At 36.0% G+C, this 57671-nt stretch carries 61 protein-coding genes and 1 other annotated feature (2 of these 62 cut by a window edge); of the genes, 8 read left to right on the top strand and 53 right to left on the bottom strand.

What is annotated here, in order from left to right:
• The 26 genes from ileS2 to panE all read right to left on the bottom strand — a co-directional run.
• Positions 1-52 carry the 5' end (the start) of an isoleucine--tRNA ligase gene (gene ileS2, locus JFT89_RS28780; protein WP_002066877.1) on the bottom strand. It extends 2714 nt beyond the left edge of the window, so 52 of the gene's 2766 nt are visible here — the first part of the coding sequence; its start codon is at positions 50-52; its stop codon lies off the left edge, out of view.
• A gap of 72 nt (positions 53-124) precedes the next feature.
• Positions 125-349: a binding site (T-box leader), on the bottom strand.
• A 51-nt stretch (positions 350-400) separates the two neighbouring features.
• Positions 401-907: a septum site-determining protein DivIVA gene (divIVA, locus tag JFT89_RS28775; protein ID WP_002146043.1), complete on the bottom strand. Its 507-nt coding sequence runs from the start codon at positions 905-907 to the stop codon at positions 401-403.
• An 89-nt stretch (positions 908-996) separates the two neighbouring features.
• Positions 997-1764, bottom strand: a complete 768-nt coding sequence (locus JFT89_RS28770) for a YlmH family RNA-binding protein (protein ID WP_042889751.1) — start codon at positions 1762-1764, stop codon at positions 997-999.
• 15 nt (positions 1765-1779) lie between these two features.
• On the bottom strand, positions 1780-2043 hold the full coding sequence (locus JFT89_RS28765; protein WP_002014720.1) for a YggT family protein: 264 nt from the start codon (positions 2041-2043) through the stop codon (positions 1780-1782).
• Positions 2044-2049: 6 nt separating this feature from the next.
• Positions 2050-2520 carry a cell division protein SepF gene (locus JFT89_RS28760; protein WP_002137984.1) on the bottom strand — a complete coding sequence of 157 codons (471 nt, stop codon included), beginning with the start codon at positions 2518-2520 and terminating at the stop codon, positions 2050-2052.
• Between the two features lie 19 nt (positions 2521-2539).
• The gene (locus JFT89_RS28755) at positions 2540-3214 is read right to left on the bottom strand and encodes a YggS family pyridoxal phosphate-dependent enzyme (protein ID WP_201040942.1); all 675 of its coding nucleotides are present in this window, start codon (positions 3212-3214) and stop codon (positions 2540-2542) included.
• 5 nt (positions 3215-3219) lie between these two features.
• Positions 3220-4029 carry a peptidoglycan editing factor PgeF gene (gene pgeF, locus JFT89_RS28750; RefSeq protein WP_002137988.1) on the bottom strand — a complete coding sequence of 270 codons (810 nt, stop codon included), beginning with the start codon at positions 4027-4029 and terminating at the stop codon, positions 3220-3222.
• A gap of 117 nt (positions 4030-4146) precedes the next feature.
• Positions 4147-4425, bottom strand: a complete 279-nt coding sequence (locus JFT89_RS28745) for a YlmC/YmxH family sporulation protein (RefSeq protein ID WP_016096209.1) — start codon at positions 4423-4425, stop codon at positions 4147-4149.
• A 286-nt stretch (positions 4426-4711) separates the two neighbouring features.
• Complete coding sequence (gene sigG, locus JFT89_RS28740; RefSeq protein WP_002014725.1) at positions 4712-5491, bottom strand: RNA polymerase sporulation sigma factor SigG; 780 nt, start codon at positions 5489-5491, stop codon at positions 4712-4714.
• A 157-nt stretch (positions 5492-5648) separates the two neighbouring features.
• Positions 5649-6368: an RNA polymerase sporulation sigma factor SigE gene (sigE, locus tag JFT89_RS28735; RefSeq protein ID WP_002128857.1), complete on the bottom strand. Its 720-nt coding sequence runs from the start codon at positions 6366-6368 to the stop codon at positions 5649-5651.
• A 19-nt stretch (positions 6369-6387) separates the two neighbouring features.
• Complete coding sequence (gene spoIIGA, locus JFT89_RS28730; RefSeq protein ID WP_016096208.1) at positions 6388-7302, bottom strand: sigma-E processing peptidase SpoIIGA; 915 nt, start codon at positions 7300-7302, stop codon at positions 6388-6390.
• A gap of 459 nt (positions 7303-7761) precedes the next feature.
• The gene (gene ftsZ / locus JFT89_RS28725) at positions 7762-8916 is read right to left on the bottom strand and encodes a cell division protein FtsZ (protein WP_002066873.1); all 1155 of its coding nucleotides are present in this window, start codon (positions 8914-8916) and stop codon (positions 7762-7764) included.
• Positions 8917-8955: 39 nt separating this feature from the next.
• Positions 8956-10257, bottom strand: coding sequence for a cell division protein FtsA (gene ftsA, locus JFT89_RS28720; RefSeq protein ID WP_002014731.1), 1302 nt, complete (start codon positions 10255-10257; stop codon positions 8956-8958).
• A gap of 401 nt (positions 10258-10658) precedes the next feature.
• Positions 10659-11429, bottom strand: a complete 771-nt coding sequence (gene divIB / locus JFT89_RS28715; RefSeq protein WP_002137995.1) for a cell division protein DivIB — start codon at positions 11427-11429, stop codon at positions 10659-10661.
• 98 nt (positions 11430-11527) lie between these two features.
• On the bottom strand, positions 11528-12433 hold the full coding sequence (murB, locus tag JFT89_RS28710) for a UDP-N-acetylmuramate dehydrogenase (protein ID WP_201040940.1): 906 nt from the start codon (positions 12431-12433) through the stop codon (positions 11528-11530).
• Positions 12434-12494: 61 nt separating this feature from the next.
• Positions 12495-13589, bottom strand: coding sequence for an undecaprenyldiphospho-muramoylpentapeptide beta-N-acetylglucosaminyltransferase (gene murG / locus JFT89_RS28705; protein WP_002088269.1), 1095 nt, complete (start codon positions 13587-13589; stop codon positions 12495-12497).
• Positions 13590-13691: 102 nt separating this feature from the next.
• Entirely contained in the window at positions 13692-14783 is a 1092-nt protein-coding gene (spoVE, locus tag JFT89_RS28700) for a stage V sporulation protein E (protein ID WP_002066872.1), read from the bottom strand.
• Positions 14784-14872: 89 nt separating this feature from the next.
• A complete protein-coding gene (murD, locus tag JFT89_RS28695) occupies positions 14873-16225 on the bottom strand; it encodes a UDP-N-acetylmuramoyl-L-alanine--D-glutamate ligase (protein WP_016096207.1) in 1353 nt (450 codons plus the stop codon).
• Positions 16226-17200, bottom strand: coding sequence for a phospho-N-acetylmuramoyl-pentapeptide-transferase (mraY, locus tag JFT89_RS28690; protein WP_002146030.1), 975 nt, complete (start codon positions 17198-17200; stop codon positions 16226-16228).
• A 22-nt stretch (positions 17201-17222) separates the two neighbouring features.
• Positions 17223-18698 (bottom strand): UDP-N-acetylmuramoyl-L-alanyl-D-glutamate--2,6-diaminopimelate ligase, encoded by a 1476-nt coding sequence (locus tag JFT89_RS28685; RefSeq protein ID WP_002066869.1) that lies wholly within the window; start codon positions 18696-18698, stop codon positions 17223-17225.
• 210 nt (positions 18699-18908) lie between these two features.
• Positions 18909-20825 (bottom strand): stage V sporulation protein D, encoded by a 1917-nt coding sequence (locus JFT89_RS28680; RefSeq protein ID WP_002014741.1) that lies wholly within the window; start codon positions 20823-20825, stop codon positions 18909-18911.
• An 81-nt stretch (positions 20826-20906) separates the two neighbouring features.
• On the bottom strand, positions 20907-23054 hold the full coding sequence (locus tag JFT89_RS28675) for a penicillin-binding protein (RefSeq protein WP_457550884.1): 2148 nt from the start codon (positions 23052-23054) through the stop codon (positions 20907-20909).
• A gap of 22 nt (positions 23055-23076) precedes the next feature.
• Positions 23077-23439: a cell division protein FtsL gene (gene ftsL, locus JFT89_RS28670; RefSeq protein WP_002014745.1), complete on the bottom strand. Its 363-nt coding sequence runs from the start codon at positions 23437-23439 to the stop codon at positions 23077-23079.
• A gap of 15 nt (positions 23440-23454) precedes the next feature.
• Positions 23455-24387, bottom strand: coding sequence for a 16S rRNA (cytosine(1402)-N(4))-methyltransferase RsmH (gene rsmH / locus JFT89_RS28665; RefSeq protein WP_002190528.1), 933 nt, complete (start codon positions 24385-24387; stop codon positions 23455-23457).
• Between the two features lie 366 nt (positions 24388-24753).
• Entirely contained in the window at positions 24754-26370 is a 1617-nt protein-coding gene (gene bshC / locus JFT89_RS28660; RefSeq protein WP_002128861.1) for a bacillithiol biosynthesis cysteine-adding enzyme BshC, read from the bottom strand.
• A gap of 79 nt (positions 26371-26449) precedes the next feature.
• Entirely contained in the window at positions 26450-27337 is an 888-nt protein-coding gene (gene panE, locus JFT89_RS28655; protein ID WP_201040938.1) for a 2-dehydropantoate 2-reductase, read from the bottom strand.
• A 295-nt stretch (positions 27338-27632) separates the two neighbouring features.
• On the opposite strand from panE, the gene JFT89_RS28650 reads away from it, so the two are divergent.
• Positions 27633-28106: an N-acetyltransferase gene (locus tag JFT89_RS28650; RefSeq protein WP_002014751.1), complete on the top strand. Its 474-nt coding sequence runs from the start codon at positions 27633-27635 to the stop codon at positions 28104-28106.
• A gap of 34 nt (positions 28107-28140) precedes the next feature.
• Here JFT89_RS28650 and JFT89_RS28645 read toward each other — a convergent pair whose 3' ends face one another.
• The 3 genes from JFT89_RS28645 to JFT89_RS28635 form a co-directional block, all read right to left on the bottom strand.
• Entirely contained in the window at positions 28141-28647 is a 507-nt protein-coding gene (locus tag JFT89_RS28645; protein ID WP_016096204.1) for an RsfA family transcriptional regulator, read from the bottom strand.
• Positions 28648-28776: 129 nt separating this feature from the next.
• On the bottom strand, positions 28777-28950 hold the full coding sequence (gene rpmF / locus JFT89_RS28640) for a 50S ribosomal protein L32 (RefSeq protein WP_001984764.1): 174 nt from the start codon (positions 28948-28950) through the stop codon (positions 28777-28779).
• Positions 28951-29011: 61 nt separating this feature from the next.
• Positions 29012-29512, bottom strand: a complete 501-nt coding sequence (locus JFT89_RS28635) for a YceD family protein (RefSeq protein ID WP_016096203.1) — start codon at positions 29510-29512, stop codon at positions 29012-29014.
• A gap of 153 nt (positions 29513-29665) precedes the next feature.
• On the opposite strand from JFT89_RS28635, the gene JFT89_RS28630 reads away from it, so the two are divergent.
• A complete protein-coding gene (locus tag JFT89_RS28630; protein ID WP_195743301.1) occupies positions 29666-30907 on the top strand; it encodes a nucleotidyltransferase in 1242 nt (413 codons plus the stop codon).
• A gap of 26 nt (positions 30908-30933) precedes the next feature.
• On the opposite strand, the gene JFT89_RS28625 is transcribed toward JFT89_RS28630, so the two are convergent.
• Both JFT89_RS28625 and JFT89_RS28620 read right to left on the bottom strand, forming a co-directional pair.
• Complete coding sequence (locus JFT89_RS28625) at positions 30934-31959, bottom strand: SepM family pheromone-processing serine protease (protein ID WP_002088283.1); 1026 nt, start codon at positions 31957-31959, stop codon at positions 30934-30936.
• The gene (locus tag JFT89_RS28620) at positions 31952-32743 is read right to left on the bottom strand and encodes a patatin-like phospholipase family protein (RefSeq protein WP_016096200.1); all 792 of its coding nucleotides are present in this window, start codon (positions 32741-32743) and stop codon (positions 31952-31954) included. Before JFT89_RS28620 ends, JFT89_RS28625 begins: the two co-directional genes overlap by 8 nt.
• Before the next feature lie 112 nt (positions 32744-32855).
• On the opposite strand from JFT89_RS28620, the gene ylbJ reads away from it, so the two are divergent.
• On the top strand, positions 32856-34085 hold the full coding sequence (gene ylbJ, locus JFT89_RS28615; RefSeq protein WP_016096199.1) for a sporulation integral membrane protein YlbJ: 1230 nt from the start codon (positions 32856-32858) through the stop codon (positions 34083-34085).
• Here ylbJ and coaD read toward each other — a convergent pair.
• Complete coding sequence (gene coaD / locus JFT89_RS28610; protein ID WP_002142952.1) at positions 34077-34568, bottom strand: pantetheine-phosphate adenylyltransferase; 492 nt, start codon at positions 34566-34568, stop codon at positions 34077-34079. The genes ylbJ and coaD overlap by 9 nt on opposite strands.
• Positions 34565-35131 (bottom strand): 16S rRNA (guanine(966)-N(2))-methyltransferase RsmD, encoded by a 567-nt coding sequence (rsmD, locus tag JFT89_RS28605; RefSeq protein ID WP_016096198.1) that lies wholly within the window; start codon positions 35129-35131, stop codon positions 34565-34567. Before rsmD ends, coaD begins: the two co-directional genes overlap by 4 nt.
• Before the next feature lie 528 nt (positions 35132-35659).
• Between rsmD and JFT89_RS28600 the strand changes: the two genes are divergently transcribed.
• A complete protein-coding gene (locus tag JFT89_RS28600) occupies positions 35660-36049 on the top strand; it encodes a DUF7147 family protein (RefSeq protein WP_002014762.1) in 390 nt (129 codons plus the stop codon).
• 56 nt (positions 36050-36105) lie between these two features.
• Here the strand turns inward: JFT89_RS28600 and JFT89_RS28595 are convergent, their stop codons facing one another.
• The 6 genes from JFT89_RS28595 to JFT89_RS28570 form a co-directional block, all read right to left on the bottom strand.
• Positions 36106-36372, bottom strand: coding sequence for a YlbG family protein (locus JFT89_RS28595; protein ID WP_002088292.1), 267 nt, complete (start codon positions 36370-36372; stop codon positions 36106-36108).
• Positions 36373-36499: 127 nt separating this feature from the next.
• Positions 36500-36952 carry a YlbF/YmcA family competence regulator gene (locus JFT89_RS28590; protein WP_016096197.1) on the bottom strand — a complete coding sequence of 151 codons (453 nt, stop codon included), beginning with the start codon at positions 36950-36952 and terminating at the stop codon, positions 36500-36502.
• A gap of 116 nt (positions 36953-37068) precedes the next feature.
• Entirely contained in the window at positions 37069-37641 is a 573-nt protein-coding gene (locus tag JFT89_RS28585; protein ID WP_002014767.1) for a histidine phosphatase family protein, read from the bottom strand.
• A 77-nt stretch (positions 37642-37718) separates the two neighbouring features.
• Positions 37719-37964, bottom strand: coding sequence for a YlbE-like family protein (locus tag JFT89_RS28580; RefSeq protein WP_002014770.1), 246 nt, complete (start codon positions 37962-37964; stop codon positions 37719-37721).
• Positions 37965-37975: 11 nt separating this feature from the next.
• Complete coding sequence (ylbD, locus tag JFT89_RS28575; RefSeq protein WP_002088296.1) at positions 37976-38413, bottom strand: YlbD family protein; 438 nt, start codon at positions 38411-38413, stop codon at positions 37976-37978.
• A gap of 173 nt (positions 38414-38586) precedes the next feature.
• Positions 38587-39621 carry a CAP domain-containing protein gene (locus JFT89_RS28570; RefSeq protein WP_016096196.1) on the bottom strand — a complete coding sequence of 345 codons (1035 nt, stop codon included), beginning with the start codon at positions 39619-39621 and terminating at the stop codon, positions 38587-38589.
• Positions 39622-39829: 208 nt separating this feature from the next.
• On the opposite strand from JFT89_RS28570, the gene JFT89_RS28565 reads away from it, so the two are divergent.
• A complete protein-coding gene (locus tag JFT89_RS28565; protein WP_002066906.1) occupies positions 39830-40195 on the top strand; it encodes a YugN family protein in 366 nt (121 codons plus the stop codon).
• A 36-nt stretch (positions 40196-40231) separates the two neighbouring features.
• Here the strand turns inward: JFT89_RS28565 and ctaG are convergent, their stop codons facing one another.
• From ctaG to cyoE, 6 genes are all read right to left on the bottom strand, one after another.
• A complete protein-coding gene (gene ctaG, locus JFT89_RS28560) occupies positions 40232-41137 on the bottom strand; it encodes a cytochrome c oxidase assembly factor CtaG (protein ID WP_002121958.1) in 906 nt (301 codons plus the stop codon).
• Between the two features lie 81 nt (positions 41138-41218).
• On the bottom strand, positions 41219-41551 hold the full coding sequence (ctaF, locus tag JFT89_RS28555; protein ID WP_002014776.1) for a cytochrome c oxidase subunit IVB: 333 nt from the start codon (positions 41549-41551) through the stop codon (positions 41219-41221).
• Between the two features lie 3 nt (positions 41552-41554).
• Complete coding sequence (gene ctaE / locus JFT89_RS28550; RefSeq protein ID WP_000557861.1) at positions 41555-42178, bottom strand: cytochrome c oxidase subunit III; 624 nt, start codon at positions 42176-42178, stop codon at positions 41555-41557.
• Positions 42178-44013, bottom strand: coding sequence for a cytochrome c oxidase subunit I (gene ctaD / locus JFT89_RS28545; protein WP_002014777.1), 1836 nt, complete (start codon positions 44011-44013; stop codon positions 42178-42180). Before ctaD ends, ctaE begins: the two co-directional genes overlap by 1 nt.
• A 60-nt stretch (positions 44014-44073) precedes the next feature.
• Complete coding sequence (coxB, locus tag JFT89_RS28540) at positions 44074-45123, bottom strand: cytochrome c oxidase subunit II (RefSeq protein ID WP_002088304.1); 1050 nt, start codon at positions 45121-45123, stop codon at positions 44074-44076.
• Positions 45124-45216: 93 nt separating this feature from the next.
• The gene (gene cyoE, locus JFT89_RS28535) at positions 45217-46140 is read right to left on the bottom strand and encodes a heme o synthase (protein WP_002066903.1); all 924 of its coding nucleotides are present in this window, start codon (positions 46138-46140) and stop codon (positions 45217-45219) included.
• Positions 46141-46637: 497 nt separating this feature from the next.
• Between cyoE and ctaA the strand changes: the two genes are divergently transcribed.
• Positions 46638-47573, top strand: a complete 936-nt coding sequence (gene ctaA, locus JFT89_RS28530) for a heme A synthase (RefSeq protein WP_002014781.1) — start codon at positions 46638-46640, stop codon at positions 47571-47573.
• A gap of 86 nt (positions 47574-47659) precedes the next feature.
• Here ctaA and pyc read toward each other — a convergent pair whose 3' ends face one another.
• From pyc to JFT89_RS28515, 3 genes are all read right to left on the bottom strand, one after another.
• The gene (gene pyc / locus JFT89_RS28525; RefSeq protein ID WP_016096194.1) at positions 47660-51106 is read right to left on the bottom strand and encodes a pyruvate carboxylase; all 3447 of its coding nucleotides are present in this window, start codon (positions 51104-51106) and stop codon (positions 47660-47662) included.
• Between the two features lie 333 nt (positions 51107-51439).
• On the bottom strand, positions 51440-52618 hold the full coding sequence (locus JFT89_RS28520; protein ID WP_016096193.1) for an FtsW/RodA/SpoVE family cell cycle protein: 1179 nt from the start codon (positions 52616-52618) through the stop codon (positions 51440-51442).
• A gap of 125 nt (positions 52619-52743) precedes the next feature.
• Entirely contained in the window at positions 52744-53031 is a 288-nt protein-coding gene (locus JFT89_RS28515; RefSeq protein ID WP_000135698.1) for an Fpa/YlaN family protein, read from the bottom strand.
• A gap of 150 nt (positions 53032-53181) precedes the next feature.
• Here JFT89_RS28515 and JFT89_RS28510 point away from each other — a divergent pair, with 150 nt between their 5' ends.
• Complete coding sequence (locus JFT89_RS28510) at positions 53182-53679, top strand: molybdopterin-binding protein (protein WP_002066913.1); 498 nt, start codon at positions 53182-53184, stop codon at positions 53677-53679.
• A gap of 49 nt (positions 53680-53728) precedes the next feature.
• On the opposite strand, the gene JFT89_RS28505 is transcribed toward JFT89_RS28510, so the two are convergent.
• Together JFT89_RS28505 and JFT89_RS28500 are read right to left on the bottom strand one after the other, a co-directional pair.
• Positions 53729-55057 (bottom strand): PhoH family protein, encoded by a 1329-nt coding sequence (locus JFT89_RS28505; protein WP_002066912.1) that lies wholly within the window; start codon positions 55055-55057, stop codon positions 53729-53731.
• 246 nt (positions 55058-55303) lie between these two features.
• Entirely contained in the window at positions 55304-55759 is a 456-nt protein-coding gene (locus tag JFT89_RS28500; protein ID WP_002014791.1) for a PNPOx family protein, read from the bottom strand.
• 145 nt (positions 55760-55904) lie between these two features.
• On the opposite strand from JFT89_RS28500, the gene JFT89_RS28495 reads away from it, so the two are divergent.
• The gene (locus JFT89_RS28495; protein WP_002088318.1) at positions 55905-56105 is read left to right on the top strand and encodes a YlaI family protein; all 201 of its coding nucleotides are present in this window, start codon (positions 55905-55907) and stop codon (positions 56103-56105) included.
• Positions 56106-56140: 35 nt separating this feature from the next.
• Here JFT89_RS28495 and JFT89_RS28490 read toward each other — a convergent pair whose 3' ends face one another.
• The 3 genes from JFT89_RS28490 to typA form a co-directional block, all read right to left on the bottom strand.
• Positions 56141-56416 (bottom strand): hypothetical protein, encoded by a 276-nt coding sequence (locus JFT89_RS28490; RefSeq protein ID WP_002014793.1) that lies wholly within the window; start codon positions 56414-56416, stop codon positions 56141-56143.
• A gap of 17 nt (positions 56417-56433) precedes the next feature.
• Entirely contained in the window at positions 56434-56736 is a 303-nt protein-coding gene (locus JFT89_RS28485; RefSeq protein ID WP_002066917.1) for a YlaH-like family protein, read from the bottom strand.
• A gap of 159 nt (positions 56737-56895) precedes the next feature.
• Positions 56896-57671 carry the 3' portion of a translational GTPase TypA gene (typA, locus tag JFT89_RS28480; RefSeq protein WP_002066916.1) on the bottom strand. 1069 nt of this gene lie beyond the right edge of the window, so the window shows 776 of its 1845 coding nt (coding positions 1070-1845); the start codon falls outside the window, past its right edge; it ends in the stop codon at positions 56896-56898.

The following is a 57671-nucleotide window of genomic DNA, read 5'->3' as shown; positions in this document are numbered from 1 at the left end:
CACGCATCGGGAATTCTGTTTTTGGCATTAGTAATGTATTTTTGTACTCCATGCTCAATTCCTCCTTAAATATATAAACGACAGACCTTAAAAAAGGGAATAAAAAAGAGACCTCTCATCCCCAAAAAGGGACGAGAAAGTCTCCCGCGGTACCACCCTAGTAGATCCTATACGTATGTATAAAATCCTCTTTATATTCTTAACGCGAATATACGCCTACGCTTACTCCATTTGTTCAGCGCGGAACTCCAGGGTGATATTCCCATTATCTCCTTATCCTGAGCTTACACCATCCTCAGTTCGCTATATAAGGTATGAAAAAGGTACTTATCCCTATCTTCGTTTTTCTTAATAAATATGCTGTTTAAAATTATATGTAATAATGAGAAAAACGTCAAGCTTACACTGTTTCTTCTTTTTTCAACAGTTCGTCCACTTCGTCTTCTAACTCAATTAATTTGTCCCAATCATCGTTGCTTAACATTTCAAGCTGTGTTTCTAACAACATACGGAAACGAGTGCGGAATACTTTCGCTTGTTTCTTTAACTCATCAATATCAAATGCAACTTTTCTTGATTTCACTAACGCTTCATTAATGATACGATCTGCATTTTTTTCTGCTTCACGTACAATTAATTTTGCTTCTTTTTGTGCATTACGCTTCACTTCTTCAGCAGCTTCTTGTGCGACAATGATAGATTTGTTCAGCGTATCTTCAATATTAGAAAAATGATCTAACTTTCCTTCTAATTGTGCAACCTTTTCTTCTAAAGCTTTTTTCTCACGAATGACTAATTCATAATCTTTGATGATTTGATCAAGAAACTCATTTACTTGATCTTCATCGTAGCCACGAAACCCGCGACCAAATTCTTTGTTATGAATATCTAATGGTGTTAACGGCACAACGCCACCTCCAAGTAGTTATCTAAATTTCCTCTTTCAATTATATCTTTTCTTCGACAAAATAAGAGAATTTCCTTCTAAAAAACCAATCATTTTAGTATACCATACAAAACTCTCCATTTGTCGCGCTTCGTTTTACCTTCTACAGAAAATAATTTACTTCGTCCATACCCTCTAACCGAGAAAACATCCCCCGGAAAACATTCATACGAAGTTTGCTCTACTGTTTTCCAATTGACTTTTACTAAGCCACCTTTTATAAGAGGCTGTACCTTCTGCCTAGATATATGTAGCATTTCAGCTAATAAAACATCTAGACGAAGTGACGAAACAGTCCCAGATTTTTCTCCCCATTTTTCACCTACATGCAAAATTTTCTCTACTTGTATAGGAGAGAGTGTGACTTTCATTTTCCCTATTGATTGTAAGTTCATTTCAATATACGATACAACTTCTTTGGCAACTGCAATTTGGGCACGGTCTTCTTGAAGCAAAATATCACCACATTTTTCCCTTGTTAAACCAAGCGACATGAATGCACCTAATATTTGCCTATGTTCTAGCGTGAAAAACTTGGAAGGATAGTCAATTTCTAATACTTCTACTTGAAATTCCTCTTCATTTAATTCTAGATAATCTGGATAAATTAGTGCTCTTTTCCGTTCGGCTTCAGGCATCGCACCATCAAACCGTACAGCTACATCTCCTTGCCCTATTACCATAGAAACAATTTGTTGCTGTCTTGGATCAAGAAAATCTGTTAACTTGACTTGATGGTACTCAGCAGCCTGTTTCCACTCTAATACTTTATCCACAAAGACCTCTTCATCAGGTCTAAAATGCTCATAGATGCTCATGTATTTAACCCCACACTATAAAAAATAGTTGAATAAACTCACTAAACCACCTCTAGCAAGTTTCAAGGCAACAATAGCAACAAGTGGAGAAATATCAATCATACCAAATGGTGGAATAAACCTCCTAAACGGCTCTAAATATGGTTCACAAATACGCGCAAGAAAATCTCCAAAAGCTGATTCCTTTGCGCCAGGAAACCATGATAGGAGAATGTAAATAATTAGTGCCCACGAGTAAATCTCGATAGCAGTAAGTAACACTGTTAAAACTGTTGTCATGGCGTATTACCACCTCTTTATATTTGTCTCTTCTTCTTCACCGAATAACTCTGAAATCGCACCAACGATATCAACATTTTCAGGTGTACACATAAATGTTTTCGGGCCTATTTTTTGAATATCCCCGCCTATAGCGTATACAGTACCACTTAAAAAGTCAACGATACGTACAGCTTGATCTGTAGACATTCTTTGCAAATTAATTACAACAGCTCGTCTACCTTTTAAGTGATCCGAAATGCCTTGCGCTTCCGAATATGTACGTGGTTCTAGTAAAACAACTTTTGAAGATTGCTTCGCTGTTTCAATACTCACTATATTTTGCTTCGGTTGCACTTTCGCAAACGGAACATCTTGTTGTTCTGGGGGATCTTGTTGCTTTTTCATGTCTGTTTGCTCCTTTTCATAACTATATTGAGCTGCTTCTTTTTCTTCCGGTGTGTCAAAAAAGAAGTATTTTACTTTTGACCAACTCATAATAACTTTCTCCTTCCTCCTACGCTTTTCCTACTAAAACCGTTCCCAAACGAATATATGTAGCGCCTTCCTCAATTGCAATCGTGTAATCATTTGACATTCCCATTGATAATTCTTTACATGGTGCATGTAATAATTCTAGCTCCTGCACCTCTGTTTGTAGCATGCGCAATTCCTTAAAGCAGCGACGAATCTCTTCCTCTTCTCCTGTAAACGGAGCCATTGTCATTAATCCTACCACTTCAATCTTATCCAATTCTTGCAAACTTTGAATAAAAGAAATTGTTTCTTCTATCGCCAATCCTTGCTTTGATTCTTCAGATGATGTTTTCACTTGAATAAAGCATCTAACTTTCTTATCAGCACGTTTTTGAATTTCTTTTGCAAGCGAAAGACGATCTAATGAATGTAAATAATCAATCTCATTAATGATTTCTTTTACTTTTCTCGTTTGCAATGATCCAATAAAATGCCAATTCACTTTTGAACCGAAATACTCGTATTTTTGTAAGAAACCTTCATTTCTATTTTCACCTAAATCAATAATTCCTGTTTCAATTACTTCGCTTGTTTTTTCAATCCCTACAGTTTTTGTAACTGCAACGAGCTTAATATCTTTCATCGAACGTCCAGCTCGTACACAAGATTCTTTAATTACTTCGTTTACATCTGCTAAATTCCCTTGCACTGTCACTTACTTCACTCCTCCTTAAAACCTATGAAACTCAACATTCTTCCCGTCTTACCTTGATCACGACGATGAGAGAAAAATAATTGTTCTTCACAGCTTGTACAAAGAGATGACATTACAATATGTTCTTCTTTTATGCCTGCTTGTACACATAATATACGATTAACTTCTTTTAAATTAATTGCATACTGACCATCAGAAATTAATTTATAGGGAACAGATCCGTTTACTACTTGCTGTGCTGCTGTTAATACACGATCATCAACAACATAACAACATGATCCGATTGCAGGACCAATTGCGACATGAATTTCATCACTTGAAACACCTTCTGCATTCCACTTTTGAATCATTTCTTTCGCAATCTCTGTTACAGTCCCTTTCCACCCAGCATGCGCAAGTCCTATCATATCATGTGATGGTGCATAAAAATAGAGCGGAACACAATCAGCGTAACAAGATGTTAAGAGAACATCTTTGTTAGTCGTATAAATGCCATCCGTTTTTGGAATACCGTCTTCATATGAATAAACGCCTTTCCCTTTTTCTTGCAGTCCTACTTTCTCAACATGATGGTCATGAACTTGTTCAGAGCAAATCCATTTTTCTAATGGTTTTTGTAACTTATTCGCTAAAATGCGTCTGTTTTCATGAACATTCTCCACGATATCATTCACATGTAATCCTAAATTCATCGCATGAAAGGAGCCTGTACTTACTCCACCATCTTTTGTCGTAAATCCAACAGTAATGTTTCCAAGTTCTTTCCACGCTTGTAAATACAGTATACCGTCCGCATATTTAAATGGTTCTCTCATAAAGCGACTCCTTTTAATTAAAATAACAGAAAAAAGCATGGTACTTCCTGTCTATTTTACCATACTTTTATTTTTTCATAATGACAACTGAAAAAAAAGAGGAATTTGTAATATTCTTTATGAAATTGTCGGTGTTTGTATTGATTCTGTTACAGAATTAATATTATCTACTCTGACAAGTATGACATCTTCCCCAATTTTCATAATTTGCTCCCAAGGAATCACAAATTCTACTTCCTTTCCAAAGAGTCCAAGCATACGTGTCTGCTTGGAAATAATAACTGCCCTAATCTTTCCTGTGTCTATATCAAAATCAATATCTCCAATATTTCCAAGCCTTTTTCCATCTGAAACATTTACAACATCCTTCATTTGAAAATCCGAAATTCGTATCATGTTCCATCCTCTCCCTTATATCATAAATCGTAAGTACGCTCTCAAATAAAGTGAAACCTTAATCAGTGGGATTTTCTCCATCCCTACTGATTATTAGTCCATGCTAATCGGACTTTTACGGGTAGCTCCAGCTCTTCTTACTTCAGCCGAATTTTGAAGTGGATAAACAGTATATAACCGCTACTAATAGAACATCCATTTTATTTTCATTATATGAACCTCCCCACTCTACTATGAGCGCAAAGTATTATATATAAAAAAGGCCTCACCATAACTGGTGAGGACCTTATCCTTGAATCGTCTTATTCATTTGCTTAATAGCAGACTTCTCCAAACGTGATACTTGCGCTTGAGAAATCCCAATTTCTTCGGCAACTTCCATCTGTGTCTTTCCTTGAAAGAAACGTTTTCGAATAATCATTTTTTCACGATCATTTAAACGCTTCATTCCTTCTTTCAACGCCAGTTCTTCAACCCACTGCTCGTCCTTTTGTTTTTCATCCTTTAATTGATCCATAACAAAGATAGGATCTCCTCCATCGTTATAAATCGGTTCAAATAATGAAACTGGGTCTTGAATCGCATCTAGTGCAAAAACAATCTCTTCATGTGTCACTTCAAGAACTTTCGCAATATCCATTGCTGTTGGTTCTTTTGAATTTTCAGCAATCAATTTTTCTCTTACTTGCAACGCTTTATACGCAATATCTCGTAATGAGCGAGATACACGAATTGGATTGTTATCACGCAAATATCTGCGTATTTCTCCAATAATCATCGGCACAGCATACGTTGAAAACTTTACATTTTGGCCTAAATCAAAGTTATCAATGGATTTCATAAGTCCAATGCAACCAACTTGAAATAAATCATCAACATATTCTCCTCTGTTATTAAATCTTTGGATGACGCTCAGTACAAGACGTAAGTTTCCATTCACTAATTTCTCTCTGGCGCTTATCTCTCCACTTTGCATTTCACGAAATAATTTACGCATCTCTTCATTTTTTAGTACTGGAAGTTTAGCTGTATCAACACCGCAAATTTCTACTTTGTTTCTCGTCAAAGTGTTCCCTCCTATCGGGAGTTGCTGTACAGTGTAAAGTATTTCCTTTGAAGGGGATTTTATGCATACGGTTTTTTCATCATTTTTCACAAATATCATATTTCCTAATGCACAAAAAAAGAATAAGACCAGTCTAGATACCGACTGGTCTTATTCTTCACACCATTTTATTAAATTCTTTTCGTAATCTTTTTATAATTCTTTTTTCCAAACGAGAAATATAAGACTGTGAAATTCCAAGCATATCAGCCACATCTTTTTGTGTCTTCTCTTCGCCACCAGCGAGTCCAAACCGAAGCTCCATAATTTGTTTTTCACGGTCATTTAATTGATGCAATGCTTTCATTAAAAGATGACGATCTACAGTAGCTTCTAAATCTTTTGTAATAATGTCATCATCTGTACCTAAAACATCTGATAATAACAGTTCATTTCCGTCCCAATCAATGTTAAGCGGTTCATCAAAAGAAACTTCCGAACGATTTTTATTATTTCGACGCAAATGCATTAAAATTTCATTTTCTATACAACGAGATGCATATGTTGCTAATTTAATTTTCTTTTCTGGATTAAATGTATTCACTGCCTTAATAAGACCAATTGTTCCTATACTAATCAAATCCTCAATATTGATCCCTGTATTTTCAAATTTTCTTGCTATATATACAACAAGCCTTAGGTTACGTTCAATAAGCATCGACCTCGCAGCTTGATCTCCATTTGGTAATTTATTCAAAAGAACTGCCTCTTCTTCTTTCGTTAACGGCGGTGGCAACGCTTCACTTCCACCAATATAATAAATTTCATCGGTCTTAATTCCTAATTTCAGCAATACTTTATACCAAAGGTATACCAAATAAAATTTAAATTTCACCATATTATCCCGCCTCTCATAATTAAGCAATTACCATCTTTTGCGAAATCAACATTTTCGGATGTACAATACATTGATACTCTCCATTAGTAGATAATTGTTGTGTATTTAATCCAATCAGTACTTTGTTTACAACAACCAAACCTTCATGATAAACTCGCACACAATCTGGCTTAATTGCCCATAAAAATTGATTCTCTACTCCTACTGCTCGGAAAGGAATTAAACGTAGTTTCGTCGCCCATCCAGAATCATTTTCTGGTATTTGAGGAATTTCTGTTTTGGAATAAATTTGTTCTGTTAACCAAGCTGGCAAACAATGTTCTAATGATGAAATATGCATAATCATAACGGGTGTTTTTGTTAACGGGTCATAAAGTTGGTTCCCACTATCAATTAGACCTGCTAATTCTAGTTCCTCTCCAGCTAATTGAATTTTCACTTTCACGATTTGATCATAGTGTATCTTTGTGACCTCTACGCTTTCTATACGCTTTTTAGAAAAATAATAAATTACTGGAAAACCAAAAATAACAAACAACCAACTAATTGGATCACCGTAAGAAACTGATTTAGATTGAACTAACCCATTTACCATTTCGTTCGTTTGCAAAAAGTAATGCGTTCCAATTAATCCTCCACCAACCATAAAGGTTACAAAATAGAAAGTAAAAACAGTTTGTGTATAATTTCTAAATGTCGAAAACCCAAATGCTGTATACACAATAAGTAACGAGTACAATAGTTTCATAATTGGATGTGTCATCATAGAAGCAAAAGGCGTAAAGGCGAAAATAACAATAGTTGAACCTATAAATGCCCCTAACACAAGCCTCCATCTTTTGATTCTCTTTTTTAACACGGTGGCTGTTAATAAAAGTAAAAGAAAATCAATGCAGGCGTTTAACAACCAAACAATGTCGGCGTAAACAACCAAACAATTCACCTCTTTTTTTAAGTTGAGACTAGTATAATGCATATCCAATAGGAAAGTGTGTCAATTGGTGGAGGGGTTTTTTTGTTATTTTGTGATTTCTAGACATAATCTGTCGGTAAAAAATAAAAATGTATTTTTCATAGAATAATATAAATTTCTTACTTGTATACATAATAATTGAATTATATATATATACAAAGTTTATCTTGCTATTTGCGGGCAGTAAGACCCTGCTTCAAAATTCAACTATAAAAAAGTACAGAAGTTAAGTGGGAGTCGGGCTAACAATCATTTTCGGATGAACGCCCCCGATTAATTAAAGTTTCAATTTATTTATCACAGCTTATGGCTTAAAAATAGGACTGGGCTCTCCATATGCAAAATAATAAAAAAAGATCTGCTTAGCAGATCTTTTCCATTTAGACAACAAAAAAAAGGAGCATGAAAGCTCCTTTTCTTTTATCGTCTACGACGGTTACGTAAGAATGCTGGAATATCGATGTCATCTGAATCTGTATGACGATCATGCATAACCGGCTCTTCACGTTTCATTTCACGCTTAACTTCACGTTGTTTTGAAGGTTGAGCTACTGGTTGTTGTTGCTGTTGCGTGTGATTCGCAGTCGGACGGATAATTGGTTTTGGTGGTTGTGTCGAAGCACTATCATCAAAACCAGTTGCAATTACAGTGACAACGATATCATCTTTTAATCCTTCATTAATAACAGAACCGAAGATCATATTTACTTCTGGATCCGAAGCTGAAGCTACAATGTCTGCTGCTTCTTGTACTTCATATAAACTTAAGTTTGCGCCGCCCGTAATGTTCATAATAACACCTTGAGCTCCATCAATAGATGTTTCTAGTAATGGACTAGAAATCGCTTTTTTCGCAGCTTCAGCAGCACGATTTTCACCATTACCAGAACCGATACCCATTAAAGCAGAACCTCTATTAGACATAATTGTTTTTACGTCTGCAAAGTCTAAGTTAATTAGACCTGGTGTAGCAATTAAATCAGAAATACCTTGAACACCTTGACGTAATACGTTATCTGCTTCACGGAACGCTTCTAACATTGGCGTATTTTTATCAACAATCTCTAATAAGCGATCATTTGGAATTACGATAAGTGTATCTACATTTTCTTTAAATGACGCAATACCAGATGCAGCTTGAGTTGCACGTTTACGCCCTTCAAATGTAAATGGACGTGTTACAACACCAACTGTTAACGCGCCTAGTTCTTTTGCAACTTGAGCAACAACTGGAGCTGCACCAGTTCCAGTTCCGCCGCCCATACCAGCAGTTACGAAGACCATATCCGCGCCACGAAGCGCTTCTTGAATCTGTTCTTTACTTTCTTCTGCAGCTTTTTTCCCTACTTCAGGGTTTGCGCCTGCACCAAGTCCACGCGTTAATTTTCCACCAATTTGCATTTTCGTTTCAGCTTTTGATAGATTTAATGCTTGTGCATCAGTATTCACAGCGATAAAGTCTACACCTTGTACACCGTGTTCAATCATACGGTTTACAGCATTGTTTCCGCCACCGCCGACACCGATAACTTTTATATTCGCTAATTGATCTTGAGTAGTATCAAACTCTAACATGTCGAAATCCCCCTAGAACCTCATTTTTCGTGTCCAATTTTAATCCCATAAATAACGGAATGCACGTTTTACTTTTGACATCATGCGGTCATCATTTTGATTAGTATTGTTTTGATTACGAGTTTTTTGTTTCGCAGGTTGCTGTTGTACCGGCATTGGTGCTGGTACTGGTTCAAAATGTTCTTGCTTTTCCTGCACATTTTTCCCACGTAATTTAGCTTTTTGATAAGAATGTTTAATTAATCCAACTCCACTTGTATATTGAGGCTCACGAACACCAATATAATCAGGAGTTGCTATACGAACATTTTCATGTAAAATATCGTATGCAAGATCAAGAACACCTGGCATAGAAGCTATCCCACCAGTTAGTACATATCCAGAAGCAGCTTGCTTTACTCCTAACTTATGCACTTCATCTTGAACAAACATTAAAATTTCCTCTACACGAGCCTCTATTATATCCGATAATTCCAACTGAGAATATTGTTCTGTTTGATCGCTTCCCATAATAGGAACCGTAAACATCTCTTCTTCAGATGCTGTATCATAAAAAGCATGTCCATATTTCAGCTTAATTTGATCTGCATTTTCTGTTGAAGTTTTCAGCCCAATCGCTATATCCTTCGTTATATGATCTCCACCTAATGGCAATACGCTCGTTGCTTGCAACTCTCCATCTTTAAAAATAGATAAGGTTGTAGATCCTCCACCCATATCAACAAGGGCTACCCCTCTATTTCTTTCATCCGAAGATAACGCAACTGTCGCTGCCGCTAAAGGTTGCAGACAAATATCAACAATTTCAAGACCTGCTTTTTCTACACAACGAAGTAGGTTATGTAGTAAAGTTCTCGAGCCTGTAATAAGTGTACCTTCCATTTCTAATCTTACACCGATCATCCCGCGTGGATCGTTAATCTCGTCAAGACCGTCTACAATGAACTGTCGAGGTACCACATCAATAAATTCACGTTCAGGAGCAATTGACACAACTTGCGCTGCATCTAGAACGCGTAAGACATCTTCATTCCCGATTTCACGATCTTCATTTGAAACAGCGACTACTCCGTGACACGGGAGCAACTGTACCTGGTTTGCATTGACACCTACTACAACTTGCTCAATGTGGATACCCACCATGCGCTCAGCTTGTTCAATTGCTTTTTTAATTGATCGAACAGTTTCATCTATATCAACTATCGATCCCTTTTTCAAACCATTTGATTTTACGTTTCCAACACCAATAATGTTTAAGCTATCATTAACCATTTCACCAATGATGACTTTAACATTGGATGTACCGATGTCAAGACTAACATATATTTCATTGCTGTTCATTCTTTGGCACCTCCTTCTTTATTTATACCATACAACTCAATATATGGAACAACAATCGCAACTTTACTATTTATAAGAAAAATATTCAACGTCTTTATACGTTTCCCTTTTTTAACCCTATATTTTTCTTATTTTTATTTAACATTCATTTAAGAATATCGCAGTAACCTGTAAATAACTGCTCTATCTTGAAATAATTATATTTCAAGTGTAAAGATTACCGCCAAGTATAAGTCTACACTAAGATGTACTTGTAGAAAAGTGAAACTTGTACCAATCCTAGTATGAATCTAAGAAAATTTACATTTTTTTCATCAAATTAAGCATTCTTGCAAATTAGCATCCATATAAAAGAACATTCGTTTCATTTCATACGTAATAACGCAGTAAAAACTATCATTCTATTCTTTCTTTTCTTCAGCACCTAGTTCCTTCGTATATGCACCCACTTCTAAGTCAATTAAAACCTTCTTACCAGGTTCAATTGTTTTTAAAATAAGTGGATAAGCTTCCATTCGCTTTGCGAAATTTTGAATAGTGGTGCTCACTTCATATCCTTCATTCATATATAAAGTAAGATGATCTTCATTTGCGTTCGTTGGTGTATAACGAATTTCAGAAATAGACCTTAAAATAGTTGGCGTTAATTTTTCTAGTTCTGCAATTAATTCCTTCATTTTTTCCTCTTTAAATGGTTCAAAAATTGGTGCTGCAACTGGAAGCTTTCCGTTCGGAAGTATATCGAGTGTTTTCCCATTTTCTAATAACGGTTGTAATTTCCCATCTTTGTTTATATAGCCAATTGTTAAATATTCTTCGATATGAACATCAATTTTGTTTGGGAAACGTTTTTTTACATTTACCTCTTTAATTTCTTTTCGTTTCGTTAAGTTTTCTTCTGCTTTATGTGCTGTTACTCGGAAATAACTCGTATCATATGTCACACCTGATTCCTTCATAACTTGTTCATCTGTCATATAATGATTTCCAAAGACACTTATCTTTTTTATATTACTAAGCGGAGACCGAAAATAAATTAAAAAGAGTACTAATAAAAATAAAATCGATATGTATAAAATTAACCGATGATTAACAGGTTTCTTATTTTTTTTATTTTGATTCTTTAATTTTGGTACACGATCTTGTAGTTTAATCACTTTACTATTTTTCATGTACGATCCCCCTATGTAACATAAAGAACGGCATGTTCCTCATGCCGTTCTTATCTTCTTATTATAACATAAATGATAATGAGCGGAACGAACAACCGTTATCTTCCAATTATTTCTACTTCTGTATGCATATCAACACCAAATTTATCTTTAATTGTACGCTTTACCAATGCGATTAAGTCTAATACATCTTGCGCTGATGCCACACCAGTATTAATAATAAAATTTCCATGCATTTCAGAAATTTGAGCTCCACCTATCTTATAGCCACGAAGCCCTGATTTTTCTATTAAATCTCCTGCAAAATAGGGGACTGGATTTCGAAATATACTTCCTGCACAAGGGTGATTCCAAGGCTGCGTTTCACGGCGATACTCTTTATTCTTTTGCATGCTTCTTACAATTCCCTCGCGTTCGCCTACCTCCAATTGGAATTCAGCTTCCAAAACAATACCAGGGCGTTTCATTTGCAATACAGATGTGCGATAAGAAAACCCCATTTCGGTATTCGTCAACCAATTAATTGTTCCATTGTCAAACAAGATACGAGCTTTCGTTAATACACTCGATATGTCGGACTTATGAGCGCCTGCATTCATATACACTGCACCGCCAACACTTCCTGGAATACCACTTGCAAATTCCAAGCCCGCTAATCCCTGTCGACTAAGTAAAGTTGACAATTTAATAAGGGGATATCCAGCACCAACTCTTACTCTATGTTTTTCGACTTCTAAATGGTCTAATCCTTCTCCTAAACGAATAACCACACCTTCTATACCTTGATCAGATACGAGAAGATTTGAACCACGACCAATTGCAGTCCACCCTGTCTTGTACTTCTTTACTAACTCTAGAGTCTTCTCAATACCAGCAACATGCTTTGGTACAATTAAAATATCAGCTGGTCCGCCTATTTTCATAGTCGTGTAACGCGCTAACGGTTCATTAACTAACACGCGACCAACATTTGCTTCTAAAAGCTCTTTTACTAATTGTTCCATAGACAATCTCCCCCATATTAAGTCTCCTTATTACAGTAATATGCAGGGCGTTCACCTAATGTTATTTTTTAATAAGCTTGTTCATTACTTCATATAGCTTATTTGCTGCATCTGGAATACCAAGTTGCTTAGTAGCCAGTTTCATATTTTGTAATGTTTGTGTATCCAATAAAATCTCATCAATGTCACGAATAAGCGTTTCGGATGTTAAATCTTTTTCAAGTAGCATTTTAGCTGCTCCTTTATCAACAACTGATCGTGCATTTTTTTCTTGATGGTTATTTGTTACGTACGGACTTGGAATTAACACACTTGGCTTTCCTAACGCTGTTAATTCTGCAAGCGTTGTAGCCCCTGCCCTTGAAACAACAAGATCTACACCCGTCAGTACCTCTGGCATATTATGAATAAAAGGTTTAATAATAACATTATTCGGATTCCCTTTTTGTTTCACGGCTTCCATAACTTTATCATAATGTACTTCGCCTGTTACATATAATACTTCGTAACTTTTATTCCCAAATTGTTCAATCGCTTCTACAAAAGCATCGTTAATCGGTCTAGCCCCGCGGCTCCCACCAAAAATAAGCACGGATTTTTTAGAAAGGGATAGTCCTACCGAACGTTTTCCTTTCATTCCATTTTGGTCCATTACTTCTGATGCACGTGGATTACCTGTCATAACCACTTTTGACTGTGGAAAATGTTCTGCAGCTGCTTCAAAACAAACTGCAACTTTATCGACATAACGACTTAAAAATTTATTCGTTACACCAGGTACACTATTTTGTTCATGGACAATAGTCGGAATACCTAATTTAGCCGCAGCATATACAACTGGCCCACATACGTATCCACCCGTACCAATCACAATATCAGGGTTAAAACGACGAATATATCGTTTACTATCTTGAACACCTTTTAGGAAACGCATCACTGTTTTTACATTATCAAGAGATATTTTTCGTTTAAATCCACTTATAACAATAGACTGGAACGGAATACCTGCTTTCGGTACGATGGTACTCTCTAATCCATTCTCTGTACCAATGTATAAAAATCTTGCTTCAGGATTTAGTTTTTTTATTTCTCTAATTAAAGCAAGAGCTGGATAAATATGTCCTCCAGTACCCCCACCACTTACTAATACTCGCACTACTGATTCCTCCACTTCCCTGTTCTTATTCAATCGTATTTATTTCTATATACATATTGTATTTTCACACACACACGAAAAACCCTGTCTTTTAAACAGGGTTTAATAGCGAGAATGGCGACTTATATTTAATAATACACCTACTGCCATTAACATTAAGGTCAAACTTGATCCACCATAACTTAAAAATGGCAAAGTAATACCCGTAACAGGCATCAGTCCTGTTACAACACCAACATTAATCATTACTTGAATCGCAATCATCGCCACAATACCTACTGCTAAAAACGTACCATATAAATCTGGCGCTCCTAATGCTATACGAATCCCGCGCCATAATAATAGACTAAATAATAATAACACAAATGAACCACCAATAAAACCTAATTCCTCGGATAAGATCGCAAATATAAAGTCTGTTTGTGGTTCAGGTAAATAAAGAAATTTTTGTCTACTTTGTCCAAGTCCAAGCCCAAATAAACCACCAGGTCCAATTGCGAGTAACGATTGGATAATTTGAAATCCACTTCCGAGCGGATCCGACCACGGATCTAAATATGATGTAATGCGTTTCATTCGATATGGTGCTGATGCGATTAACCCTACAAATCCCGCTGCACCAAGCAAACCAAACATTGCAAAGTGAAAGACCCTTGCTCCCGAAATGAATATCATAATAATACATGTCCCAACCATTACCGTTCCCGTACCAAGATCTGGCTGTAACATAATTATCCCAAAAGCAAGAAATACAAAACTAAGAGCCGGTAGTAAACCTCGTTTAAAAGATGTAATTAATTTTTGTCGTTCCGCTAAAAATTTTGCCAAGAAAATAATCATCGCGAATTTCATAAACTCTGACGGTTGGATAGAAAATGCCCCTATTCCAATCCAACTTCGCGCCCCTCCACGAACAAGACCTACTCCAGGAATAAGAACGAGAATAAGAAGAACGAAACAAACTAGTAAAATTACTTTTGAATACGTACGCCACACCCAATAATCAATTTTCATGAGAGAAAACATAGCTACTACCCCAAGACTTGCAAATAACAATTGCCTTTTTGCAAAAAAGAATGAATCCCCCATTTTATAAGAGGCCCAAACCGCACTCGCACTATAAACCATAATCATTCCGATTGTTAACAATGCAAGTGTAACGATGATGAGAATAAAATCAGGCGTTTTCTTCATTACCCATGAACACCACCTCTTTGGGCAGAACCTTTGCCCTATGTAACAAAACATCAGTAGGTGTTAGCCTACTGATGTTTTGATTTACTTTATATAAGTTTATGCACAGCTTGTATAAAAATGTCTCCTCTTTCTTCAAATGTTTTAAATTGATCCCAGCTTGCACATGCTGGTGAAAGAAGAATAACATCACCATCGGTAGAATGAGCATACGCCTTCACTACTGCATCATCTAAAGTATCGACACTTTCAATTACATCTAATCCTGCTTTTTCTGCCGCTCTTACTAATTTTGGTGCAGTTTGTCCAAATGTCACAATCGCTTTGACATGTTTAAAGTATGGAATTAAATCATCAAATTCATTACCACGATCAAGTCCACCAGCCAATAATACAATCGGTTGTGTAAATGCAGATAATGCTTTTTCTGTCGCTAGCATATTCGTCGCTTTTGAATCATTATAAAATTTACGATTATTAATCGTTGTTACATATTCTAAGCGATGTTTTACACCTGTAAAACTTTTTAACACAGCAGTAATTGCTTCATTAGAAACACCTAGTAATTTAGCAATACTCATTGCTGCTAAAATATTTTCTAAATTGTGCTTACCAGGTAAAACAATATCACTTACTTTAACTACTTTTTCGCCTTTAAAATAAAGAGCGTTATCTTTTATATACGCACCATCTTCAATTTCTTTCGTCGTCGAAAATAATACTTTCTTTCCTTTACTATATGCCGATAACGCCATGACATCTGCATCATCTGCGTTAATTATACTATAATCTGTTTCAGTTTGGTTTTTGAAAATATTCGCTTTCGCCAAACCATACTCTTTCTTCGTCCCGTGATAATCTAAATGCGCTTCAAATAAATTTAAAAAGGCTGCAATTTTTGGTTGGAACGATTCCACTCCCATCAATTGAAACGATGAAAGTTCCGTAACGACAACTTCATTTTCCTTCGCCAATTGTGCAACTTCACAAGCTACAGTACCTATATTCCCCGCAATAACTGGGTGCTTTTGTCCTTCTTTTAACATTTCAAACGTTAACATTGTCGTTGTTGTTTTGCCGTTAGATCCCGTAATCCCAACAAACGGTGCTGCTGAAATGCAATATGCTAATTCAACCTCAGTTACAATTGGAATTTGTTTTTCTTTCGCCGCCACTAAGAGTGGATTAGAATATGGAATTCCTGGATTTTTTACGACAAGTGAAATGTTTCTCTCCAGCAATTCTAATGGATGCCCACCACATACAACATCCATTCCTTCCGCTTGTAACTCAGCTGCAAGCACATTACCCGCTAATGGTTTCCCATCATTTACAATGACGTTTGCCCCTAATTTTTTTAATAAAGTAGCTGCTGCATAACCACTTTTAGCAATACCTAATACAAGAACATTTTTATTTTGATATTCAGTTACAGTTTTCAATTACATCCACACCCCGATATAAATTCCTAGCACAGCTAATAAAAATCCTACAGACCAAAACGTTACAACAACGCGCCACTCTGACCAACCACATAATTCATAATGATGATGTAATGGACTCATTTTAAAGACACGCTTTCCTGTTGTTTTGAACGAAATAACTTGGATAATAACAGATAAAGTTTCCGCTACGAATACACCGCCAATAATAACGAGTAACAATTCTTGTTTTAACAAAATCGCTACAGCTGCGATAGCACCACCTAAAGCTAGAGAACCTGTATCCCCCATAAATACTTTCGCTGGATTCGCATTGAATACTAAAAATCCAAGTACAGCTCCTACAACTGCCATACAGAAAATCGCTACCCCAAATTGTTCTTGAGCTACAGCAATAATACTAAATGCTCCGAATGCAATAGCAGCTGTTCCTGATAATAAACCATCTAAACCATCTGTTAAATTAACCGCATTTGATCCACCAATAAGCATAAATAATACAAGAATAAAATATGCCCAGCCTAATTCAAATTTAACATCAGTTCCCGGAATCATGATATACGTGTGAAATGCTTGCCCTTTTCCAATTAAAAAGAACGCAATAGCAATTACAAGCTGACCAATCAATTTTTGTTTTGATGTTAAACCAAGATTTCTTTTCTTTACTACTTTTATGTAGTCATCTAAAAATCCGATTAATCCGTACCCAAATGTAACTAATAATAACAATGATACTTCTGCACCTAAATTGTTAAATTTAATCGCCATAATAAGCGTAGTCACCATCATAGATACATATATGACAATACCACCCATCGTTGGTGTCCCTGATTTCTTTTGGTGTGACTTCGGTCCTTCGTCACGAATACTCTGTCCGAACTTTAACTTTCTTAAAAATGGAATAAATAATGGCGAAAGGGCAACAGAAATTAAGAATGCTACCCCAGCCGTTACTAATAAACCTTGTTCAAGCACATGTAGTCCTCCTCTCATGCTGTTACACTTCGTTGTTTAAACGCTCCGTGATTGCTTCTTTAGCAACTTCACGATCGTCAAAATGATGAACTTCTTTACCAATAATTTGATACGTTTCATGCCCTTTACCAGCAATAATAATAATATCTTCTGCTTTCACTTTCGAGATAGCGGAACGTATCGCTTCTTTTCGATCGACAATTACTTCATAATTATCCCTATTTACATCATTTACCATATCATCTAAAATAGCCTTCGGATCTTCACTTCTTGGATTATCTGATGTATAAATTGCGTGAGTTGCATATTCGGTTGCGACACTTGCCATTATTGGTCTTTTCGTTCTATCTCTATCACCACCGCAACCAACGATACAATATACATCGCCTTTTGCAAATTGTTTTGCTGTTTTTAGTACGTTCTCTAAGCTATCAGGTGTATGCGCATAGTCAACAATAACTGTGTAATTTTGTCCACCATCAACAACTTCAAAACGTCCAGGAACGCCAGCAAGCTCTTTAATTACATCAATAATTGTTTGTAAGCTCACTCCTGAAACAAGACCTGCTGCTGTAGCAGCTAACACGTTGTATACATTAAACTTACCAATTAATTTCATCGTAACATTTACAGTTTCATACGGTGTTACAAGTGTAAATGTTGTACCGCCACTCGTCATTACGATATCTCGTGCCATAATGTCGCTTGCAACATCTATACCGTATGTTACAACAGTAGCTGCTGTACTTCTCATATACTCTTCTGCTACTGGATCATCACTGTTTAATATAGCGTATTTTTCACGATTATGATGATAACTATTGCCAAGCTGTGCGAAAAGCAACCCTTTCGCATGTTTATATTCTTCCATCGTTTTATGATAGTCTAAATGATCTTGTGTTAAATTCGTAAATACTGCAACATCATAATCGCACCCGTGTACACGGCCAAGATCTAAAGCATGAGACGAAACTTCCATTACTGTGCTATCCACACCTTGTTCAACCATTTTTGAAAATGTCTGTTGAAGTGTTAGTGCATCTGGTGTTGTATTTTTCACCTCAAATGTTTCATCACCGATTTTCATATTAATCGTTCCAATTAGCCCTGTTTTATGACCATGTGCGCGCATAATTTCATCCATAATATGCGATGTTGTTGTCTTTCCATTTGTACCTGTAATACCGATTAAATGTAACTTGTGTGTTGGTTGACCATAAAAATAATCAGCTAAAACCGCTAGCGAACGAAAAGTATTTTTCACAAGTACAACTGGAACGTCAACATCAATTGGTCTTTCCGCAACAATAGCAGCCGCTCCTTGTGCGGCTGCTTGCTTAGCAAAGTCATGGCTATCAACCGTATATCCTTTCATACATATAAATAAGCTTCCCTCTTTCACTTTACGTGAATCCGCTTCAATAGATGTTATTTCTGGATTTTCTGTTGGAACAACTGGAAAATCATGCAAACATGATACAAGTGTATGCAACTTCATTTCACTAAACCCTCTCTACATTGTTTATTTATCTCTTATTTTAGCAAGTAACACGTTACCTCCTAGTTATATAAAAATAGGAGGTAAGTGCTACTATAGTCTAATCAATAGATTTATTTATTAATGAGACACTTATCGTCTCAAGTAAAGCAATTTTTCTATAAAGAACTCACTTCCACCAATTGTACCATAAAACACAATCAGTTACCTTTAATTCCCGAAGTAAATTCTAACTTTTGAACCCTCTTTTACTTTAGCTCCTGCTTCTGGTGATTGTTTAATTACTTTCCCACCATCACCACTTATATCAAGCTTCAAGTCTACAAGTTGCGTTTGTAAATCTTTCTTTTTCATACCAATTAAATTCGGAACTTCCACAGTTGGTGTATCGCCCCATTTATATTCTTTCTCAACTTGCTCTTTTCTCGGTTCCACTCCCATTACAGGAAGTGCGTCACGAAGAATATTCCCAACAATAGGTGCTGCTACAACTCCACCAAATTGAGTGACTCCTTTTGGATTATCCACTGCTACATAAACAACAATTTGCGGATCGTCAGCTGGAGCAAAACCGATAAATGATACAATATAGTTATTATCTAAATATTTTCCATCTTTCACCTTTTGAGCAGTTCCAGTTTTTCCACCTACACGATATCCATCAATATAAGCCCCTTTACCCGAACCTTTCGCTACAACATTCTCTAATGCGTAACGAACTTTCTCAGAAGTTTCCTTGGAAATAACTTCCCTTTTCGCAACAGGTGTCTTTTTGCTGACAACTTGATTATTCTTCGGATCAATAAATTCCTTCGCTATATATGGCTGATACAAAGTTCCACCATTTACAGCGGCCGCTACAGCTGCTACTTGTTGAATCGGTGTAACAGAAACACCTTGCCCAAATGAAGTCGTCGCTTGCTCGACTGGACCAACTTTATCTAAATTAAATAAAATCCCGCTACCTTCACCTTGTAAGTCAATTCCGGTCTTCTGTCCAAACCCGAAATTGCGAATGTATTTAAACAATCGATCTTTACCAAGACGATCACCGAGTTCAATAAATCCTGGGTTACAAGAGTTTTGAACTACCTCTAAAAACGTTTGGCTACCATGGCCTCCAGCTTTCCAACACCGCAATCTAGCTCCACCAACTTCAGCTGCCCCATCATCATAAAATGTATCTTTCTCTAAGTCTACCAAATTTTCATTCAAGGCTGCAGCTAATGTAATAATCTTAAATGTTGACCCCGGCTCATACGTACTCCATACAGGTAAGTTTCTGTTATATACTTCCGGAGAAACACTTTGGAAATCTGCTGGATCAAAACTTGGTCGACTTGACATACCTAAAATTTCACCATTTTTCGGATTCATTGCAATTGCTATCATACCGTCAGGATTATACGTTGATTCCGCAATATTCATTTCTCTTTCCATAATCCTCGTAATGCGTGAATCAATTGTTAATCCTAAATTCAAGCCGGCTTCTGGTTTTTTGAAATCATCTCCAACGTTAGGCATTCTCTGTCCTTTCGCGTCTGCAAAAAATCGCACATGACCTTTATCACCATTTAGCTCTTTATCATAATATTTCTCTAGTCCCATAAGCCCTTGATTATCACTGCCCGCAAATCCTAATACGTGTGATAAAAAATTACCGAATGGATAGTACCGGATAGAATCCTCTGCGATGTACACACCCTTTAAACTTAATCCGCGTACTTCTTTCGCTTTGTCATGCGATATTTTCCTTCCGCCTTTATCAAGCCTTACAATCGATTCTTTTTTTGTAATCCGCTTATAAACATCATCTTTTTCCACACCTAATACTGCAGCTAACTTCTCTGCAGTCTCTGCTGGTTTTTCAATTTGCCTCGGCACAACAAAGACGGTCGGTGCACTTTTATTCGTAGCAAGCTCCACACCATTTCGATCTAAAATTTTCCCTCGCTCTGGTTCAAAAGTAATATTACGACTCCATGAATCCTTCGCACGATCCGTTAACATATTCCCAAGAAAAAATTGCACATATCCAAGACGAATATCGATAATGGTGAAAATGAGTATACCCGATATAAGTATAAAAATAAGTCGTTTTCTAACTGTTACATTTGATACACGCATATTGGAACAAGCCTCCCTTACGCCTAGCTTGTTCCAATATATGCTTGTACTTATTTAATTAGAACTTCTTCCCTATTACCATTATGGCTTTTCTGCTTCTTGCTGCGGTTCAAGTGGTGGTACGAGTGTTACACCTAATTCTGTACCAGGTTGCAACAATGTCCCTTCCGCTACACTTTGCTCAGTTACATATCCTGTACCAGAAGGTTTTAAGTTAAGCTTTAATGTTTTTGCTAAATTCATAACATCACGCAGTGCCCATCCCTGTATATTTGGCATTGTAGGTTTATCTCCTACTAAGAAGACTCGATCACCCTTTAATGTTTGTTCAGTTGCTTTTGGCACTTGCTGCTGCACTTTACCTTCACCTAATACGATTGGACGAAGTTTTGCTTTATCAATTGTTTTTTTCGCTTCTTCCATCGTTTTTCCGGTTACATCTGGAACGACAGTTTGTTGTTCTTTCACATATTTTTTCGGATCCTTTATTTCATTTGGCTTAATCTTTAAATACTCTAAGCTATTTTTCGTTACATATTTAAAGATATCAGCTAAAGGTTTAGCCCCATTTTCATCATCTTTTAATTTCGGCTGTTTAACGGCCACATACACAACAAGTTGCGGATCGTCCATCGGTGCCATACCTAAGAATGAGAATATATAATTCTCTCTTCCCGTCATATAGCCACCTTTCCCGTCAGGAATTTGTGCTGTACCTGTTTTACCCCCGACTGAGTACCCATCAATTTTATATGCAGTCCCTGTTCCTTTCGGTGATGTAACAACACGTTCTAGTAATTGCCTTACTTGCGCTGCTGTCTCTTTGGAAACAGGTTTTCCTACTTCTTCTGGTTTATGCTCTAGCTGTACTTTACCTGTTATTGGATCCACAATTTTATCAATTGTATAAGGTTTCATCATTTTCCCATCATTTGCAATCGCTGTTGCAGCTTGTACAAGTTGAATTGGTGTAACTGTAGAACCTTGTCCAAATGCTGTTGTTACTTGTTGTATTTGTTGATCAAATAAAATTGTATTTGACCCTTCACCAAGTAAATCAATGTTTGTTTTTTCATCTAATCCAAAATTATGAATATATTTCCGGAAACGATCTGGACCAAGCTTTTGATCACCTAAAATTGCAAACGCTACGTTTGAAGAGCGCTCTACCCCTTCGTCAAAAGTAATAGAACCCCATCCAGCGCCGCCGTTATGATCTTTTATTTTGCGATTACCTACTTGATATGTACCAGACTGATAAAAGTCTTGTCCCTTGTATACACCTTCATTAATGGCCGCTGCTAATGTGAAAATCTTCATTGTCGACCCTGGTTCAAATGCATTTGCAATGGCATCATTATAAAAATATTTAGTATTCTCTTGGTTCGGATCATAACTAGGTTTACTAGACATCGCTAATATTTTCCCTGTCTTCGGATCCGCAACAATCCCTATTAAATTTTCTGGTTCATAATGTTTACTTGCTTCTTTCATTGCGTCTTCTAAATAACTTTGAATACGTTGGTCAAGCGTTAAATACACATTATCTCCATTTTTAGGTGCCTTTACATTCACTTTCCCACCGTCAAGAGATACTCCTTTACGGTCACCTGTATAAGCTACCTCACCATTAGAAGCCCCTAAATACTTATCCAAACTCTTTTCTAAGCCAAATTCTCCTACTGCGATTCCATTATCATCAGGTCTGGCATAACCTATGACGTAAGATGCGAAATCACCGTTTGGATACACTCTCGCATTTTCGGTAATAAAAGTTATTCCCGGCAATTTCAACGCTTCTATTTGTTCTTTCTTTTCTTTCGTCAAGCGCCTACCCAATGTTCCAAATTCCACTTGACTTCTATCTTTATTTAAAGCAGCTAAGATCGCATCTTCGCCCGTTCCGAGTACTCCAGCGATTTTCTTTGCAGTATCCTCTTTATCCTCAACAGGCTTAGCACCTTTTAATTCCGCTACCATTTTATAGGAATTTGCGTCTTGTGCTAGCACATGACCATTTTGATCATAAATTGTTCCTCGATTCGCTTCGAGAACTCCTTTTTTGCTATGTTTTTGCTTAGCAAGTGTATTTAAATCATGATTATCCACTGTTCCTGTTGCTTGTATGTAAAAAAATCGGGCTAATAATAGAAAAAAGAGCAGGAGGAAAAATATCATAAAATAACCTGCTCCCTTATTGGTATGAAATTTGGTCATATTTTTCTTCATCTTTTCTTCACACCTATTTGCCTTACTTTAGGCCTTTCACATTATTCGCATTAATTTCTAGCCCGTGTTTTTTTGCAACTTCAGCGATACGTTCATAACGACTTAACTTCTCTACTTCAGCCTGCAATTCTTGATTTTCCTTTTGTTTTTTCACAATTTGTTCTTCTATCGTCGCTGCTTCTACATTAACTTGATATAGACCCGCTTTATTCCCAATAAAAGCTACACAAGCATATAATAAAAATCCAATAAACGTTACGTACAATAGCTTTTCAATTCTTGTAATTTTCGTTTTAACTTTTGGCTTAACCATCTGCTGTGGCGGCGCTTGAATTTGTACTTCTTCTTGCGCCTGTTGTTTATACTTTACAGCTAAATTAGTCATACCTCTCTCTCCTTTTTATCGTTTTTCAGCGATTCTCAACTTCGCAGAACGCGCTCGATTATTTTCTTCTAATTCAATGTCAGAAGGTAAAATCGGTTTCCTTGTAATAAGCTTTAATTTCGGCTTAAATTCATCCGGAATAATCGGTAGTCCCTGTGGTAATTGCGGCGTTGTGCTATTTCGCTTAAACGTCGTTTTACAAATACGATCTTCTAAAGAATGGAATGTTATAACACTAACTCTTCCACCAGGCTTGACCATATCAATTGCAGATTCCAACGCTTCTTCAAATACTTTTAATTCATCATTTACAGCAATACGAATCGCTTGAAATACTCGCTTCGCAGGATGTCCACCTGTTCTACGTGCCGGAGCTGGAATACCTTCTTTAATTAATTCCACTAATTCTCCTGTCGTTTCAATAGCCTTATTCTCGCGATAAGCTTCAATTTTCCTTGTTATTTGCTTTGAAAATTTTTCTTCTCCGTATTGGAAGAAAATTCTTACGAGTTGTTCATATGACCAGCTGTTCACAACATCATATGCTGTTAATGGGGCATCTTGATCCATCCGCATATCTAACGGTGCATCATGATGATAACTAAAGCCACGCTCTGGTGTATCTAATTGTGGGGATGAAACACCTAAATCGAATAAAATCCCGTCTACTTCTGTGATACCTAATTCATGTAGTTTTTCAGATAAATAACGGAAGTTGCTCTTCACTGTTACAAATTGTTCACCATAAGAAGAAAATTTTCCCTTCGCATTTTGAATCGCTATTTCATCTTGATCAAATGCTATTAACTTTCCACCATCTGTTAGCTGAGATAATAAATAAGAACTATGTCCTCCTCCACCCAGTGTACAATCTACATATGTACCACTCGGTTTTATATCTAAGCCATCTACTGTTTCTTTCAAAAGTACTGTTACGTGTTTGAACATTGCTGCACCTACTCTTTTTCCAATTAATTATGTTAAATACATTTCTCACTCTACAAACACAATTTACTACTAGAGGATGAAACGCTACTAAAGAACGACTCATTTAACTTCCAACAAGGTAGTACGCTATACAAATCGCTATTTTATTTTATTATATACTAAATTTTATCATTTTTTGCGGGAATTTAAACAAAAACCTGTCGAAAACGATAATAATCCGTTTACATTTTGTGCTATTTTGTCATATATATATACCTGATACATAGCGATTCATTACATTAACATAAGATGGATAATTCAGAAATATTTCACTTCACAGTTAATTCAACAGAATAAAAATAAAATCCTGCTCAAAAGAGCAAGATTCTATAGTTTTATTACATGATGTTTTCCATCCCACGAAAAAGATTGTTCCATTACCCGGTCAACAAAATCAAGGCCGAACTGATTTAAATAATAACACACATTCCACACACGTTCTTGCGGTGCTCCTAATGGACGAAGCGCAAATTGTAAACGGCGGAATTTATTCAGTTGAACCTCATGTTTCTTCTCAACATTTCTTTTCAACATTTTTTCTAACAGTTCAATTTGCTCATTAATTTTCAGTTCATTTTTCCCAGCAAACTCATTTAACCCTGGATCTATTTTTTTCACGAATTGTTGTAATGATGTATGAATATCCATTATTTCTTTTTTCGCTTCTATAAATCGCTCGTCTATCGGTTCCTCTATTTGATTAGAAAGCCAATTGTCACGCAGATTATCTATATTATTTAGAAATGGATCAATTTCTTGCAAATCTAAATCATATAAATCTGTCGCTATATCTCGCTCCATATAAGTAATTGTAAGCCGCGGAACAACAGGTGGCATTTGGAAACCTGCCGTATGAAACACTTGTTGCAATTCACTCCAATAAGCTAACTCCCCCGGACCACCAATAAACGCTAACGTAGGAAACACATATTCTTGCATAAGAGGGCGCGTTACAACATTATTACTAAAACGTTCTGGACTTCTTTCCATCTCTTCCATCAATTCTTCATACGAAAATGAATGCACTCCATCTTTTCCAATAAACTTCCCTTGATTCTCTTCAAGCAATACTCGCTCATTATCAATTTCCATAAATATATGCACTGCATTTGTCTTCGTTTCAATAATCGGTTTAAATCCTAATTCCTTAAGTACTTCCTGTTGATTACGAAGCCCTACTTGAATTTCTTTATATTTACTTATAATTTGTTGTAAAAACGGCACTTCTAATTTTCTTAATGCAGGATGATGTGAATCTACAAGAATTAAACCAGAATTTGCGAACATTTTCGTAATAAGGTGCGCAAAGAAATCTACATATGTATGCGATTTACCTAAAGCATCATCAACAAATTGTAATACATCCTTTGTAAAATTCGTTTCCGGATATGTTTTAAAAATCTCTTCGACCCATTTTCTACAGTCTTCAATAGAAAACTCAGACTCAGAAGCACTCGCCTTTTTCGGATAACGATCATGAAAAATGGTCTTTTTTATTTTTTTATTTTTCGTTACAAATGTATGATTAATTTCATCCATATCATGGTCTTCACCAGCAATCCAAAAGACAGGAACAACCCGAACCCCTAAGCTCTCTTCTTTTTCTTTTGCAAGCTGTAAAATTGAAATGATCTTATGAACTGTATAAAGCGGACCAGTTAATAACCCCGCTTGTTGTCCAGCTATAACTACATATGTATTTTCATCTTCAAGCGCTTTTATATTTTGAATTGTAAATTCTCCCGCTTGCAATTGTGTATTATATTCTAATAAATGCGTTACTAAATCTTGACGGAAAAACTCTCTCTCACGTAAATCATGTAAACGCTGTTTAAAAGCATCCTCTGTTAACAGATAATCAAAACATGACTGTATCTCTTTTTTACCGTTCATATAGTCCGCTACAACACCTTGTAGTGGAACAGAGATTTCTTTTATCTCCATATAATTCTTCCTTTCGTATCCTGTTCTCTCACCAACCCACATTGTATTCAATGTTTCACGTAAAAGCAAAGAAAAACACTTATAATTCCATTCCTTTTATTGCATTGAACAAAAATCGAAGTGTCGGAACAGATTGTTGTTGTTCCTTAGCTTCTTCTAATACATATCCAACAATCGCATTAACTTCCGTTTGTCTATTCGCTCTTACGTCCGCTAACATAGATGAAGTATTATGGGATGTTTTTTCACATACTTGGCATACCATTTTCCATAGCATTTCCTTATCTTCTTCTTTAACAAGAAATGTAACTTCCTGAAATACTTGCTCCATCATTTGATAAAAAAGCGGGTTTGAAATTAACTCCCCGTTCTCAACCCGCAATAATGCCGTCAACGGATTAATACATACATTGACTACTAATTTATTACGCATAATCCCCTTCCAATCATCTTCTATCTGAATCGGAAAATAATCAAAAGGAAAACAATTAAATACCTTTGTAAAACAACTAGATTGACCACGCACTACACCAAACTTTGTAACACCTATTCCAGTATGACGAACTGTATGTCCATCCTCTTTTTTTGCACCATGTTCCACAATCCCGACTGCTATACGTTCATTTCCTATTTTTTGCATAACGTGAAGATGTGACATTCCATTTTGCAAAAAGATTAATGACGATTCTCCCTGCACAAAAGGTAATATATCAGTTACATGATATTGCTTTACAGCAATAAATATATAATCTAACTGTTTATCCGGCATACTTTCTATCGGTAAAATAGATGGAAATACCGTTTCACGTTCTCCATTCCTAATACAAGTTACACCCGTTAAGTTTAATTCTTCTGCTTGCTTATCGTTTCTTGTAAACAACGTAACATCTTGATTACTTTTTTGTAAATAAAATGTATATAGGAGACCAATAGCTCCCGGTCCAACAATTCCAATTTTCATCTTCACACAAAGAACTCATATTAACAAGTGATATAAGTTCCCTTGCCTTTCCCCCTTTATATCTTATTAAATTACAATTACATAGTTGAGGATTCAATTATCTTTTAACAAATGCAACCTCTTCTTTCACTACGTATATACTACCTATATACATAGTTCTATTCTTAGTTTAGCAAATCCTCAAAAAAATAATGAAAGAAATATTCTATCTTCTTCATAAAAATTTAAAAATGAGTTATAATATTATTATAAATATTTTAACTTTTCTGCATTCAACAAGATAAGAAAAGGACGTGATGTAATGGGATTCCCAAAAGTTGAACGCTTGCTCATCAATTATAAAACATTAGATGAATTTAAAAAATTTAAAGGGTGCGGAGCTCAAGAACTATCCATGTTGGAAGAATTACAAGCAAACATTATTGAAAATGATAGTGAGTCTCCATTTTACGGTATTTATTATGGAGGATCGCTAATCGCACGTATGAGTCTATATATGAAAAGGAACGGCGGGGAACCATTTGAAATTACAGGTACTTACCTAGAACTTTATAAACTTGAAGTATTGCCGACTTTTCAAAAACAAGGATTCGGACAAATGCTTGTTAATTATGCGAAACAACTACAATTCCCAATTAAAACGATAGCACGTATCCAGTCATCTGGTTTTTGGGATAAATTAAGTTTCCAGCCAGTATCAGTAACTGATGGTGATTTTTATATTTGGCATCCAGAAACAAATTCGAATGCGATTACAAACGAAGAATCTGCATAAGAAACAAAAAAAAACAGCTGTTACGCAGCTGTTTTTATTTCTTTAATTTTTCTAATTCTCCATTCGAGCGAGCGCCATTTCTTTCCACTACCATTACACTTCTTTTTTGATCGATATAATCAAGTAATGTTCTATATTCTTCCTCATATACTGATAATCGCTCCAGAAGACGTTCTTTCTCTGTTTGTAACGATTCAATTTGTTGTTGCAACACCATTAAAGAGCTTTCATCTTTATAATTTCGCAAGAATTCAATAACATCATTCAATGTAATTGATGTAGGCTCTAATACCTTTGTCTCTTTCACTTCATAATTTTCTACTTTACGAAGTTGCTTTGCTTCTTCAATACGTTCTTTGTATTGCTTTCTAACATAAGAATTCCACCTAAATCCACATGCTGCTGGTGTGCGAGACAAATGTCTCCCCACTTCTTTAAAGGCAGAAAGTTGCGTTCCACCTTCTTGAATATGCCGGAGTACTACTTCTGCCAGAAGCAAATCTTCATCATCAGTCCAAGCATCTTGTCTTGTTGTCGCCATCTCTCTAGTCCTCCCTATGCATTTTTTATTAAGCATATGCAGTTACTAGAAAAGATAGAATACAACAAATAAAGAATAAGACAAAAAAAATAAACGTAGAAGATATCTTCTACGTTTATTTTCCCGCAATTACTTGCTGATTACTTCTTTACCTTTGTAAGTACCGCATGCTTTACATACACGGTGAGCTAATTTCGCTTCACCACAGCTTGGGCACTCTACCATACCAGGTACTGATAATTTGAAATGCGTACGACGCTTTCTTTTTACTGTTTTAGAAGTTCTTCTAAAAGGTACAGCCATTCTTCCCACCTCCTTAAAAGAAATAGTTATTTTCATATGAAGGCCTAAACCAGTCTTCCGATTATTTGTCAAAAAACTTTGCAAGTCCTGCTAATCGTGGATCAACAGTCTTTTCTTTGTTTTCTTCCGAAATCACTTGCCAGTCTTGACCTTGCATCGGCGCTCCACCAGAAACATCATCACTGAAAATTTGCATTGGAATCTCCAAAAGTATATTTTCCTTGATTACGGGCAGTAAGTCAAGTACTTCTCCTTCTAAACAATGAATTTCAGCTTCTGTTTCAAATTCTTCTTCCGAAGTTTGGAACACCTCAGTTGTTTTAATGTCAAATGGTAATGTCACATCTACTAAAGAGCGAGAACATGGTAAAACCATGCTTCCAGTTATATGTAGATGAAACGTAAACTTACCGGAGCCAAAATCAACTCTTCCTGTTACATGAGCAGGATTAATTTCACGAATATCTTTCTCGATCTCTTTTAGCTCACTTACATCTACCATTTCATTTAATGTCAATCCTTTATTTCTCAATTTATTCAATTGATGGATGGACCATTTCATATCATATCACCTCAAGGCAACAAACAAAATTATAGCTAGCCATTTTATATTTGTCAATGTTTTTTCTTTACACTATAATGAAGTCATCATAGGAAATAATATATAGACTATCACGTTTTCCAAAAAGATGCTACATCGAAAGGAGAGATTACCATAAAATCCAGTGGTATTGTTGTTGAATATAACCCTTTTCATAACGGTCATGCTTATCATGTGCAACAAACAAAAAAGTTAACACAGTCTGATATTATTATCGCCGTTATGAGTGGTCCTTTTTTGCAGCGTGGTGAGCCCGCACTCATCTCCAAATGGTATCGTACCAAAATGGCCTTAACAAACGGCGTAGACCTCGTTGTAGAGCTTCCATATGCATTCGCAACACAAAAGGCCGAAACTTTCGCAAATGGCGCAATTTCGATTTTAAACGCCCTTGGTGTTTCTGAAATTTGTTTCGGTAGTGAAGATGGACAAACTGAAAATTTCTACAATACCATCGCTATACAAAAAAATGAAGAAGAGACTTTTAATCATCTTGTGAAGCAATTTATGAATGCAGGTAATAGTTATGCAAAAGCTACATCTGAAGCCTTTCTACACATCTTACCACCCGAAAAAAACGTAGATATGTCACAACCAAATAACATTTTAGGCTTACAGTACATTAAAGCAATTCTCTTACAAAACAGTTCGATGCAAGCACAAACTATAAAAAGATTCGCCTCTCATTATCATGATGAAACATTTCACGATCAACATATTGCAAGTGCAACAAGTATTCGCAAACAGCTCTTTAATGAAAACAGTTCCTCTACAACTATTGAGCCTTTTATCCCGAAAATGACTGCTTCTCTTTTAGAAAACTACAAGCAAAACTACGGGACGTTACATAACTGGGAAAAATACTTTTCATTTTTTAAATACAAACTTATGACGATGTCTTCAGAGGACTTACAACATATATATGAAATGGAAGAAGGTTTAGAGCATCGTATTTTATCAAAAATACAAAACAGTTCATCTTTCTATTCATTCATGGAGGCATTAAAAACAAAACGTTATACATGGACTAGATTGCAAAGAGCTTGTACACATATTTTAACAAATACAACGAAGGAAGAAATACACAAAGCAAATATAGAGCAACATGCGCCGTATATCCGTCTTCTCGGAATGTCACAAAAAGGACAAACTTATCTTTCTAGAAATAAGAAAAAAATAGAACTCCCAATCCTTACTCATACAAAAACATTCGAACATCCAACTTTAGACATAGAACGAAAATCAAATGCTGTATATTTCTCCATAATGCAAGAACCTTTGCGGACACAACTGCTAAAACAAGACGCAACGCATCATCCAATTCGTTATGATGAAATAACGAAAAAATTCCTATAAGAAAAACCTCTCTTCTTCAGAGAGGTTCACTTTGTTTTACCCATTTTTTCCAAATACGTTAATGCATCATCCAGTGTGTCCACCGGTACAATTTTCATCTTCGTTTTAATATCTTTCGCAGCTTCAAGAGCATCTTTATAATTCGATTTCTCTACACCTTTTTCATTTGGCGCAAAAAACACTTCAGCTCCCGCATCACTAGCAGCTACTACTTTTTGCTGAATACCACCAATTGGACCAATTTCTCCTTTATCATTGATTGTACCTGTTCCAGCTATTTCATGTCCGTTTGTTAAATCTTCTTCAACGAGCTGATTATAAATTTCTAGTGTAAACATTAACCCCGCTGATGGACCGCCTATTTCATGGGAATCAATTTTCACTTTCGGATCTACTACTAACTCTCTTTCCGTAACGATAGAGACTCCTATACCGACGCGTCCATTCCCATTAGGGATCGTCTTTACATTTAAATTTTCTTTAAACTGTTTTCCGCCCCGCTTGTATTCAATATTTACTGTGTCCCCTTCTTTTTTCCCTGTCATATACTCAATAAATTGTTCCGTCTTGTCGAATATTTTTCCATCGACAGCTATAATAACATCTCCAAGCTTAAGCTTTCCCTCTGACGGCATACCCTTTGCTACACCAGCAACTAGTACACCTTTATTTTCAAAAGAAACAGAGCGATTTGCACGTTTATAAGCATTATAGATTGCTGCATTTTGCGAGTCTTTCATTGCATAATTTTGGCGAAATTGATATTCTTCATCACTCTCGCCTTTTTGCAATATTTCTTCCGCCTTCGAAACGTGTGTATATTTATTAAATTGCGCGGCTATTAAGTTCACCACATTAGCAGGTCCCATTGAGACAGTGACAAGCATGAAATCACCAGACTCTTTAGTTCCACCATCAACTTGCACGTACGGCGCTAATTTCGCGGCCATACCTGGTTTTGTCACATAATACGGCAAGCGCACATAAACAAGTAGCATCGCCAATATAACCCCTATTAAAATTGCATATATAAACCGAAAACGCTTAAACATTATGTTTCTCCTTCCACTGCTCAATTAGTAAATAAATGTTTGAAATATGTTGTTCCGCTTCCACTTCTCCGACCCTAATAATGTCTTCAATATGTGTAAAAGCACGCGAACTAAATTGTTCCACTGCTGGCCGCATCATTAAATCTGATGCTATTTGCCGATTCATCACAAGTTCATGTTGCATAATTTCAATACTTTGCATAATTACATCATAAATCGATGTAACCTCTCCATTCACCTTAATTGGAGATACATCAACAGCAATAACAATATCAGCACCTAAATCTTTTACAACCGATACGGGAATACGGTCAATTACCCCTCCATCCACTAATAAGCGGCCATCTATTTTTTCTGGAACAAACACCCCTGGTACAGATATACTAGCTCGAACCGCCTCCGCAATCGGACCACTTGTAAAAACAACTTTCTCCCCCTTCAAAATGTCAGTAGCCACAACAGCTGTCGGGATATCTAACTCTTCTAAATTTTTATTATATGTAAACATTTTAATCATATCTTTAATACGTTTTCCAGCAATAAATCCCATTTTAGGAACTGTAAAATCCAAATAATATTTCCTTTTGAAAACAGCTGCCAATTTATACAGTCTTTCAACGTTACAACTCGCTGCATAAAATGTACCAATTAATGCCCCTATACTACTACCTGCTATCATGTGAATAGGGATGCCAGCTTCCCTCAACACTTTTATTACCCCTATGTGAGCAAAACCTTTTGCACCTCCGGATCCAAGCGCTAAACCGATTTTTGGTTCCTTCATTTTTCTCACCCTTTAATTTTTTTCATTCCTTTTTCATACTTATGGTCTAAATTCACCACATATCCACGTATACTGAAATGAACGTTTTTGGGACAAAGGGGGATTTTCTTACATGTACGAAAAATGGAAAACTGCTTTTCTTACCATATCAATGTTGTTTTTAACCTTTTCTCTTGTACTTCACCCCCAAGATGCTTTGCAAGCTTCAATTCGCGGGTTAAATATATGGTGGGAAGTTGTATTCCCTTCACTACTACCGTTTTTCATCATTGCGGAACTTCTAATCAGTATTGGTATTGTAAAATTTATCGGTGTTATATTAGAACCACTAATGCGTCCACTGTTTCGTGTTCCAGGGGTAGGCGGATTTGTTTGGGCAATGGGAATGGCTTCAGGATTCCCCGCTGGCGCCAAATTAAGCGCTAGACTACGCAAGAGCAATCAACTAACACAAATTGAAGCGGAACGACTCGTATCTTTCACAAATTCTTCTAATCCACTTTTTATTTTCGGAGCGGTTTCTATTGGTTTTTTCAATAATCCGAAATTAGGACTCGTATTAGCAGCAGCACATTATATAAGTAACTTTATCGTCGGATTACTTATGCGCTTTTATGGTAATAACGATACTTACATAAAAGACAAACATACGAATCAAAAGCGTGCCTTTCAAAACCCTTTTTCCATCCTCCACCAAACACGTATGCAAGAAAAAAGACCAATCGGAAAACTACTCGGTGACGCCATCGTTTCTTCTATTCAAACATTGCTCATGATTGGTGGGTTTATTATTTTATTCTCTGTTTTAAATAAAATGATTACTGTTTTCGAAATTACAGAAGCGCTTTCTTTTATTATGCAACATATTTTATCATTCTTCCAACTTACATCCCAATTTAGTATTCCGATATTATCCGGTATTTTTGAAATGACGCTTGGAAGCCAAATGATTAGTCAAATTAATGAATCAACACTTCTTCAACAAGCGATGGTAACAAGCTTCATTTTAGCATTTAGCGGTCTTTCTATTCAGGCACAAGTAGCAAGCATATTAGCGGAGACAGATATCCGCTTTAAACCATATTTTTTAGCTCGAATTATCCAAAGTATTCTCGCTCCTATTTTCACTTTTATATTTTGGGGACCATTTTATGAAAAAGTTCATTCTTTCTCGCCTACGCAAGAAGATCTTCCCGTATTTTTATTGAATCATTCTTATACACTAACTGATATTTGGACATCATTTATACACTACGGACCAATCTTCACCTTATTTTGTTTATATTTATATGTCATCTTATTGTTTTTACGCATTTATAAAGAAAAACCCCGTTCACTTTAACGGGGTTTTAAACTTTTCTTTTAAAGCACGCTCTACAATCGGAGGAACAAGGTCTACTACACTCCCACCATATCTCGCAACTTCTTTCACAATACTTGAACTTAAAAATGAATATTGATTATTTGTCATAATGAAGAAGGTTTCGATACTTTCGTCTAGTTTTCGATTCATTGAAGTAATTTGCATCTCATATTCAAAATCAGAAACTGCTCGTAAACCACGTAATATTGCATTTGCATTACGCATTTTTGCATATTCCACCAATAATCCACTATGTGAATCAACTTTTACATTCGGAATATCCTTTGTCGCCTCTCGAATTAACTCTAGGCGTTCTTCTACCGAAAAAAATGGTTTTTTTGATGAATTGTTTAAAACAACTACATATACTTCATCAAATACTTTTGCTCCCCTTTTAATAATATCCAAATGTCCAAGGGTAATTGGATCAAAACTCCCTGAAGAAATAGCTATACTTGTCATTCTGTCCCCTCACCTTCATACTTATAAATCGAAATTGCTGTAATCCCGTAGTTTTCTGCTCGTACTTTTACAAGTGCTCCTATAGAATCAGGTAAAACCACGTCATCCCCGTGCTCTGCCATAATGATTCCATCTTTATTTAACAATCCATGTTGATCCATTACACTAACTAAAGACACAATTTTTTGAGCTTTATATGGAGGGTCTATTAGTATAAGGTCGAATGATATTTCACGCTTTATAAGCGCCTTTACCGCACGCTCTGCATCATTTCGGTACACTTCAGCTTGTTCTTGTAGTCTACAGCTTTCTAAATTTTGATGAATGACTTTTATCGCTTTACTATCTCGGTCAACAAAAATCGCTTTATCAATCCCTCTACTTATGGCCTCAATTCCAAGACCGCCGCTACCACCAAATAAATCAAGAGCGATACCACCATCATAATAAGGACCTATCATATTAAAAATAGATTCTTTCACTTTATCTGTCGTTGGACGCGTTGTATTACCAGGTACCGCTTTAAGTGGGTGCCCTTTACATTTTCCTGAAACTACTCTCATCTGTTGTCACTACCTTTATTTCAATCTATAGAGCGATTACAGCAAATTCATTTCAATTCGGTAACCGCTACCGATTCATACTATTTCATACATTTTTTCATTAATCTGTTATTTAACTAATTGAAAACCTCAGTTAAAATAATCGCTCGCTATTTCTTTCATATCCATTTCACTATTTGCAAGCAACAACCCTCTATGTACATCAGTTCCACTTTACCTTTTTTATCCTATCATAAAATAAAAAAAGAAAAATAAAAAGCCTAACATAAATTTTAATTTCATTATGTATATCTTCATTTTAGATTGGACATAAATAAATATAACAACATCATTTCCGATGTTGTTGCCAACCGCGGAGAAGACTTACGTTTCCCCATAAGTTCTTCCTCCGGTTTCTCCTCTCCCTTTGCCTTCTTACTAGTAGTACATACTAGTATTAGAAGGGCCCTGCTTTGCAGGGTTTTTTTATTTGTCTACTTTTCATTTAAAAAGTGAGGTGGTACAGTAAAAGAAAGAGGAGGAAAAAATATGATTCAACGCTTTATAGAACTCGGAGAAGGCTACTCTGACTTATATGAATTACTTGAAATTGCCAAAACAAACCAAGAACGTGTAACACATATGTTACAATTCGAAACTGTAAAAAACGAAAAAAAAGTGTGTTCACTTGTTGTAATACTAAAACCGACAACTACTGGTGATTTCCAACCATTATACATATGTCGTGAAGGCATTCCTGTACTTGAAAATAAAAAAAGTAAACGTGTCGTTTTGTTTGAAGAAATGGCGGAACAAATAGGGAAAAAAGTTACTCCCTTTACTGTAAAACCATCAACAACTTTCCCTGAAAAAGAACTATTTTTTAATCATCTAATTGGTATTTTACGAATGAACAATTTCATTCCTCCAATGAAATAACACGTTATTTCAAGTAAAAAAAATCCCCTGCTAAATTTAGCAGGGGATTTTTTTACTTAGCTATAATCGTATTCTTTTGCCCGATCAGGACGCGAATTTTCGAATTCCGTTTTTAAAAATGGGCGATACGACTGTTCTACTTTTTTTACAAAAGGAAGTTTATTCAATTTTTGCATCATATGCTCAATTTGTTCCATATCACAATATACAACGGCATATTTCAAACGTTTTGATATGTAATGAATGTTACCATATTTCCTTAAAATCTTGGCATGTTTCAATGAATGTAAATAAACAATCATACTTTGTCGTTGCCCGAACATAATCTTCTCCATCTTCTCCTTTTAAAAACTTATATTCTTATATTTTATGAAAACCAATCAAAAATTTATGACATTAAAGGACAAACTCTGTATACGTTTTCTTCTATATTCTAAAAAACAGGGTAAATTACCCTGTTTTTTTACAACCACAACCGCCTCCGGTACCACAACCACCGCCACAGCCACCCGCATCAAAAAACGGATTTCCTGTTGGAACTTTAACGGAAGAAGACACCTCAGAACCAATTGCTACACTAACTTCATCTAATAACTTCTGTAAAGCAGTTTCTGCTCTTTTAAAGGCTGCAACCTTATCATGCATATCTACAGAACGCTTTAATTCCCTCATTTTCGTCGAAACGAAAGTATAATCAGGATGATATTTACCAAAACGTTGCACTTCTTCGTATCGCTCTTTCATCGCTGTAAATTGCTGAATTAGCGTCTGGACTTCTATATCTTCTTGTAAATCCTTATAATACTTACGGTAATCTTCTGCTATATCTGAACAGATGATCGCTTTTGCAAGCTGCTCTGCCTTATCTAAAATCAATACGCTTTCCAGCGTCGCTACAATCATGAGAGACACCTCCGAGTATTCATCATAACACATTTGGAACAGAACTACTAATTGAAGTGTCTCACCTAAAAGAAAGATATGATTCTAATTACTTTTCATACAATCTCCTTGCACTCTTATACACTAATATGCTCCGCAATATTATATTTAAGAACATCCCATTTCCCGCTATTCTCTTTCACGTAGCTAATACATGCGTTTTTTAACGGCGTTTTAAATGTAATTTCATTTGGTGCAATTGCGTGTAAAATAGCTTTTATTGCATGTGAATGCGCAACAATGATAATACGTTTATCTCCATGTGCTGCTGCAACCTGTTGTAAAGCCGTAAAACAGCGCTCTACAATTTCTTCATCCTGCTCCATTCCTTCTACATTACCTTCTGTAATTAACTCTCTAACGGCCGCAACTGGTTTCCCAGAAGCTTCCCCAAAATTACGTTCCATAAATCGCTCATCTAATAAAATAGATGGTAATCCAATAGCCCCAGCAATTTCCTTAGCTGTTTCTTGCGCTCTAATTAACGGGCTACTTATAATTATATCCCACGATTCCGCTTGCAAGGCAGCTGCACTTTGACTCGCTTGCTTCTTCCCAACTTCATTGAGTGGAATATCTTCGCGCCCTTGAATAATCTCTTGAAAGTTCCAATCAGTTTGTCCATGTCGTACTAAACAAATTTCCGTCATGCTGCAACTCCTTTTTTAAATAATCCGATTCTATTGTAACAAAAGTTTTGCATAACGGACATAGTTTTCCCTTCCAATTACGTCGTATTTTGCTGCTTCATATACTGGAACATATCAATCATAATTGAAGCCACGGCCAATTGATTTTGAAATTTTTCCACTTTATCTGGTATCGTTTTTTTGAAATGCTGCATGGCAGCTAACTCAAAAGCTTCTTTTTCTTCTGGGTTACGCGTCAATTTCCGGTACCAGTATGGCTGTTCCCGAATATAGCGAGCTAAATCCTCATCAGCTTTTATAAACTCCATAAGCTCTGCTCTCATTCTCTTTCCCCCTAATCCTTTTGAAAGAAAAAAGGATTATTTTCAGAAGTACTTTGTTCTTGCTGCGCACGGTTTCCTTGAAATTGTTGAATAACTTGTTGCACGCTACCAATCGCACTCGTTACATTTGCTAAATGATGTTGCATTTGTTCTACGTCTAGCTTTTTAAAGAAAGAAAGCATTTGCCCCATCACATCAGCAGTTTTTTCCTCTTCTGTTCGATTTTCTTTTTCTTCTTTATTTTCTTTTACCGAAGAAAAAGCAGGTGCTCCATCAGGTCTATATGCTGTCCATATTTGATCTTCTTCACCAAGTAAGTACCATTCTTCATAAAATTGCTGCCAAGTTTTTTGACCACTTCTAACCTCATGAACCATTTTAGGGTGATGGTTTACAAACTCTTTAAACTGTTGAACCGATGGATGTAACGGCCCTTTTGTTGTTGGCATAATCCTCACCTCTTCATGTATATCTACTATATTGTAAGAAAAAAAAGGCACATGGTTCGCCTATTTTTAGACGATTCATGCACCTTTTTATCTTCCTATTTGTGGACAGTTAAAGCCCGATTGGTGAAGACTAATAATCAATGAAGGATGCCCCGACTGATTAAAGTTTCATTTTATTTTCGGATAAAGTTTTGAGTATAAAATTTATCATATACCCCAACACCTAATCCAGTAAATTGTTCATTTAATAAATTCTTTCTATGACCCTCACTATTTAACCAACCCTGTACCGCCGCAATTCCATCACTATGTTGCGCCGCTATATTCTCACCAGCAAGTTGAAAAGCCACTTGCCCACGTTGCAAGCGATCTCCTAACGTACCAAAAGTAGGTGAATCGTGTGAAAAATAATTATTATCCTTCATATCTTTACTATGGCCAAATGCAACATCTGCAGTTTGTTGATCCAATGTTAACAACGGTAATTGATGACGACTCCGAATAATATTTGTTAAATCGAGAATTTGTTGCATATTTCCATTTTCTACTTGCTTCATTTTTTCTGGCGTCAGCGGCTGTTCCGCTATTAATTCACCTGAATAAACAAGTTGATATGGTCTTTGTCGTAATAACGTTTCATCATCCATATAACGAAGACCAACAAGCTCATGTGTAAAGTGATCAAAGTATAATTGTGCCCATCCATCTTCTACAGGTACTAGCGGTTGTTCCATTACTTCCGTATCAGATAACTCAAATTGATAACTATTCTTTCCTCTTTTTAATGAAATCTCATGTGAAAGTGGATCCTTTTTATATACCTCTTCATACTTTTCATTTATATAATAGGGAGCCACCTTAACTTGCTCACCAGCAACATACGCCGTTACAACTTTACGTTCAGCAACTCCAAATTGAACATACTGAGCTAAATCTTGATTATACACCCACCATTCATATCCATAAGCAGACGGCTCTATTCGAGATGGTTCGCCCCACTTCGCTAATAAATTCTCAGAGTCCCCGCCAATCATATTTAAAACAGTGTCTGTGGATTCTTCATTTACTTGCTTCTTCTTTTTCACAATTTTATTTTCTTGCTTAGAGTGAGATGGGGTTAATATATATTGTGACACGAGTAACTTCCCGTATAAATCAACAGCTAAAATTAAAAATGTAATCATTACGATACGCAATAATTTCTTCAAACGATATACCTCCTGAACAAAGCATAAAATCGAGATATACACAAATCCTTTTATTTCCTTTTTTTGTGTGTACCGTACTCTTTTCACTATATCATATTTTCACGAAAAAAGTCTGGATTATCCCTTTTCTCGCAATACGAATTGCACTTTCTTATTATTCGTACTATTATAAAAATAATGAACTAACATTAAAATAAGGAGGTATTCTATGCAATTTACAAATACAAACTTTAATGATGCAGTCGTTGATCTAACTCTTTTAACTGAGATTATGGAAAACAATCATTTTGTACTTGCCGGACAATGGGATTACGAACGCGTTACATATGATTATAAATTTGAAATATTAAAGGATATTTATTATTTACGTGTACAAGGATTTGCTGTTGAAGGTGACATCGGCGGCAGACACGCTCAAGTAAAACTATTGCCACCCTTATTAGGAAAACATTATTATCCTCATGGCGTTGAATATGGCGATGATGAGATTTTTCCAACGAATGTACTTCAAAAAAGCGAACAACTCCTACAAAATATCGAAAAAGAGTTAAAAGAATTTCAAATTATTGAATAACAAAAAAACTAGCGCATTAACACGATGCGCTAGTTTTTATTTCGTCTGCAAATAAGGAGGTAACTCTTGCAGCTGCTCTTTATCCTTTTCACGCTCTCTACGTGCCCATTTAAAGAACACATAACCGATAATCGTACCGTACACTATTTCCTGGACAATTTTCATAATAATACCACCTGTTTGCTGGTCTTGTACTACCGGCATCCAATGTAAAAATTCTGGTCCAGTTATATTTAAATCTGATAAAGTACCCGCCGGTACACAGAGTTCCATTGCCTTCATCCAAGCGGCCGGATCTGTATATGTTGCAAATAATGGTGCAGTCGCAAAAATTATTAACGCACAAGCCGGCGTTAATAAAATACCATTAGCAAACATGTAACCAAGCTTCTTAATATCACTTAAAGTTTGATATTCTGGCAGTGGATTTAACATCGGCCACCACATCATCATTGCTGCAAAAAACAATATAGCAAGGCAAATAGGATGCGCTATTTGACTTTGTTTTACTGCATCAAAAACAATTGGCAAATGATAAAAGGAAAACAGGCCATTAAATACAAACAACGCAATAAGCGGCTTAGCAAAAAACTTTATCACAATTTGAACGAACTTAAAAGAAGTAATATAACGATATAACCAAACAGGTATACCAAGCAGTAATAACGGAGGCACCGCAATATACATTACTGCCATCTCAAACATATGTGCACTAAATATGATATGACCAATTAAATCAATAGGTCCTCCCTTTACAAAATACAAAAGAACAATCCCGGTCGTAAAATAAAAAATTTGCTTCTTACTTACCTTCGTCGCATTTTCAAATCGCGTTCTATACGGTCCAATAATTAAAAAATAACTAATAAGAATCGAGATCATAAATAATAAAAAAATTGGACTCCATAAAGCTTGAAAACCAAATACCCATAAGTTTTCCATTTCCACACCTACCTTTTCAAAATTCTTATATTTCATATAAAAAGAGGGCTTTGATATATCAGAGCCCCCTACTATCACTGTTTAAATCCACACAATTGTCATAAAGGCTAATATTGTTAATAAACCAATTAACAATCCAGAGTACAAGAAGAAACTCGCCGCTTCATGCCCTTTATGACTCATATGCATGAAATAATATAACTGAAATATAACTTGAATGACTGCTAACAATAATATAAATGGAACCGAAAAAATCGGGCTAAATGTTTTCGGATATGCCACCGCTGCAAATGCAACTAATGTTAAAAAAATCATTAGTGAAAATGTAACAACTTGGTGCTTCATTTCCTCTGCACTTTTTCTCTTCCGATAAACAAGATCCACCTTAGGATTATTCGTTTGCTTAACCGCCATTGTTTATCCCACCATTCCCATCAAATATACTACAGTGAAAATAAACACCCAAACTACGTCAATAAAGTGCCAATAAATTGATGCAACATAAAACTTTGGTGCGTTGTATAAATTTAAGCCTCTCTTCGCGTTTCTAAAGATTAATGTTAAAATCCAACATAATCCAAACAACACGTGGAGCCCGTGTGTACCAACAAGAGCATAAAATGCAGAACCAAACGCACTACTTCTCATAGTATGCTTAAATTCATGCGTATAATGATAAAACTCATATATTTCAAACCCCAAAAATCCTAAGCCAAGCAACACTGTTACAAGTAACCAAAGTTGCATTTTCTTAAAGTTAAAATTTTTCATATGATACATTGCGTATACACTCGTTAAACTACTTGTTAACAAAAGCATCGTCATAATGAAAACGAGTGGCATTTGAAACATTTCTTGAGATGTTGGTCCACCATTTGTAGAGTTCTTTAACGCTAAATATGTGCCAAATAAGGAAGCGAACAACACTGTTTCGCCTCCAAGAAATAACCAAAAACCAACAAACTTATTTTTCCCCTCAAGGGTTGCTTTTTCAGGCTCTGCTGGAAATGTTTCATTCGTTAATTTCTCATCTACATGCATTACGCCTTGCCCCCCTTATCATCTAAATCTTCCTTATGAATATGATATCCATGATCATCAATTACTGAACGAAGGAACATTGTACCAAACGTAATGATTAAACCGATAATCGCTACTAATAACCAAAATTTATCTTTGCCACCCTGCATATACATCGCACCGAATGCTGCTATGAATAAGCCTAGAGAAATGATAAATGGTGAAAATGAAGCATTTGGCATATGAATATCACCAACTGGTTCCGCTGCTGTCATCTCTTTATTACCTTCACGTTTTTCAATCCAAAACGGATCTAACCCGCGAACAAATGGCAATTGTTTAAAATTGTATTCCGGTGTAGGTGCTGGCATTGTCCATTCTAATGTACGTCCATCCCATGGATCACGGCCAGCCTTCTCTTTTGATACCGTTGTTTTTATTACATTGAATAAAAGAACAATCGTTCCAAGAGCCATAAACACAGCTCCGATAGAACTAATCATATTCCCCATTTCCAACCCTTGGCCCTCAAGATATGTGTAGTAACGACGCGGCATACCGATTAGACCTAGGAAATGCTGAATAAAGAACGTTAAATGGAAACCGATAAAGAATAACCAAAATGTTATCTTACCTAATGTTTCATTTAATACTTTATTAAACATAAGTGGCCAATAATAATGCGCACCTGCAAGTAAACCAAATACAACACCACCAACAATTACATAATGAAAGTGTGCTACTACGAAATAATTATCATGAAACTGATAATCAGCTGGTGCAGAAGCAAGCATAACACCTGTAACTCCACCCATAACGAAGGATGGAATAAAAGCTACCGCCCACATCATTGGTGTTGTAAACCTAATACTTCCACCCCACATTGTAAAGAGCCAGTTAAATATTTTAATACCCGTTGGAACTGCAATCGCCATTGTTGCAACCGAGAAGATAGCATTTGCAACAGGCCCAAGACCAACAGTAAACATATGATGCGCCCATACCATAAATCCTAAAAACCCTATTAATACTGTCGCGAACACCATAGAGGAATAACCGAATAATCGTTTTTTCGAAAATGTGGCGAAGATTTCTGAGAATATTCCGAAAGCTGGGAGTATAAGAATGTATACTTCCGGATGACCGAAGATCCAGAATAAATGCTCCCATATAATCGTGTTCCCACCTAGTGCCGGATTAAAGAAACTTGTGCCAAATAAACGATCTAACATTAAAAGTCCTAATCCTACAGTTAATGGTGGAAATGCAAATAAAATAAGTGAAGATGTTACAAATGTTGTCCATGTAAACATCGGCATGCGCATGTACGTCATCCCTGGCGCGCGCATATTAATAATTGTAACAAGGAAGTTAATACCTCCAATTAATGTACCAATACCTGATATTTGCAAGCCGAGTACATAAAAATCAACACCATGTCCTTTAGAGGCTAAAGCTAAAGATGCATACGATGTCCACCCTGCATCAGGCGCTCCTCCTAAAAACCAACTTAAATTTAAAAATAATCCACCAAAGAAAAATAACCAAAATCCGAGCGAATTCAAAAACGGGAACGCCACATCACGTGCTCCAATTTGAAGTGGTACAGCGGCGTTCATAAATGCAAACACGAGTGGCATAGCTGCGAGGAAAATCATTGTTGTACCGTGCATCGTTAATACTTGATTATAAGCATCCCCAACAAGAAAAGCATTGTTAGGAATCGCTAACTGCAGGCGAATAAATAGTGCTTCTATTCCACCTATTACAAAAAACAATCCACCTGCAATTAAATAGAGAATGGCAATCTTTTTATGGTCTACTGTCGTTAAATAATCCCATATGACAGCACCCATCCCCTGTTTTTTTGCTACAGAACTCACGTTTTCAACCTCCCCTTCGCAAATGATCCCTCTTTATTTTTCAATCTTTAACGTTTGTAAATATGCATTTAATGCATTAATTTGATCATCCGTTAAGTTGCCATATTTACCAGTCATTTTATTACCTGGTTTCATATTTTCAGGATCTTTGAGCCATTTTTTTAAGTTCTCTTCATTATTTTCGGCAATACCAGCAACCATATCGCGATCTGCGAAGTTTGCTAAGTTCGGTGCGATACGAGCAGAAGGTGGTCTACTATCATTTGATCCAACTGCATGACAACCAATACAGCTTTTATTAAATATTTCTTGACCCTCTTGCGCCTTTGTAGAAGCTACTTCTTTTTTTCCATCAATCTTCTTCATGTCAGCAAGCCACTTTTTGTACTCGCTTTCATCCAGAGCTTTCACTTTGAACTGCATTAAAGAATGTGATGGGCCACAAAATTCTGTACAAAAACCATTATAAGTGCCCGATTTATCTGCCTTTAACCACATTTTGTTTACATTATCTGTATTTGTATCCATTTTCCCAGCTAAAGATGGAACCCAAAACGAATGTTTAATATCGGCACCCTTCAAATTCAAATACACTTTCTTACCTGTGGGGATAACTAAATCTTGAGAAGTTACTATTTTTTCTGATTTATAAGAAAATTCCCACCAATAAAGATTCGCTGTTACATCAACAACGATAGTATCTTTATCAATATTCTTTTTCTCCATCGCACTTACATCAGCAAGCTTGAATGTATATGTAACAGTCGGAACAGCCAAGATTAACAAAAGAATAATCGGAATGACTGTCCATATAATTTCTAGTTTGTGATTTCCTTCAACTTGCTCTGGAATATAATCTTCCTCACCCTTTTTTTGTCGGAAACGCACAATTACATATAAGAAAATAATAGTAACTACAAGTACTACTCCTACCATGATTGCACTCGCTAGCAAGAGCAAATCATATTGCATTTTTGCTACTTCCCCTTGCGGAATTAAAGTAGACTGAAAAGCTTTACCGCATCCCCCTAACAGTAAAGCCAGCAGTGAAACGAACGAAAGCAGTCGCCACTGTTTCTTCATACAAACAACCCCCACTTTCTTTGTGAATTAGATTGTACTTTATAGTTAAGTAAAGTAAATCTCAACGTAAAGAAATCCAATTATGTCGTTGTCTTAGAAGAATGTAACTACAATCATTGACACAAATAAGATTGTTAAGTAATTCAGGGAATAAACAAACATTTTTACGGACCATTTGATGTCATCTTGCTTACGGAAGCCATAAAGCCCTAATGCGATCCATCCGATGTTAAGCAATGTTGCAATTACCATGAATGTTATTCCAAGCCCACTCATATAAAATGGTAGTGGTAATAAACATACTGTCCAAATCATAATCTGACGTTTCGTAATATCAAATCCCTGTACAACAGGAAGCATTGGGATTCCTGCATTTCGATATTCATCAACACGCTTCATCGCTAATGCGAGGAAATGTGGGATTTGCCAAATAAACATAATTAAAAATAACATCCAAGCAATTGGATGATTTAAAGACGGATCAATTGCCGCCCATCCAATTAAAGGTGGAACTGCTCCTGATATACTACCTACAACAGTATTTAACGTATATTTTCTCTTCGTCCATAACGTATATAAAACAACATATGTGAAGGCACCAATAAATGAGATTAACACTGCCATCGGTGTAGTAAGTAATAAAAATGCAAAGCCAAGAAGTAAAATTACAAGTCCAAATGCAAGTGCAAAGCCAGGTTTATATTTACCTGTTACCGTTGGACGGTTTTTTGTTCTTTCCATTAATGGATCGATATCTCGGTCAATGTAGTTATTTAAACAACATACCCCTGCCATAATTAATGCCGAACCAACGATTGTGAAAAATAACTTATCTAGATTGTCCATAACACTCAATCCATTAAAATGTAAAGCCAACCAAAATCCTGTAAATACAGTAAGTGTATTTGAGTTTACAATCCCCATTTTAACGAGCGCTGATAAATCTTGTAACCGAGTTGTTTCCGGTACAATTGAAACAGCTGACTCATCATGCAGCTCACTTGTTGCATGGTTCATCACTTTAACCCCCTCTTAAACCTATCATCTTTCTAAGCATATATTTCATGTGAAATATTTCGCTTCTATATAGCAATATTATTACAGTAGAAATATTGTTAACCCATTCTACTACTAATCTACGCCCATACTCCAATATATTAAATCACATTTCCCGAACATTTTGTGAAGAAAACATGAACTTTTTGTGTCGAACATTAAAAAACTTTATTCTAATTTATCCTTATCATAACATGATGTTATCTTCTATAATAAACTATTTTGTCATATTTAGCATGTATTCTCCCCATTTCTTTTCAAAATAGCCTGAATTCCTCCTAAAATATGTATTTTAAATCCCATTTTTTTCTTTATAATACGTACGTTGTCCTCGCCCTCCATTTCTTTGCTATTTTATTATTTTTTATATATCATAGGACTGTAGCACGTTTTATTCTATACATAATGGAATGAAAATATTTCGCAATAACTTCATAGCAGAAAGATGGTGAAAGAGATTGCAACGCTTTATTAAATGGTTAGCAGTCATTACAAGTCTCGATTTATTAGTAGTTTTACTAGGAGGCGCTTTAGTTACAAAAACGGGTTCAGGCCAAGGATGCGGCAAATCATGGCCTCTTTGTAACGGTGAATTTGTTCCATCTAATTTATCAATGGAGACTATTATTGAGCTAAGTCACCGCTTAACATCTGGATCAGCAGGAATCCTTGTTACTCTTCTTTGTATCTTGTCCTGGAAATATTATAAACATGTGCGCGAAACAAAGACGTTAGCAATTTTATCCTTCGTATTTTTAGTTGCACAAGCATTAATGGGGGCGGCGGCGGTTGTTTGGGGTCAAATGCCTGCTGTATTAGCTATTCATTTCGGTATTTCCTTAATTTCATTTGCTTCTGTCATCTTGTTAACGTGTCTTATTTTTGAAATTGATCAGAAATTTGATGCACGTTCACTTATTATGGACAAAAAAATGAAATTTCATATTTATGGTGTAACAATTTACAGTTATATCGTTGTCTACACAGGAGCTTTAGTACGTCACGAACGAGCTACATTAGCCTGTCCAGACTTCCCTTTATGTAGCAAAAATAGACCTATGCCAACTCAACTACATGAGTGGGTTCAAATGGGACATAGAGTTGCAGCGATGTTAATTTTCGCTTGGATACTATATGCGATGATTATCGCTATTCGCCATTACAAGCAGCAGCGTGTAGTATACTGGGGATGGATTATTTCATTTATCCTTGTTACACTTCAAGCTATAGTAGGGATTTTAGTCGTATTTACAAATGCTAGTTTAGCAATGGCATTATTACATTCGCTCTTCATTTCTTGCCTGTTTGCTGTACTATGCTATTTAGTTATGATAGGTACAAGAAGTACAGTCAATGCAAAAGAAACTGAATCAACTTCTAAGCAAACAAAATAAAGTAAAACTTTAATACCTTGCCAATTCGGCAAGGTATTATTTACACACAAAAAAGAGCTGCTTTCGCACAGCTCTTTTTCTTTATTTTAATGATCTAATTCAATGAGTAAATCTCCCGTTTGAATTGCATCCCCATCATTTACATATACTTTTTTCACTTTACCACTAAATGGCGCTTGAACCGTCGTTTCCATTTTCATAGCTTCTGTAATTGCCATGGAATCACCTTTTTTTACTTCATCGCCTTCTTTTACAACTACTTTAATAACAGTTCCCGGCATCGTTGCGCTAATATGATTTGGATTTTCACGATTCCCCTTCACACGCTGTGCAACAGTTGATTTCACGCTTTCATCTTTCACTACGATTTCACGCGGTTGTCCATTAAACTCCAGGTAAAGCACACGATTTCCATCTGGCTGTGGCTCCCCAATGGAAACTAGTTTAACCATCAATGTTTTACCTTGCTCGATTTCCACATCAATTTCTTCACCAAGTCTCATACCATAGAAGAATGTCGGTGTATCAAGCACAGATACATTTCCATAAATCCCAGCAACTTTTTCGTAGTCCATAAATACTTTTGGATACAATGCATATGCGACTACATCAAAAATTGTTACTTCGCGTCCAAGTTTGTGGAATAACTCTTCTTTTAAAGCATCGAAATCTACTGGTTCTAATAATTCACCCGGTCTTACTGTTAATGGCTCTTTCCCTTTTAAAATAATTTTTTGTAATTCTTTCGGGAAACCACCATATGGTTGTCCTAAATCTCCAGAGAACATTTCAACAACAGATCCTGGGAAGTCCATAGCATGTCCACGTTCTAAAATATCTTGTTCTGTTAGGTGATTTTGAACCATAAATAATGCCATATCACCTACAACTTTAGATGATGGTGTTACTTTTACAATATCGCCAAACATATCATTAACACGGCGATACATCACTTTAACTTCATCAAAGCGATCTCCTAAGCCAACCGCTTTTGCTTGTTGTTGAAGATTACTATACTGTCCACCCGGCATTTCATGCATATATACCTCTGTGTGAGGAGCATTCATACCACTTTCAAATGGAGCATAGTATTTTCGTACATCTTCCCAATAATGAGATAGTTTTTCTAATGAGTCTATATTAACATCTGGTTGTCTTTCGTTTCCACCTAACGCATAGTATAGTGTATTCGCACTTGGTTGTGACGTTTGACCAGCCATTGAACTCACCGCTACATCGACAATATCAACACCTGCTTCAATTGCCTTCGTATACGTTAAAATACCATTTCCGCTCGTATCGTGTGTATGCAGGTGAATTGGAATCGACACCGTCTCTTTTAGTGCTGAAACTAAATCATATGCTGCGTTTGGCTTTAATAAGCCCGCCATATCTTTAATTCCTAAAATATGAGCTCCTGATGCTTCCAACTCTTTTGCTAAGTTTTTATAATAATTTAAATCGTATTTACTACGTAACGGGTCATGAATATCTCCTGTGTAACACATTGTCGCTTCTGCAATTTTACCAGTATCTCGTACAGCATCAATTGCAACTCTCATGCCTTCTACCCAGTTTAAGCTATCAAAAATACGGAACACATCAATTCCAGCTTGAGCAGAACATTCCACAAATTTTTGAATTAAATTATCTGGATAGTTTTTGTAACCTACTGCGTTTGAAGAGCGAAGTAACATTTGGAATAAAACGTTTGGCATTTTTTCACGAAGATCTAGTAATCGTTCCCATGGATCTTCTTTCAAGAAACGATACGCAACATCAAACGTTGCACCGCCCCACATTTCCGCTGAGAATAAGTTTGGTAACATTCTCGCTGTCGGCTCTGCAATGTGATGTAAATCTTTTGTACGAACACGAGTTGCAAGTAATGACTGATGTGCATCACGGAATGTTGTATCAGTTAAAAGTACACGCTTTTGATCTTGTACCCACTTTACTAATCCATCCGCTCCACGCTCATCCAAAATTTGTTTCGTTCCATTTTGCATTGGCTCTGAGTGTATCACATTTGGTATACGAGCATCTGGGAAAATTGGTTTCTCTTTTTTCCCTACTCCTGGGAAACCATTTACTGTTACTGTACCAATATAATTTAACATTTTTGTTCCGCGGTCTTTACGTTTCGGGAACAAGAATAGTTCAGGTGACGCGTCAATAAATGAAGTGTCATATTCTCCTGATAAGAAGTTTTTATGTTTTACTACATTCTCTAGGAATGGAATATTTGTTTTAATACCACGAATACGGAATTCTTTTAAGTTACGTTCCATTTTTGCAGCGGCTTGTTCAAAAGTAAGTGCCCAAGTAGTAACTTTTACAAGTAAAGAATCGTAGTATGGTGTAATAACTGCACCTTGGAAACTATTACCTGTATCAAGACGAACACCAAAACCACCGCCTGATCGGTACGCCATAATCTTTCCTGTATCCGGCATAAAGTTATTAAGTGGGTCTTCTGTCGTTACACGAGATTGGATTGCAAATCCATGCACAACCACTTCCTCTTGCTTAGGAACACCTACCATTTTGCTATGTAATGCATGTCCATCAGCTATTAAAATTTGCGATTGAACGATATCCACTCCTGTAATCATCTCTGTAATCGTATGTTCAACTTGAACACGTGGGTTTACTTCAATGAAGTAAAACTCATCACCTTTTACAAGGAATTCTACCGTTCCAGCATTTAAATAATTTACATTTTTCGTTAACTTTACTGCAGCATCACAAATACGCTGACGCAAATCATCTGAAAGCGACACGCTCGGTGCAATTTCAACTACTTTTTGATGGCGTCGTTGTACAGAGCAATCACGCTCATACAAATGAACAACATTACCTTCTTCATCTGCTAAAATTTGTACTTCTATATGTTTAGGTTTTTCAACGAATTTTTCAACGTACACTTCATCATTACCAAAGGCTGCTTTTGCTTCTGATTTCGCGCGATTATACGATTCTCTTAATTCTTCACTAGCACGTACAATACGCATACCGCGACCGCCGCCACCAAGGGATGCTTTAATAATAATCGGGTAATCATACTTTTCAGCAAATTCTCCAACTTCTTCTATTGAATTTACTGGACCATCACTACCAGGAATAATTGGAATTTGTGCTAGCTGCGCTTGTGTTCTTGCTTTAACTTTATCTCCAAACATGTCTAAATGCTTACTTTTTGGACCGATAAAGATAATCCCTTCTTCTTCACAACGTTTTGCAAATTGAATATTTTCTGACAAGAAACCATATCCAGGGTGGATTGCATCTACATGATTACTTTTCGCAATCTCAATAATGCCTTCAATATCTAGATAAGCATCAATTGGCTTTTTCCCTTCCCCAACTAAATAGGACTCATCGGCTTTATAGCGATGATAAGAACCGCTATCCTCTTTAGAATAGATTGCAACTGTGTTTAATCCAAGTTCTGAACATGCTCGGAACACACGAATTGCTATCTCTCCACGGTTAGCTACCAATACTTTTTGAATACGTTGCAGCTTTGTCATGATTTTCCCCCTCTATTTTCCTACCACTCTAGAGATAAAATACATACACACTCTAAAGAGCGTGAAGTTCTTCACTTTCTACATTATATTATACTTAGAAAGCTTCACTTTATTTTTATCCATCATACCTTATTTTTCAACAAATGATAAGTTTTCTGATCAATTTGTTTCACAAAAATAGTATAGCATACCTCTTCCTTTTCTAACAACAATATTGTATATCACATTAACTTAAATGTAATATACTTTTCGTTTTAAAACAATCAATATTGTATCACATTTAAAACCTAACAAAATAAAAAACACATTGAACTCTAGAGCTCAATGTGTTTTTTATTTTACAACAACAAGATGCGGTCCACCTTGTTCTATTTCGTTAGTCAATTTGTTTTGTTGTTTCTCTTGTCGTTTTACATAACTAGCAATATTTAACAGTATACCCATTGCAAGCAGATTAGCTAACAAAGAACTCCCACCATAACTAACAAATGGTAATGGTACCCCTGTAAGCGGTATTAACCCAGACATACCACCGACATTAACAAAAGTTTGAACTCCAAACAAACTTGCAATTCCAATTGCTATTAAACTTCCAAATGGATCTTTACACTTTTGTGCAATTCTAAATGCCCGAATAATAATAAGTAATAAACAGATTAAAATGACAGCTACACCTATAAAACCAAGTTCTTCAGATATAATTGCCATAATAAAATCTGTTTGCGGTTCTGGTAAGTATCCATATTTTTGCACACTGTTCCCTAACCCTCGACCATTTAGCCCTCCTGAAGCAATTCCAATAAAAGAATTTATTAATTGGAATCCATCATTCTGAGGATCATTAAATGGATCAAGAAAAACGGAAAAACGTGCCTTTTGATACTTGCTTAATGCATAATTCCCGAGAAAATATAGTGCCGGAATCCACACTATGGCAGTTAAAACGATTCGTTTTATCCATAAATTAATCCGTACCCCCGAGCAAAGAAACATAATTCCAACCGTTCCCGCAATTAATAAATCGGTACCTAAGTCATTTTGCTTTAAAATTAAAAACATTGCCAATCCAACAAAACCAAGCGTAAGTCCCGATCCTTTAAAAACAGGAGTATCTGTCTCTTGTCTTCTCGCAAAAAAACGAGCTAATATAATAATAATCGATATTTTAACAAATTCAGCGGGCTGTATACCTAATATCCACCCTTTTGCACCGTTTACTTCCTTACCGAAAAACAAGGCTGCTGCTAATAAACCAATACTACCTATTCCCATTGCTATTAAAACTATTCGCTTCCTCCAAAGTTTATAAGGAATAGCAATGATAATCGCTAACATTATCGCTCCAACAGCTAGAATTAATACTTGCCTATTAAAAAAGAAATCCGCTGGTTTCCCATGCTTCGAAATCGCAACAATGGAACTAGAACTATATACCATTATTACTCCCAGCACACATAAGATAACAAGAGGAAGTAATAAGGAATAATCCATCGATTTCCATACTTTTTTCATTTCATTTCCTCTTTCTGTTTCAATTTAATTATTGTTGTATTCCATATGTATATAGGTTCTTCCTTCTTTATTATACAAATAAAAAGCCCAAACTATTTCAGTTTGAGCCCCCTTATTTGAACCCGTTATTGTTGTTTGTTTGTAAATGCTTCATGAAGTGCAGACAACTCACGTTCGAGCTCTCCTAACATTGCTTTCCCTTGTTCTTCTGCAATAAGACCAAGGCGAACCGCAAAATCGACCTCGCGGGATAGTCCAAACATTTGTGTGTCTAAAACTTCTTCATATAATGGACATTGCGGCATTGTAAGATTGTCCATTTGTACCTTAATAAGTCTTAAAATCTTCTCTGCATCCGCTTGTAGAAGGGCTAGTGCCTTTTCCTGATGATTTGATACTGTCTCAGACGCCAAATTGATTCCCTCCGTTTCCGTCCTACTCTCTCATATCTATTAATATTAGCGATAGTTTTAATAAATTGCAATAGAAACATTTTTTGTGACAACAGTGTCTAATACTATTATACTGAAAAGTGGGAGTATAACACAAATGGGGGAACAACAATGAGCGAAATTTTATTTATTAATGGAAAAGTTCGTTTTCCAATCACTATCGATCCAACTGTATGGATTTTCGATGATCGAAAAATAGATTTGACAACCTACTTTGATGAAACTAGAGAGGAATCATCCGAATTAGAAACATACTTAAAACATACTTCAGAGCATTGGGATCGCGAAATCCGTGATGGTGCTGCCTTCCCACCAATACAACAAAGTGTAAAGAAATATAAAAAAGAACAGCTTATTAACGGGACATTTGGCATACCGCTTCATCCATTTCTAAAAAATGCTGAAATTTTAGAAGATGCTACTCATGTCGAAATTGAAACCACAGACAATACAATTACACTTCCGTTAGAAACAGCCCATAAAGCTATTCTTGGTTTTTCAAAAGAAGGTAAACCATTACGAGAAGACGGGCCTGTTCATCTATATTTCCATGATGGATCTAATAGACAAAATCCGATTCGTAACATCCGTAAATTTACAATCGTTTAAATTGTATAATTAAAAGGCAAAAAAGGAGTGAGCTTAAGCTCACTCCTTTTTATAATAAATCCGCTGCTAGTTGTGCTAAATTAGAACGCTCTCCTTTAACAAACTTTACATGACCACTAATACGTTGTTCTTTAAACTTCTCTACAACATATGTTAAACCGTTATTATATTCATCTAAATACGGGTGATCAATTTGCTGAGGATCCCCCATTAATACAATCTTACTTTTTTCGCCTACCCTTGTTAATATCGTCTTTACTTCATGCTTCGTTAAATTTTGTGCCTCGTCAATTATAATGAACTGGTCTGGAATACTTCTCCCGCGTATATAGGTAAGCGCTTCTACTTCAATCGAACCCATTCCAGCTAAAATAGCATCTAGCTCCCCAGGCTTTTTCGTATTGAATAAATACTCTAGATTATCAAAAATCGGCTGCATCCACGGTCTTAATTTTTCCTCTTTCTCTCCTGGTAAATAGCCTATATCTTTCCCTACCGGTACAATTGGTCTCGCGACAAGTAGTTTTTTATATAACCCTAAATCTTCCGTTTGCATTAGTCCCGAAGCTAATGCAAGTAACGTTTTTCCTGTACCGGCTTTCCCTGTTAACGTTACAAGTGGAATATCTTCCCGAAGTAGCAATTCTAATCCCATAATTTGCTGCACGTTTCGCGGACGTATCCCCCACACTTGTTCATTGTGAAAAATAAGTTTCTTTACCTTCTTACCTAAATGATCCACAATCCCAAGTGCAGAACTAGAACCCCCTAGTGCATCTTTCATTACAACAAACTGATTTGGATAAAAAGGATGATTTGCGATTTCAGATAAAGGTAGTTCACCTTTTTCATAAAAATAATCTAACTGTTCTTTTGATATATACCCTTCTAAAAATCCTGAATATATATTTTCCACTTCGATTACTCGGTCACTTAAATAATCTTCGGCCTTCAAACCAATTGCATCAGCTTTTACCCTTACGAGTACATCTTTACTTACTAAAATAACTGATTTCCCGTCCTCTTTTTCTTGTTCTTCTAAAGAGAGGTTTTTCGCTACCGCTAAAATTCGATTATCATTTGTTTTTTCTACAAAAATATCTTGCAGTTGAACAAATGAGCGATGATTTAATTCAATACGAAATGTACCGCCGTTTTCTAACGGAATACTTTCATGCAGCTTTCCTATTTCGCGAAATTTGTCGATTAACTTAGATACATAGCGAGCATTTCGTCCTACTTCATCCATATAACGTTTTTTCGAATCAACCTCTTCTAATACAACTGCTGGAATCACTACTTCATTTGTTGCAAATGAAAAAATAGATAAAGGATCCTGCAAAAGTACATTCGTATCTAACACATAAATTTTATCCAACCTGTTACCCCCTGACTCCACTTTTAAATTTGTAGAACAAGGGTTTCATCCATAAAATATGGACGAACCATTGTTATAATTATATGTACCGTAAAAACGAGGTAGAATCGAAATTCATAGAAATTAAACCTTTTCTTTATTTTTTATTCATTTCTATTCAATATATTACTTTTTATTATAATTTTTCACATTAAATCACAATACTCACTTGTAAAAGTTTATGAACGATGTTCCTATTCATCTTCTTTATAATTCTTTCATTCCTACTAATACTTGGTTATCAAGCTTTTTAGCTGCTCGAAGATCATATGTTTTTTCATATGTTGGTTCAGTAGCAAGTTTCGCACCATAAAACATAACATCACGAACTTCTTGTACATTCACTTCTACTACCGTTAATTTTAGAGGAATCCCTTCCATTCTATCTGTTAAAATTTCACTTTCACCACTTATGGAAAATACGGATTCATTCGCCATTATAGTCAATACAACCCCTGCACTATGCCGTATATTCCCCACAATACGTGAGCGTTGATCTACCGCAAATCGAATACTAGTTTCACTCACTGCATATACCCAAGAAATAGCACTTACATTAGGAATTTGTTTTTCGAAATCTGTTGTTGCTATCATAACGATACACTCTTTACGCAAAGATTGTACTAAATCACCTGTCAATGTAGGCTCAACTACATTCGCCATATTTCCACCTCCAAATATTATTTATATATCCTTATCATAACCTATTTTTCAAATTGCGAAAATATTATTTTTTCCCGCTATTATTCAAAAACATTATACTTCCATGATATACTTATACTGATAGAATTCGTATTGAGGTGACGAAATGAGAGTCAAATGTATGATTTGTGATAAAAAAGATATGTTAGATGACGAAAATCCTATGGCAAAAAAACTGCGTAATCGCCCTATTCATACATATATGTGCATGGAATGTACGGAACGAATTGCAGAGCGTACTACGGAACGCCATGCGAGTGGTAATTTCCGATTATATCGTGATAAAAAAGTAGAAGACGATTGGTAAACCGGAAATAAGTCCTTAATCATATAGATAAGGACTTATTTGTATTTTTCTGGTTCACGATTCATCTGATCCAAAAAACAATCAATGGCTTCTACCGGAAATCTTGCACACCTTATTTCTCCATCAATTTCATATGTAATCAAATACATTTCCTCGTTCTTTTCAACTTCTACATTTCGTAATTTATGCTCTTCATATATCATATTTTGAAATAATACATACGTTTCTTGTGCAGCTCTATCATCTGGACGTGCTTCCGCAACCGTTTTAATTGTTAACCAATTATATAATGCATCTTGTACTGAGCGCATGAAAGCCCCTCCTTTTTTCACCCTGTTTTTTGTTGTTTAGCTTGACGTAAACGCAGTCTATAAATTCCAAGTACAATTGCCGCTACAACGAGCCCCTCTCCAACGGGTAAAAAAACTGCAAAAAAAGTTAATACCGTGCATCCAATTGCTAAAGATGTATATATCACTATATTTTTTAGTACCGATAGCTTCCTTGCAAATCCTAAATTATATACAAGTGCACTTAATAAAATTATTGTTCCATAAAGCAACCACATCCCTAACTCTGGATTTTCATCAACTTTACAAAGTTTCGCGAAAAATGACATTCTTTCTAACACTATCTTTCACCCCTTCTCATGAAACAAGTTCTCTTTATGTACTTAATACAAGAGTAACTCGCAAAAAAAATACTGTCCACAAAAAAGAGTAAATATTCTAAAAAATAAACAAAAAACAAAAAAACAGCTACCTTTATAAAAGGTAGCTGTTCTATTATTTTATGCTTCAACAGATTTCTTTTTCTTAGCAGCTCTTTCGCGCTCACTCTTATCAAGAATCTTTTTACGTAGACGAATTGATTCTGGAGTTACTTCACAGAACTCATCATCGTTTAGGTACTCTAATGACTCTTCTAAAGTCATTAAGCGTGGTTTTTTCATTGATGAAGTTTGATCTTTCGTCGCAGAACGAATGTTAGTTTGTTGTTTCATTTTTACAACGTTAACTGTTAAATCATTCTCACGTGTATGTTCTCCAACGATCATACCAGCATATACTTCTGTACCTGGTTCAACGAAGATTACACCGCGATCTTCAACTTGCATAATACCATATTGTGATGCTTTTCCTGTGTCAAGTGAAACTAGAACACCTTGGCGACGTCCACCCACTTGTCCAGCATGTACTGGTTGGTAGCAATCAAATGTGTGGTTTAAAATACCATAACCACGAGTTAATGTTAGGAATTCTGTTGTGTAACCAATTAACCCACGTGCTGGAACCATGAAAGTAAGGCGAACTTGACCGTTTCCGTTATTCACCATATCTAACATTTCACCTTTACGTGCGCCCATTGATTCCATAATAGAACCAGTGTATTCTTCAGGAACATCGATTTGTACGCGCTCTACAGGCTCACTTCTTACGCCATCGACATCTTTAATAATTACTTCAGGCTTAGATACTTGTAGTTCATAACCTTCACGACGCATGTTTTCAATTAAGATAGATAAATGTAACTCTCCGCGTCCAGATACGATCCATGCATCAGGAG

Source organism: Bacillus sp. TH25 (genome assembly GCF_016650935.1).
Lineage (GTDB): Bacteria > Bacillota > Bacilli > Bacillales > Bacillaceae_G > Bacillus_A > Bacillus_A mycoides.
Note: the sequence above shows the minus strand (reverse complement) of the source record. Positions and strands in the feature narration are given on the sequence as shown.

Bases quoted from the DNA above. Each gene is read 5' to 3' on its own strand.
- JFT89_RS28685 (WP_002066869.1), bottom strand. From the start codon at position 18,698: ATGAAGTTGCATACACTTGTATCATGTTTGCATGATTTTCCAGTTGTT.
- JFT89_RS28770 (WP_042889751.1), bottom strand. From the start codon at position 1,764: ATGAGCATCTATGAGCATTTTAGACCTGATGAAGAGGTCTTTGTGGAT.
- JFT89_RS28580 (WP_002014770.1), bottom strand. From the start codon at position 37,964: ATGAGAGCAGAGCTTATGGAGTTTATAAAAGCTGATGAGGATTTAGCT.
- cyoE (WP_002066903.1), bottom strand. From the start codon at position 46,140: ATGAACCATGCAACAAGTGAGCTGCATGATGAGTCAGCTGTTTCAATT.
- bshC (WP_002128861.1), bottom strand. From the start codon at position 26,370: ATGGAGATAAAAGAAATCTCTGTTCCACTACAAGGTGTTGTAGCGGAC.
- JFT89_RS28635 (WP_016096203.1), bottom strand. From the start codon at position 29,512: ATGAAATGGTCCATCCATCAATTGAATAAATTGAGAAATAAAGGATTG.
- JFT89_RS28590 (WP_016096197.1), bottom strand. From the start codon at position 36,952: ATGATTGTAGCGACGCTGGAAAGCGTATTGATTTTAGATAAGGCAGAG.
- JFT89_RS28645 (WP_016096204.1), bottom strand. From the start codon at position 28,647: ATGGCGACAACAAGACAAGATGCTTGGACTGATGATGAAGATTTGCTT.
- JFT89_RS28675 (WP_457550884.1), bottom strand. From the start codon at position 23,054: ATGAAGAAAAATATGACCAAATTTCATACCAATAAGGGAGCAGGTTAT.
- JFT89_RS28745 (WP_016096209.1), bottom strand. From the start codon at position 4,425: ATGATACGAATTTCGGATTTTCAAATGAAGGATGTTGTAAATGTTTCA.
- divIB (WP_002137995.1), bottom strand. From the start codon at position 11,429: ATGAAAAATAGTAAAGTGATTAAACTACAAGATCGTGTACCAAAATTA.
- ctaG (WP_002121958.1), bottom strand. From the start codon at position 41,137: ATGGAAAACTTATGGGTATTTGGTTTTCAAGCTTTATGGAGTCCAATT.
- ylbJ (WP_016096199.1), top strand. From the start codon at position 32,856: ATGTACGAAAAATGGAAAACTGCTTTTCTTACCATATCAATGTTGTTT.
- JFT89_RS28595 (WP_002088292.1), bottom strand. From the start codon at position 36,372: ATGTTCGGGCAACGACAAAGTATGATTGTTTATTTACATTCATTGAAA.
- spoVE (WP_002066872.1), bottom strand. From the start codon at position 14,783: ATGAAGAAAACGCCTGATTTTATTCTCATCATCGTTACACTTGCATTG.
- rsmD (WP_016096198.1), bottom strand. From the start codon at position 35,131: ATGAGAGTAGTTTCAGGAAAATGTAAAGGGCACCCACTTAAAGCGGTA.
- coaD (WP_002142952.1), bottom strand. From the start codon at position 34,568: ATGACAAGTATAGCTATTTCTTCAGGGAGTTTTGATCCAATTACCCTT.
- JFT89_RS28760 (WP_002137984.1), bottom strand. From the start codon at position 2,520: ATGAGTTGGTCAAAAGTAAAATACTTCTTTTTTGACACACCGGAAGAA.
- ylbD (WP_002088296.1), bottom strand. From the start codon at position 38,413: ATGCCAACAACAAAAGGGCCGTTACATCCATCGGTTCAACAGTTTAAA.
- pgeF (WP_002137988.1), bottom strand. From the start codon at position 4,029: ATGAGAGAACCATTTAAATATGCGGACGGTATACTGTATTTACAAGCG.
- ctaE (WP_000557861.1), bottom strand. From the start codon at position 42,178: ATGCATGTAGATGAGAAATTAACGAATGAAACATTTCCAGCAGAGCCT.
- ctaD (WP_002014777.1), bottom strand. From the start codon at position 44,013: ATGGGTGCTGTCATATGGGATTATTTAACGACAGTAGACCATAAAAAG.
- JFT89_RS28620 (WP_016096200.1), bottom strand. From the start codon at position 32,743: ATGAAGGAACCAAAAATCGGTTTAGCGCTTGGATCCGGAGGTGCAAAA.
- JFT89_RS28490 (WP_002014793.1), bottom strand. From the start codon at position 56,416: ATGCGCTCAGTACAAGATGCATTATATAATTGGTTAACAATTAAAACG.
- rsmH (WP_002190528.1), bottom strand. From the start codon at position 24,387: ATGTTCAAACACGTAACAGTACTTTTGAAAGAAACAGTAGATGGCTTA.
- murB (WP_201040940.1), bottom strand. From the start codon at position 12,433: ATGGAACAATTAGTAAAAGAGCTTTTAGAAGCAAATGTTGGTCGCGTG.
- ftsA (WP_002014731.1), bottom strand. From the start codon at position 10,257: ATGAACAGCAATGAAATATATGTTAGTCTTGACATCGGTACATCCAAT.
- JFT89_RS28500 (WP_002014791.1), bottom strand. From the start codon at position 55,759: ATGGCGAATGTAGTTGAGCCTACATTGACAGGTGATTTAGTACAATCT.
- JFT89_RS28765 (WP_002014720.1), bottom strand. From the start codon at position 2,043: ATGACAACAGTTTTAACAGTGTTACTTACTGCTATCGAGATTTACTCG.
- rpmF (WP_001984764.1), bottom strand. From the start codon at position 28,950: ATGGCTGTACCTTTTAGAAGAACTTCTAAAACAGTAAAAAGAAAGCGT.
- JFT89_RS28625 (WP_002088283.1), bottom strand. From the start codon at position 31,959: ATGTTTAAGCGTTTTCGGTTTATATATGCAATTTTAATAGGGGTTATA.
- JFT89_RS28680 (WP_002014741.1), bottom strand. From the start codon at position 20,825: ATGCGTGTATCAAATGTAACAGTTAGAAAACGACTTATTTTTATACTT.
- JFT89_RS28565 (WP_002066906.1), top strand. From the start codon at position 39,830: ATGCAATTTACAAATACAAACTTTAATGATGCAGTCGTTGATCTAACT.
- ftsL (WP_002014745.1), bottom strand. From the start codon at position 23,439: ATGACTAATTTAGCTGTAAAGTATAAACAACAGGCGCAAGAAGAAGTA.
- coxB (WP_002088304.1), bottom strand. From the start codon at position 45,123: ATGAAGAAACAGTGGCGACTGCTTTCGTTCGTTTCACTGCTGGCTTTA.
- ctaF (WP_002014776.1), bottom strand. From the start codon at position 41,551: ATGGCGGTTAAGCAAACGAATAATCCTAAGGTGGATCTTGTTTATCGG.
- JFT89_RS28600 (WP_002014762.1), top strand. From the start codon at position 35,660: ATGATTCAACGCTTTATAGAACTCGGAGAAGGCTACTCTGACTTATAT.
- JFT89_RS28650 (WP_002014751.1), top strand. From the start codon at position 27,633: ATGGGATTCCCAAAAGTTGAACGCTTGCTCATCAATTATAAAACATTA.
- JFT89_RS28510 (WP_002066913.1), top strand. From the start codon at position 53,182: ATGAGCGAAATTTTATTTATTAATGGAAAAGTTCGTTTTCCAATCACT.
- sigE (WP_002128857.1), bottom strand. From the start codon at position 6,368: ATGGTGAAATTTAAATTTTATTTGGTATACCTTTGGTATAAAGTATTG.
- JFT89_RS28585 (WP_002014767.1), bottom strand. From the start codon at position 37,641: ATGACGGAAATTTGTTTAGTACGACATGGACAAACTGATTGGAACTTT.
- pyc (WP_016096194.1), bottom strand. From the start codon at position 51,106: ATGACAAAGCTGCAACGTATTCAAAAAGTATTGGTAGCTAACCGTGGA.
- JFT89_RS28495 (WP_002088318.1), top strand. From the start codon at position 55,905: ATGAGAGTCAAATGTATGATTTGTGATAAAAAAGATATGTTAGATGAC.
- JFT89_RS28520 (WP_016096193.1), bottom strand. From the start codon at position 52,618: ATGAAAAAAGTATGGAAATCGATGGATTATTCCTTATTACTTCCTCTT.
- ftsZ (WP_002066873.1), bottom strand. From the start codon at position 8,916: ATGTTAGAGTTTGATACTACTCAAGATCAATTAGCGAATATAAAAGTT.